We start from the raw sequence: 56,436 nt of genomic DNA, 5'->3' as shown, positions 1-56,436 counted from the left end.
TTTATGGATCAGATCCCCGGCATGGTGCTGATCAACCGTCTGGTGCCGGGTTACGCCCACCGCTGCGTCTGCCTGGATAACATCAGCGGTGCCAAAATGGCGACCCGAATGCTGCTGAATAATGGTCATCAACGCATCGGTTATCTGGCGTCAAGCCATCGTATTGAAGATGACACCATGCGCAAAGAAGGGTGGTTAACAGCCCTGAAAGAGCAGGGGATTGTTGCGGCAGAAAGTTGGGTCGGCACCGGTTCGCCCGATATGCAAGGCGGAGAGTCTGCGATGGTAGAACTGCTGGGACGTAACTTACAACTGACGGCGGTTTTCGCCTATAACGACAATATGGCTGCCGGCGCGCTGACCGCGCTAAAAGACAACGGCATCGCTATTCCATTACACCTTTCTATCATTGGCTTTGATGATATTCCTATCGCGCGTTACACCGATCCGCAACTGACCACCGTACGCTATCCCATTGCCTCCATGGCAAAAATGGCGACGGAGCTTGCGCTACAGGGGGCTGCAGGCACGTTAGACCTGGAGGCGACGCACTGCTTTATGCCGACGCTGGTCCGTCGCCATTCTGTGGCGCTTCGGCAGAATGCGGCACCGATCACTAACTCATAACGTTGCGCGATGTAACCGCTTTCAATATGTGAGTAAATTCACAGTATATTAACAATGCGATAGCTATGATGACACTGTTTGTTGCGCTGTAACTACTATGTAACGGTGAATAATCACTTTCACCGAGGTAAAGGTGCCTTAAACAAAAATTAAAGCCTGTTTTTGGAGCGTTGCCAGACACGGAAGAAATATTTTTTAAAAGTGAGCTTCGGCGTTCAGTAACACTTCAGTAACGTTCTGCCTGCCGAGCATTTATCTCAAGTACTACCCTGCATAATAAAACCGGAGATACCATGAATAAGAAGGTGTTGACCCTGTCTGCTGTAATGGCAAGCATGTTATTCGGCGCGGCTGCGCACGCTGCTGATACCCGCATTGGTGTGACTATCTATAAGTATGACGATAACTTTATGTCTGTAGTACGTAAGGCTATTGAAAAAGATGCCAAAGCGGCGCCAGATGTACAGCTGCTGATGAATGACTCGCAGAACGACCAGTCCAAACAAAACGACCAGATCGACGTGCTGCTGGCAAAAGGCGTAAAAGCACTGGCGATTAACCTGGTTGACCCGGCAGCGGCAGGCACGGTCATTGAAAAAGCACGCGGGCAGAACGTACCGATCGTGTTCTTTAACAAAGAACCTTCTCGTAAGGCGCTGGACAGTTATGACAAAGCGTTTTACGTCGGTACCGACTCTAAAGAGTCCGGTATTATTCAGGGTGATTTGATCGCCAAACACTGGGCAGCTAACCCGAACTGGGACCTGAACAAAGACGGCAAAATTCAGTTTGTTCTGCTGAAAGGCGAACCGGGACACCCGGACGCTGAAGCACGTACCACTTACGTGATTAAAGAGCTGAACGATAAAGGCATTAAAACTGAGCAACTGCAGTTAGATACTGCAATGTGGGATACCGCTCAGGCAAAAGATAAAATGGATGCGTGGATGTCCGGTCCGAACGCCAACAAAATCGAAGTGGTTATCGCAAACAACGATGCGATGGCAATGGGCGCAGTTGAAGCGCTGAAAGCGCACAACAAAACCAGCGTACCGGTATTTGGTGTGGATGCGCTGCCTGAAGCGCTGGCTCTGGTGAAATCTGGCGCAATGGCTGGTACCGTGCTGAACGACGCCAACAACCAGGCGAAAGCCACCTTCGATCTGGCGAAAAACCTGGCTGACGGCAAAGGTGCGGCAGATGGCACTAACTGGAAAATTGAGAACAAAATTGTTCGCGTTCCGTACGTAGGTGTCGATAAAGATAATCTGGCAGAGTTTACCAATAAGTAAATACTCCGTCTTTGGGCGCAATGTCATTGCGCCCTTAATAACGCACTCTGCAAGGCCAACAAGGTATAATTATGGTCAGCACACATACTCAGTCGTCAGGCGAATACTTGTTGGAAATGACCGGCATCAACAAGTCCTTCCCCGGCGTTAAGGCTCTTGATAATGTCAATTTAAAAGTCCGCCCACATTCCATTCATGCCTTAATGGGGGAGAATGGCGCGGGGAAATCAACATTATTGAAATGTCTTTTCGGTATCTATCAAAAAGATTCCGGTAGTATTTTATTTCAGGGTAAAGAAATCGATTTTCATTCTGCTAAAGAAGCGCTTGAAAATGGTATTTCGATGGTACACCAGGAATTAAACCTGGTATTACAACGTTCTGTGATGGATAACATGTGGCTGGGACGCTATCCCACCAAAGGCATGTTTGTCGATCAGGACAAAATGTACCGCGATACCAAAGCGATATTTGATGAGCTGGATATTGATATCGATCCGCGTGCGCGTGTTGGTACATTATCCGTTTCTCAAATGCAGATGATTGAAATTGCGAAAGCGTTCTCCTATGACGCAAAAATCGTCATCATGGATGAGCCAACGTCATCGTTAACCGAGAAAGAAGTTAATCATCTGTTTACCATTATCCGTAAGCTGAAAGAGCGTGGATGCGGTATTGTTTATATTTCTCACAAGATGGAAGAAATCTTCCAGCTATGCGATGAAATTACCGTGCTGCGCGATGGCCAGTGGATTGCGACCCAGCCGCTGGAAGGGCTGGATATGGATAAGATCATCTCCATGATGGTCGGCCGCTCACTGAACCAACGTTTTCCGGATAAAGAAAACAAACCCGGTGAAGTCATTCTGCAAGTACGTAACCTGACCTCGCTGCGTCAGCCGTCGATTCGGGATATCTCGTTTGATTTGCACAAAGGGGAAATTCTCGGGATTGCCGGGCTGGTCGGCGCAAAACGTACTGATATCGTTGAAACGCTTTTTGGTATTCGTGAGAAATCATCGGGTACGATTACGCTACACGGCAAAAAGATTAATAACCACAGCGCAAATGAGGCCATTAATCATGGTTTTGCGCTGGTCACGGAAGAGCGCCGCTCAACCGGTATTTACGCGTATCTGGATATTGGTTTTAACTCGTTAATCTCCAATATCCAAAACTATAAAAATAAAGTTGGTCTGCTGGATAATTCCCGCATGAAGAGTGATACCCAGTGGGTAATTGACTCAATGAGGGTGAAAACGCCGGGCCATCGTACACAAATCGGTTCACTGTCCGGTGGTAATCAGCAAAAGGTGGTTATTGGTCGCTGGTTATTAACGCAGCCAGAAATCCTGATGTTAGATGAACCCACGCGTGGTATCGATGTTGGCGCGAAATTTGAAATTTATCAGCTGATTGCCGAACTCGCGAAAAAGGATAAGGGGATTATTATTATTTCCTCTGAAATGCCGGAGCTGCTGGGTATTACCGATCGTATTCTGGTGATGAGCAATGGTCTCGTTGCCGGAATTGTTGACACTAAAACAACAACGCAAAACGAAATCCTCCGTCTTGCGTCTTTGCACCTTTAAGATTAGGGGCTCCTCATGAGTGCGTTAAATAAGAAAAGTTTTCTTACTTATCTGAAAGAAGGCGGAATTTACGTTGTTCTTTTGGTTTTGCTGGCGATTATTATTTTCCAGGATCCCACTTTCTTAAGCTTACTGAACCTGAGTAATATTCTGACGCAATCCTCGGTGCGTATTATTATCGCATTGGGTGTGGCCGGGCTGATTGTTACCCAAGGGACAGACCTGTCGGCGGGACGTCAGGTTGGCCTGGCGGCAGTCGTGGCGGCAACCTTGCTACAGTCGATGGAGAACGCCAACAAGGTGTTCCCGGAAATGGCTACAATGCCAATCATCGTAGTCGTGCTGATTGTTTGCGTGATTGGCGCCATTATCGGTCTGGTGAACGGTATTATCATTGCTTATCTGAATGTGACGCCGTTTATTACCACCCTGGGTACGATGATCATCGTTTACGGGATCAACTCCCTGTACTACGACTTTGTCGGCGCATCGCCAATTTCTGGCTTTGACAGCGGATTCTCCACCTTCGCGCAGGGCTTTATTGCGCTGGGTAGTTTCCGCCTCTCCTACATCACCTTCTATGCGCTGATTGCGGTGGCGTTTGTCTGGGTGCTGTGGAACAAGACCCGCTTCGGTAAAAACATTTTCGCCATCGGCGGAAACCCAGAAGCCGCGAAAGTGTCCGGGGTCAACGTTGCGCTGAACCTGCTGATCATCTATGCGTTGTCTGGCGTGTTTTATGCCTTCGGTGGTTTGCTCGAAGCCGGGCGTATCGGCTCGGCGACTAACAACCTCGGCTTTATGTATGAGCTGGATGCGATTGCGGCGTGCGTGGTTGGCGGCGTGTCGTTCAGCGGCGGGGTAGGGACCGTGTTTGGCGTGGTGACCGGTGTGATTATCTTCACCGTCATCAACTACGGTCTGACCTACATCGGCGTGAACCCTTACTGGCAGTACATTATCAAGGGCGGCATTATCATCTTCGCGGTCGCGCTGGACTCACTGAAGTACGCGCGTAAGAAGTAATCGTATACCGCAAAAAGCCCGGTGCAGCGTAATCTGTACCGGGCTTTTTTGTCAGCGTTACAACGTTAACGCATGCTCTTTCTCACCGGGTTTAAATTTCACTTCACCCAGCTCAATACAGGCTACCGGACAAACGTGACCACACAACAGGCATCCCACACATTTTTCTGTGTTGCAATGCGGGGTGCGGGTTTCCTCATTCCATTCCATCGCCTGATGTCCACCGTCATAACAGGAGATGTAGCAGCGGCCACAGCCAACGCATTTATCAAGATGAATGTTCGGGTAGACGATGTAGCTACGGTCAAGATCCTCCGCGGGGATGATATTAGCATTGGCAAGACCAACCATCTCCTCCAGTGAGTCAAACCCTTGATCGGCGAGGTAATGTGACAGCCCGCTGGTCATGTCCTCCACAATCCGGTAGCCATACTGCATGATCCCGGTGGTCACCTGCAGCGTGGCCGCGCCTAACAGTAAAAACTCGGCGGCATCTTCCCAGGTCTCAATTCCCCCGATGCCGCTGATCGGGAAATCGCGCAGTTCAGGGTGCATGCGCAGTTGTTGGATAAATCGCAAAGCAATAGGTTTAACGGCCTTGCCGGAGTAGCCGGAAATACTGGATTTACCGTTGACGACCGGCATCCCGATTTTTCGGTTCAGGTCGATATTCGTGATGGATTTAACCGTATTGATGGTCGCGATACCGTCGGCACCTCCGTGTTTTGCTGCCAGAGCCACCTCACACATATCACCAATGTTCGGTGTCATTTTCGCCAGCATCGGCAGGGACGAGCCGCGTTTAACGGCCCGACAATACTTTTCAACCAGCTCAGGGCTTTGCCCGACATCGCTACCCATGGCATGTGAGGTCATTTGCGGGCACGAGAAGTTACACTCGATCATGTCGGCACCCGCGTCTTCAACCAGGCGGGCCAGTTCCTGCCATTGCTGCTCATTTTCCCCCATAATCGACGCAATCAGGACTTTGTCCGGGTAGTCCTGTTTCAGTCGACGAATTGCGGCCAGATTCTCCTCCAGCGGATGCTCGGCAATTTGTTCCATGTTTTTGAAGCCAATAAAGCCGGTATCTTCTTTGGTGAGATGGTCAAAACGTGGGGAGACTTCATTAGCAATAAAGAACCCGATCGTTTTAAAAACAATACCACCCCAGCCGCTATCATAGGCTTTGGCGCACATTTCATAGCAGTTGCCCACCGGAGAGGAAGAGAGGCAGAACGGGTTGGGGAATTTGACGCCGCAAAAAGTAATAGAAAGATCTTTCGTTAACATGAGCAAGCTCCCTCTAAATAGTGATGAATGGCCTGAGCGGCTTCTTTTCCCGTTTTCACGGCGTAAACAACGGTTTTATCGCCTTTAACAATATCGCCCGCAGCAAACAGAGCCGGATCGGCGGTTTGATAATTGTGCGTATCGATAAGATTGCGCTGTGGTTTTAACGCGGCGAAATTATCAAGCTGAGCATGTTGGCCGACGGCGAGAATAATCTGTTCGGCTTCAAGCGTGAGTTCTCCTGGCAGGCGTACGTGCTTAAAGGTGACTCGATTTCCGCTAACCGCCACGGGCGTGAAGCCGTCAATTATCGACACCCCTAAAGCCTGTGTGCTGCTGAATTCTTTGTCGCTGGCCGGGAAGTCAGCGAGTTCTTCACGCGCGACACAGGTGACTGACGGGCAGCCCAGCAGCTTCAACGTACTGGCGACATCCATCGCCACGTCGCCACCGCCGATGATTAATGCACTTTGTGCGACGGTAATATCGCCGTTGGATTGGCGGGCTCGTTGCAGAAAATCGACGGCGATTTCTACGTGATTCGCCCTCTCAAACAGAGGTAACGTTGAACCGTAAGACATCCCAACGGTAACCAGTACGGCGCGGTATTCTGCTTTGAGTTGCTCAACGGAAAGGGCATTGCCGACTTCACAATTGCACTTGATGGTCACGCCCATTTCAACGATACGGGCAATTTCAAGATCCAAAACTGCTTGCGGCAGACGAAACTCAGGAATGCCATAACGCAACCAGCCACCTGGCTGGGCCTGTTTTTCGAAGATTGTGACATCATAACCAAGATTACTTAGCGTTACGCTGGCCTGTAACCCTGCCGGACCCGCCCCGATGATAGCTACCTTGCCGAGCGTTTTTGTTGCTGGCTGATAGATTTTCATTGCGGTCTGCTGTTCAAAATCGGTAATAAAGCGTTGCAGACGTGCAATATCGATAGGTTTATCAATTCCTGAGCGCGTACATCCGCGCTGGCATAATTTTTCGGTTGGGCAAACCCGGGCGCACACCGCACCGAGCGCATTATTTTCGCGGATAGTTTCGGCAGCGCCTTTAAAATTACGAAAATAAATAGAGCGAATAAATTTCCCTGGGTCTGTTTGCGCCGGGCAATCATGACTACAGGGGGCGTCGTGACATAATAAACAGCGAGAAGCCTCTTTTATTGCTAATAATGGGGTAAAAGCAGGCGTGAGCTCATCCAGATAATTTTGTTGTGGCATATTTTCTTCCTTAATGCTTGAGTAAATTAAGGCAAACCGTTAATAACAAAATATAAAAAGTGAAGGCTATTCCTAAGGCTAAGCACTGCAGGAAGAGTATTCTGTGAAAGGATTCACAAATAGAAGATAGTCTGAGGGAAATGCTGGCGGGCAGCATTAATCCCTTACATTGAAATGGTAATTATTATCAAAATATTAGCTATTCTCAAATGCTAATATAAAGGAAAATTCTTTAGCGATAAAAGACTAAGTAAATAACCATCCCGAAGGATAAACATCCGCACCCGGCATAAACCAGCACATAAGACCAAAATTGCAGGGGCTCTTGATTGCGATAAGCGTAAACCGGTTCGCGCGCATTCTTTTTAATTTTATCTACGGCCCCAGAGCGCCAGCCTTTCCATGCTTCGCGAAAACAAAATACGGGAATGAGCAGAAAGGCCAACACGACGAAAAGGGTTTGTACATCCATGCTTATTTTCCTTGTTTCTTTTGTAATTCGAGTAGTTGTTCAGGCGTGACCGCCGGATATCCCTGTGCATCGTCCGGTACCTGATGCATGGTAGGGATGGGCACCAGCGGGCCTAAAAAGCGGGGTTCACGTTTGAAAATATAGAGATCGGCCAGTGCGCCAAAGCGGGCGCCAAATTCACGTACCCGCACGGTGAGCATATCTTTTGGTGAGGGCACCGCATAGCACTGGGCCTGGATGCCCATATGCAGCGCAATAAACAAGGCGCGCTCACAGTGGAATCGCTGAGTAATAATGATGAAATCGTTGGTATCGAACACCTTGCGGGTTCGTACAATTGAATCGAGCGTCCGGAACCCGGCGTAATCAAGCACGATGTCAGCGGGATCGACGCCGGCGGCAATCAGATCCTTACGCATCGTCATGGGTTCGTTGTAGCTTTGTTGTGCGTTGTCGCCGCTCAGCAGCAGATAGTTTACCTTTCCACTGTTATAGGCGTTCAATGCGCCCTGAATGCGGTAGCGGTAATACTGGTTGATGACGCCGGTGCGATAGTATTTCGCCGTGCCCAGGACCACACCGACCTGGCGATAGGGTAAATCCTGCAATTCGTCGTAGATGTAAGGAGCGGTCTTCCAGCTCATCCACCTGTCGAGCCCAAGCACAGTCAAAAGCAGCAAGCCTACCAGGACTAACAGGCTGTAAAACACGCGCTTTAACATGCAGAAAACTCGTTATTTGGATGGAATTTCAATCAGGCTACTGTACCGGAAGACGTAGCGCAAGAAACAGCAATCTGATTGAGGGGATTTTCAGCAAAACGGCCCTGTTGGATGGTAGCAACAGCAAATCTGGCCGACAACCTGGAGCGATTGTAGGCCAGATAAGCGTAGCGCCAGGCAATTAACCGAGCAGCACGCGCTCAATATTATTGCAGCCCAGCGCTTTCAGGGTAGCGGAGGTCGCATCCCACTGAATCAACGGCGCATCGGCTTTTTCAGCCAGCACAGCACGCTGGATATCCGGGTAGTCATAACCGTTAAGGTTCAACAGGTTTAACGCGCCTTGCAGCGGCGGCAGGGTCGGGTTGAAGGCGGCATTTTCCGCATAGCTACCGCTAAAAATTCGACCATCTTTACATTCCAGCGCCACGCCGCTTGGGGAGTTGCTGTACGGCATATGACATCTGTTGGCGGCGGTGATAGCCGCTTGGGTCAACGCATCGCCCTGCAGCGCGAAGCCGTGATCCTGATCGTCCATCAGCAGTGTTTTAATCTCCAGATCTTTCGGTCCGAAGGCGTCTGGCAGGTAATCGCGCAGCACGTGTGGCGCACGTCCCGGCAGATGAATACGTAAATCCAGTCCACTGTTCAGTTCGTTCATAAACTGGCGACAGTGGCCGCACGGCGTGTAGTTGACGGTGATGGCGGCGAGCCCTTTTTCACCGCGCAGCCAGGCATGGCTAATGGCGCTTTGCTCGGCATGAACGGTTTGCTGCATAGTCGCCCCCAGGAACTCCATGTTCCCACCGAAGTACCAGGTGCCGCTGATGCCGCGAGAAATTGCCCCAACGTTGAAGTTGGACAGCGGAGTACGCGCGCAGGCCGCAGCCAGCGGCAGTAGAGCGAATGCCAGCGCGTCTTCGTCCAGTCCCGATTCGCGTTTCAGCAAAGAGACCTGCTCAGCAGTCAGCATGGCGGGGAAATGCGCATCCGCCAGAACAGGCGCCAGGGCTGATTGCAAGTTATCCGCGAGTTGGGCAAAAGCAGTTTGAAAACGTGGATGCATGGCGATGCCTCATAACAATGTAATGGAATCGTAGTTTACGGGCCTGTTACGGCTTTATATGTGATCCAAATCTCATTGTGTATGCAACTTATGAAACTTAAATTAAAAATGTGCAACGCATCGCAAATAATTAGCCAAAAATTGAAGGTTAACCGACCAGGGCCAGAATAATCGGGAACAGGAATGGGGCGACCAACGAGGTGATAATGCCGCAAATAACCAGCGCCAGAGAGCTAAACGCGCCTTCCTGATAGTCCAGCTCTGCACAGCGTGCGGTACCCAGGGCGTGCGAAGCGGTACCCATAGCCAGTCCACGTGCGGCTTTGGTGCGAATACGCATCGCATTGAGCAAAGTATGACCAAACACTGCCCCGAGGATACCGACAAAAATGACGCACACGGCGCTGATGGCCGGAATACCACCAATACTGCCTCCCACTGCCATAGCGATAGGCGTGGTTACCGATTTCGGCATGATTGACGCAGCAATTTGCGGCGATGCGCCCATCAACAAGGCGATTGTTGTACCTGTGACCATCGCCACAACGCTCCCCGCAAAGCAGATGGCAATAATTGATTTCCAGCGAGCGCGAATCTGGTGCAGCTGTTCGTATAACGGATAGGCCAGCGCGACCACGGCAGGTTGCAGTAAATCGTTCAGCACCTCACTGCCTTTGAAATAGTGATCGTAGGGAATTCCGGTCAGCATCAGAATGGGAATGATCACCACCATGGCGACCAGTAGCGGGTTCAATAGCGGCATTTTAAATCGTGCAGCCAGCTTACGTGCGCCAAAAAATACCGCCAGCGTAAGGGGTAACGACCACCAGATATACGACATCATTCTTTAGACCCTTTTTGCCCAACGATTTTGCGCTCACCGTGCACAATGTGAGAACTCCAGCTCACCACCAGGAAAACGACGAGCGTACTGATGGTACAGGACACCACTACCGGACCAAATTGCGCACGGAGCAGATCAAAGTACTGCATGATCCCCACGCCAATCGGGACAAACAGCAGGGCCATATAGCGAATCAGCACATAGCAGCCGGGGTTAACCCATTTTGCCGGTAACACCTGCAAAGCCAGTAAGACAAACAGAATCAGCATGCCGATAATGCTGCCCGGAATGGTGATGGGGAGTAGCGATGCAAGAAAAATACCTGCATAGAGGCAGGCATAAATCAGGACGAATGCGCGCAAATATTGCCAGATAATGTTCAGTGCTTTGCTCATAGTTGAAACCCTTGACGAGACTGATTCATCATACAATTAAACTTCAAAACGTGCTACCGATCACATCATGAATTCTAAGCATAGAAGAAATAGATATCTGGAACATCGGGCGATGGCCCTAACTGTTCACGTTAAACCTGTGCCAGGTAATACAGAAAACGATTCAGGGCGGTCGTGGGCGTTTCATTGTTGCGCCAGAACACGCCTACGCTACCTTTTTGTTCAATCTTCGGCAGATTCAGGATAGCCAGCTGTCCCTGGGCGGCATAACGCTGCGCCAGGCGTAGAGAAAGAATAGAGATCATGTCGCTACTTTGCAGCAGGTTGGTGCTGACGTTTATCGACGCCGACTCAATGATGTTTTCCGGTAGCATGACGCCGTTATCTACCAGCGCGTTGTCAATGCTTATCCGGATGGGCGTTCCCGTCGGCCAGACAATCCAGCGCCAGTTAGCCAGATCATGCCAGGTGAGCAGGGGATATTTTGCCAGCGGATGGTCGGGGCGCGCGACGAAACAGACCGGCTCGGTATACAGCACCTGGTAATTGAGCGGCAACTGAAGCGCCCGGCCACCGACGCGTCCGACCACCACATCCACCGAACCCGCGAGCAGATCGTGCAGCAGCGGGGTCATCACCTTCTCTTCAATATTAAGATGCAAGGTCGGCAGCTCTGTGAGCAAACCCAGTATCGCCTGTGAAACGCAGTCCGTCGCCACCGGCGAGCAGCCAATCTTCAGACTCCCTACCAGGCCTCCCTGCTTAAAACGGGCGATTTCATACTGTGAACGTTCCATATCATTGATCAGGCGTTGGGCATGCTGCAGTAGCAGCTTGCCGCCTTCTGAAGGGCGTAAGCCTTTGCTATGACGTTCAAAGAGTGTGATACCCATCTCATCTTCGAGCTGCGATAACCATTTTGACAACGCTGGCTGGGTGATATTCATCATTCGGGCGACGTGAGTCAAATTCCCCTGTTCGCCCAGCGCAATAAGCGTTTGCAGGTGGTGTAACTTAAGTTTCTGCGCCCAGTTAGCCATTTGCTATAACCTCCAGGTTATGCCTCTGCATGAAAAGCCATTGTACATTTCATCTCCAAACATACAAAGTCGCAACATACCTAAAACAAAACAGACATCTACTCTACCTGCACTGAGGCATTCACTATGACTCAACAACGTGATCTACAAGCACTGATCGATTCCGCCCCCGTCGGTAAGACCCAGTGGCGCGTTATCATTTGCTGTTTTTTGGTCGTCATGCTCGACGGTTTTGATACCGCGGCTATTGGTTTTATCGCGCCCGACATTCGCACCCACTGGCAACTGACGGCCGGAGATCTGGCGCCGCTGTTTGGCGCAGGCCTGCTGGGTCTGACCGCTGGCGCACTGCTCTGCGGTCCGCTATCGGATCGTTTTGGCCGCAAACGGGTGATTGAACTCTGCGTGGCGCTGTTCGGCGCACTGAGCCTGATCTCGGCTTTTTCCCCCGATCTACAAACGCTGGTTTTTTTGCGCTTCCTTACCGGGTTAGGCCTGGGCGGCGCGATGCCAAATACTATCACTATGACCTCAGAATACCTGCCAGCGCGTCGGCGTGGCGCACTGGTCACCATGATGTTCTGCGGTTTTACCCTGGGCTCGGCGATGGGCGGGATTGTCAGCGCACAGCTGGTGCCGGTTATTGGCTGGCACGGCATCCTGGTGCTGGGAGGCGTGCTACCGCTGATGCTGTTTGTGGCTCTGCTGTTTGCTTTGCCGGAATCCCCGCGCTGGCAGGTTCGTCGTCAGTTGCCGCAAAACGTGATTGCCAGAACCGTCAGCGCCATCACCCGGGAACGTTATGACAATACCCAATTTTATCTCAACGAGGGCGCCGCGATTGCCAAAGGCAGCATTCGCCAGCTGTTCGTCGGGCAACAGTTGCCCATTACCCTGATGTTATGGGTGGTGTTCTTTATGAGCCTGCTGATTATTTATCTGCTCTCCAGCTGGATGCCAACGCTGCTTAACCATCGCGGAATTGACCTGCAGCATGCCTCATGGGTGACCGCCGCCTTTCAGATTGGCGGTACGCTAGGTGCGCTGGTGCTGGGAGTGCTGATGGATAAATACAACCCTTTCCGCGTGCTGGCAGTGAGCTATGCGTTGGGTGCGGTGTGTATTGTCATGATTGGCCTGAGCGAGAACGGCCTGTGGCTGATGGCGCTGGCCATTTTTGGCACCGGCATCGGCATCAGCGGTTCGCAGGTGGGCCTGAATGCCTTAACCGCCACGCTTTATCCGACGCAGAGCCGGGCCACGGGCGTCAGCTGGTCTAATGCGATTGGCCGCTGCGGCGCGATTGTCGGCTCGCTCTCCGGCGGCGTGATGATGGCGATGAATTTCTCATTCGATAACCTGTTTTTCATTATTGCCGTTCCGGCGGCCATCAGCGCGGTGATGCTTATGCTGCTGACGGTTGTTATCCGCCAGTCGGCCTCTGTCCCTGACGCGTTGTCACGCGTAGGCATCGTGAACAAATAAGGAGAATCTCTATGTCAGAACTTAATCAGGATGTTAAGAACAGCCGTCAGCAGTTTTACCAGCATATTTCCGGGCAGAATCTGACCCCGCTGTGGGAGTCGCTGCACCGCCTGGTACCGCCAACGCCGAACGCACATTGTGCTCCTGCGTACTGGAACTACCAGGAGATCCGCCCGCTGCTGCTGGAAAGCGGCGATCTGATTGGCGCGAAAGAGGCGATTCGTCGCGTACTGGTGCTGGAAAACCCCATGCTGCGCGGACAGTCTTCAATCACCCCAACGCTGTACGCCGGATTGCAGTTAATTATGCCGGGCGAGGTTGCCCCGAGTCACCGGCATAATCAGTCTGCGCTGCGCTTTATTGTCGAAGGGAAAGGGGCATTTACCGCGGTAGATGGCGAGCGCACCCAAATGCATGAAGGCGATTTTATTCTGACGCCACAGTGGCGCTGGCACGACCACGGCAACCCAGGCAGTGAACCGGTGGTGTGGCTGGACGGTCTGGATCTGCCACTGGTGAATCTGCTGGGTTGCGGCTTTGCGGAAGATTACCCGGAGGATCAGCAGCCGGTCACGCGTAAGGAAGGGGATTACTTACCACGCTACGCGGCCAATATGCTGCCGCTGCGTCATCAGAAGGGTAACTCATCGCCAATTTTCAACTATCGCTACGATCGCAGCCGTGAAGCGCTGCATGACCTGACCCGCATGGGCGACGCCGATGAGTGGGACGGTTACAAGATGCGTTACGTCAACCCGGTAACCGGTGGTTATCCCATGCCTTCAATGGGGACCTTTTTACAACTGTTGCCGAAGGGCTTTTCCTCGCGGATGGCGCGTACCACCGACAGCACTATCTATCACGTGGTGGAAGGAAGCGGGCAGGTCACCATCGGCACCGAGATCTTCAATTTTTCGCCAAAAGATATCTTCGTGGTGCCAACCTGGCACGGCGTGTCATTCCAGGCCCACGAAGATGCCGTCTTATTTAGTTTTTCGGACAGACCGGTTCAGGAAGCGCTGGGGTTGTTCCGTGAAGCACGTTATTAATTTGGGAGAGAGAAAATGACGCAATACGTATTCGAACCACAAGCGCCTGTTACCGTTCCGGTCGTTGGCAGTAATGAACAGTTTCCCGTGCGTCGCGTTTACTGCGTGGGCCGCAACTATGCCGCTCATGCGCGTGAAATGGGTTTTGATCCGGATCGCGAACCGCCGTTCTTCTTCTGTAAACCTGCCGATGCAGTGGTCCCGGTGGCGGCCGGTCAAACCCTCGAGCTGCCATACCCGTCGCAGACCGATAACTATCACTATGAGATAGAGCTGGTGGTGGCGATCGGTAAAAAGGGCAGCGATATACCCCTGGAAAAAGCGCACGAATATATCTGGGGCTATGCCACTGGTCTGGATATGACCCGCCGCGACAGGCAGATGGAGATGCGCCAGATGGGGCGTCCGTGGGAAATCGGCAAAGCATTTGATCTTTCTGCCCCCATCGCGCCACTGCATAAAGCCAGCGAAAGTGCGGATGTTAACAACGCGCCTATCTGGTTGCAGGTCAACGGCGACGATCATCAGCGTAGCGATATTCGCCACCTCATCTGGTCCGTTAATGAAACCATTAGCTATCTGTCCGGCTTTTTCGAACTACAGCCGGGTGATTTGATCTACACAGGCACGCCAGAGGGCGTGGGCGCAGTGGTGAAAGGAGATGTGATCACCGGCAATGTAGACGGTTTAACCCCCATCGCTGTGAAGATTGTCTGAGGTGGATGATGAAGCTGTACAGTTTCTTTAACAGCTCCGCGTCATATCGCGTACGCATTGCGCTGGCGCTGAAGGGGCTTGATTACCAGACGGTGGGTGTCAACATTCGCATCGGTCAGCAGAACGAGCTGGCCTACCGGCGGATGAACCCGGTAGGGCTTGTACCGACGCTGGTCACTGATGAGGGAGAATCACTCGGGCAGTCGCTGGCGATAACCGACTGGCTGGATGGTCACTTTCCGCAGTCGCCGCTGCTGCCAGCCGACTTCCCGACGCGCAGCCGGGTGCTGGAAATTGTTTATGCCATCGCTTGTGATATCCATCCCGTGAATAACATGCGGGTACTGCGCTACCTGAGCGAAGAGCTAAAGGTCAGTGAAGAGGATAAAAAACGCTGGTATGCGCACTGGATCCAGCAAGGGTTAAGTGCGGTTGAACAGATGCTGCGCCAGAGTCACTCGGGGACGTTCTGTGTGGGGGATGCGCCGACGCTGGCGGATTGCTGTCTGATCCCGCAGTGGGCGAACGCGTTACGTGTGGGCTGTGATCTGAGCGGGTATCCGCGCTGTAAGGCGGTATACGATGCCTGTACCCAGCTTCCGGCGTTTATCGCCGCCGCGCCCGAGAATCAACAAGACAAAATTCCAGCCTGATAAGGAGAACGACAATGGCTAAAGTGACACGCGCAATTATCGTGGGTGGCGGGATTGGCGGCGCGGCGACCGCGCTGTCGCTGGCCCGTCAAGGCATTAAAGTGATGTTGCTGGAGAAAGCGCACGAGATTGGTGAGATTGGTGCGGGCATTCAGCTCGGGCCGAACGCGTTTTCTGCTTTGGACAGCCTTGGCGTGGGTGACGTCGCTCGTCAGCGCGCCGTTTTTACCGATCACATCACCATGATGGATGCGGTAAACGCGAAAGAGGTTGTACATATTGAAACCGGGCAGGCGTTCCGCGATCACTTTGGCGGTCCTTATGCGGTTATCCATCGGGTTGATATTCATGCTTCTGTCTGGGAGGCGGCACTGGTTCATCCCAACGTTGAGTATCGCACTTCAACTAACGTGGTTGATATTCGCCAGACAGAAGATGATGTGACGGTAATTGATGAGCACGGTAACAGCTGGACAGCGGATATTTTGGTGGGCTGTGACGGTGTGAAGTCGGTTGTGCGTCAGTCTCTGATTGGCGATGCGCCACGCGTGACCGGGCACGTGGTCTATCGCGCGGTGATTGATTGCGATGATATGCCGGAAGATTTGCGCATTAACGCGCCGGTGCTGTGGGCCGGACCGCACTGCCACCTGGTGCACTATCCACTGCGCGGCGGCAAGCAGTATAACCTGGTGGTGACCTTCCACAGCCGTCAGCAGGAGGAGTGGGGGGTGAAGGATGGCAGTAAAGAGGAAGTGCTCTCCTATTTTGCCGGTATTCATGCGCGTCCGCGCCAGATGCTGGATAAGCCGACGTCATGGCGTCGCTGGTCCACCGCTGACCGCGAACCGGTAGAGAAATGGGGGACCGACCGCATTACGCTGGTAGGTGATGCTGCGCATCCGGTGGCACAATATATGGCGCAGGGCGCCTGTATGGCGCTTGAAGATGCCGTTACTCTCGGTAAGGCGTTACAGCAGTGTGACGGCGATGCGGCTGATGCCTTTGCCTTGTATGAGTCGGTGCGTATTCCGCGTACTGCGCGCATCGTCTGGTCGACGCGCGAAATGGGACGTGTGTACCACGCCGCAGGCGTCGAGCGCCAGGTGCGTAATCTGCTGTGGAAAGGCAAATCTCAGGCGGAATTTTATCGTGGTATGGAATGGCTGTACGGCTGGAAAGAAGATAACTGCCTGTTGCCGCGCTGAGCCTCTTTAATCTCCCGAACGGAGGCGCTACCATAGCGCCTCTTTTTTTGCGGGTGACGATATGCGTGTTTTACTGGCGCCGATGGAAGGCGTGCTCGACTCACTGGTGCGCGAGCTGCTGACTGAAGTGAATGATTACGATCTGTGCATCACCGAGTTTGTGCGCGTGGTGGATCAGCTCCTGCCGGCAAAAGTATTCCATCGGCTCTGCCCGGAACTGCATAACAATAGCCGGACGCCATCCGGCACGCGGGTGCGCATACAGTTGCTGGGGCAGTATCCGCAGTGGCTGGCGGAGAACGCGGCGCGCGCGGTAGAACTGGGCTCGTTTGGTGTCGATCTGAACTGTGGCTGCCCGTCGAAGCTGGTCAACGGCAGCGGCGGTGGCGCAACGTTATTAAAAGATCCTGAACTCATCTACCGGGGCGCAAAAGCCATGCGCGAGGCGGTTCCGGATCATCTCCCCGTGACGGTGAAAGTGCGTCTGGGCTGGGACAACAGCGACAGGCAGTTTGAAATTGCTGATGCCGTTCAGCAGGCGGGCGCCAGCGAGCTGGCGGTGCATGGCCGAACCAAGGAACAGGGCTATAAGGCCGAACATATCAACTGGCAGGCGATCGGTGAGATCCGCCAGCGGCTTACCATTCCGGTTATCGCGAATGGCGAAATCTGGGACTGGCAAAGCGCCCAGGACTGTATGGCTATCAGCGGATGCGATGCGGTGATGATTGGCCGTGGGGCATTAAATATTCCGAACCTGAGCCGTGTGGTGAAGTACAACGAGCCGCGTATGCCGTGGCCTGATGTCGTGATGCTGTTGCAAAAATATACTCGTCTTGAAAAGCAGGGTGATACCGGGCTGTATCACGTGGCGCGGATTAAACAATGGTTAGGGTATTTGCGTAAAGAATACTCAGAAGCAACCGCGCTGTTTCAGGAAATCCGCGCATTAAACAATTCACCGGATATCGCGCGCGCGATTCAGGCCATTGATATCGCTAAATTGCATTAACACATTAATCGGCCACCGGAGTGGCCTTTTTTCAAAAAATCATCTTAAACACGCCAGTCACCACCAATAACCCAATCAGAAAAATAACTAAAATAATCCACAGTAAGATTTTCATCAGCGTTCCTTTTTTGGTGAGTTCAGGTTAAGTATAGGAAAGCCTCTGAAAATCTTCCTGTACTGACCTTACTCCGGTTTACGTGCGCTGAGCAGAAACACCATTGGCCGCTCTTTTTCTTCATCCAGCGCCGGGTTTTCAGCAATCTGTTCAGCGGACGGTCCCCATTCATCGACACAAACGATTTCGAATCCGGCGGCTATCAGCGCATTAATCCAGGTCGCCAGCTTACGGTGCTGTTTTTTGACACCCTCCGCGAACCAGTTACTGATGCGTGTGCCTTCCTGCTGATAATGATTGACTGGCCAGGACTGTTGCCCGGTTTTATCTTTTATCCAACCCTGGTTAAGCGGTGCAGTATAAATGGGATGCTCGGCAGAGAATACCAACATGCCTCCCGGTGTTAACGACTGGTAAATCGTTACGAATAATCGCGCGATATCGCGCAAATAGTGCAGGGCAAGTGAGCTGTAAACCAGGTCAAAGGAATTTGGCGACAGGGAAAGCGTCTCGAGATCTTCACGTCGATAAACGATGCCATTACCCTGCGTCATGCTGTGCGCCTGAGTTAACATCTTTTGTGAAATATCCAGTCCCACTACGCTGGCCGCCTGGTTATCGCGCGCGTAGCGGCAAAACCAGCCATATCCGCAACCCAAATCGAGGATATTTTTTCCCTGTAGAGCGGGGAGCATCGCTTGTATTGTCGGCCATTCTGGCGCACCGTCGAGCCCTTTTACTGAACGGTCCAGTGTGGCATATCCGGCAAAGAACTCGGGATCGTCATAGATATTCTGCGACATAATGTCTCCATCCATAAATTATTAAAATTAATTAATCTAAATTATTTGTTGGGTGTATATTTTTCCGATTATATATTTTTATTGCCAAAGGTGTATTGCCACGCGTAACTAAAAAAGGAAACGCGACAAGTCGTAATCTCAGCACATCTTTTCTTACCTGTGTCTCTCCATGAATCGTAATTCTGCTTTTGTCACGACGGCATTGTTGCCGCTTTTTATTTTGATGTCAGGTTGCGCGCCGATGCATGATGACCGCCAGTCTCTGTCACAGCAGACCCCCGCTGCGAATGTCGATACCACATTGCCTGCGGCGTTAAAAAATGGCTGGCCGGACAGCCAATGGTGGAAGGCATACCATGACCCCCAGCTTAATGCGCTGATTGACAGCACGTTACGAAACTCCCCTGATATGCAGGTCGCGGAACAGCGCATTCAACTGGCGGAGGCGCAGGCTAAGGCTGTGGAGGCGCAGGATGGCCCGGAGATCGATTTCTCAGCAGATGTGGAGCGTCAGAGAATGTCAGCCGAAGGGCTGATGGGTCCGTTTGCCATTACCGATCCGGCCGCCGGGACGACCGGGCCGTGGTACACCAACGGCACCTTGGGTTTAACTGCTGGCTGGAATCTGGATCTGTGGGGTAAAAATCGGGCCGAAGTGACGGCACGTATTGGGGCCGTTAAGGCGCGTGAAGCCGAGCGCGAGCAAACGCGACAGGTGCTGGCGAGCGGTGTGGCTCGTCTATACTGGGAATGGCAAACGCAGGCCGGGCTGAAAACCGTGTTAACGCAAATAGAAACCGAGCAGCAGAACGTCATTAACGTTGATCGTCAACTGTATCAAAATGGTCTTACTTCTTCGGTGGAAGGCGTTGAAACCGATATCGATTCCAGCAAAACAGAGCAGCAGCTGAACGATGTCAGCGGTAAAATGAAGGTGATTGAAGCGCGGTTGAGCGCGCTGACCAACTCGCAGTCCACAGCCCTGAAACTCCATTCGACCCCGCTGCCCGCTGTGGAAAGCCAGCTCCCGTCCCAGCTAGGTTATTCGCTGCTGGCCCGCCGACCGGATTTGCAGGCGGCGCACTGGTACATTGAGTCATCGCTGAGCAGCATTGATGCGGCGAAAGCGGCGTTTTATCCCGATGTAAATCTGATGGCATTTTTACAACAGGATGCGTTACATCTGAGCGACTTGTTTCGCCATTCCGCGCAGCAAATGGGCGTAACGGCCGGGCTGACGCTGCCTATCTTTGATAGCGGCAGGCTGAACGCGAATCTCGACATTACTCAAGCGCAAAGCAACCTGACGGTGGCGAATTACAACAAAGCCGTGGTGGATGCGGTGAATGACGTGGCGCGTGCAGCATCGCAGGTAGAAACACTGGCGCAGAAGAATCAGCATCAGCAGCAGATTGAGCATGATGCACTGCGCGTAGTGGGTCTGGCGCAGGCGCGCTTCAATGCCGGAATTATTGCGGGCTCCCGGGTCAGTGAGGCAAAGATCCCGGCATTACGTGAACGGTGCAACGCTCTGCTTTTACAAGGACAATGGCTGGATGCCTCAATCCAGTTGAACCGTGCGCTGGGGGGTGGCTACCACGCTTCGTAACGCACCCGCCCGGTAGACATCGCGCTATCGGGCCGTACTTTTGCTGCTGCGTTTTTTTAACCACCACCGAACGCCTGGCACCAGCACAATCACCAGAGCCAGCCATATCCAGTGCTTAATATGCTGGTCGAGATTGTGTAGCCACGGCGCAATGACTTCTCCCCCCACATAGCCCAGCGTGGTAAATATCAGCGCCCACGCCAGCGCCCCCAGGATATTCAACGGCAGGAAAATTTTAGGCGGCAAATGGCTTGCGCCAATCAGCAACGGGCCGATCACGCGAAAACCATACATAAAACGGGTGCCAATCACGAACAGATAAGGACGGCGCTGGATCATTTTCTGCGCCCGGCGGATTTTGTCGCGATGTTTTGAGAAACGACGCAAAATTTTTCCACCGTAACGACGCCCAAGCAGATACAGCAATTGATCGCCAATCATCCCGCCCAGGGCCACAGAGATAACCACCAGAGGAAATTTAAGTAATCCCTGATGTGCCGCCACGCCGCCCAGCAGGGTAATGGTTTCACCTTCGGCCAAACTGCCAATGACCAATGCGGCGTAACCGTAATGTGCAATAAGACTGTTTATATCCATATGTCTGGATGACCTCCCGACGTTAAGCATACACCCTGTGAATCATCGTGGGGTTTAAAAGCGCTGAATTAGCGGTTCGTCATTTTTGTTGTTGTACAAAAATTAATCCAAAGCTGAATTATACTTGAACTGTTGAGGTCCGGAGCTGACAAGAAGGGGGCGGTATGAACCATGTCTGGGGGCTGTTTTCCCATCCCGATCGTGAAATGCATGTGATCAACAGCGAAAACGAAAGCGTTTCGCATCACTACACCCACCATGTACTGCTGATGGCGGCAATCCCGGTTGTTTGTGCGTTCATCGGTACCACACAAATCGGCTGGAATTTTGGCGATGGCAATATCCTGAAATTATCCCTGTTGACCGGATTTGCAATGGCGATTCTGTTTTACGGGGTGATGCTGGCGGGCGTTGCCGTCATGGGCCGGGTTATCTGGTGGATGGCGCGTAACTACCAGCAGCGTCCGTCGCTGGCGCATTGTATGGTGTTTGCCGGATATGTCGCGACGCCGCTGTTTTTAAGCGGGCTGGTCGCACTTTATCCGCTGGTCTGGCTGTGCGCATTAGTCGGGACTCTCGCGCTGTTTTACACCGGCTATTTACTTTATCTCGGCATTCCGACGTTCCTGAATATCACTCGTGAGGAAGGGTTGAGTTTTTCCAGTTCGACGCTGGCGATCGGTGTGCTGGTACTGGAGGTTCTGCTGGCTATTACGGTAATCCTGTGGGGTTACGGCTATCGGTTATTCTGACGGATAAACCTGTCTACGCTGCGTTGTTGACGTAAAAGTCAGCAACGCAGCATTTCGAGACGATTCTCCTGTGGCAGCAAACCTGCCGGATCGCTATGATGCCTGAGCTAGCTTGAGATAAAACTTAATCTCTGGCGGTGTGCGTTGTGACGTGCGTGAACCATTATCAGAAATCTCATCATGCTGAAATTCCGAGTTTCATTATTAAGCCTTGCCCTGGTGCTGGCCGTTCCTTTTGCACCCCAAGCCGTGGCGAAAACGGCAACTACCGCAGCGGCTTCTCAACCAGAGATAGCGTCCGGTAGCGCGATGATCGTTGATCTGAATACCAACAAAGTTATCTATTCGAACCACCCGGACCTTGTGCGTCCGATTGCGTCGATTACCAAATTAATGACGGCGATGGTGGTGCTTGATGCACGACTGCCGCTGAATGAAAAGCTGAAAGTCGATATTAGCCAGACGCCGGAGATGAAAGGCATTTACTCTCGCGTACGACTGAACAGTGAAATCAGCCGTAAAGACATGTTACTGCTGGCGCTGATGTCATCAGAAAACCGTGCGGCGGCGAGCCTGGCGCATCATTACCCGGGCGGATACAACGCGTTTATCAAAGCCATGAATGCCAAAGCGAAAGCGCTCGGCATGACTCAGACACGCTTTGTGGAACCCACTGGCTTGTCGATTCATAACGTCTCGACCGCCCGTGACTTAACCAAGCTGCTGATCGCCAGCAAACAGTATCCGCTGATCGGCCAGCTAAGTACCACGCGTGAAGATATGGCGACGTTTGCCAACCCTGCGTATACGCTGCCGTTTCGTAACACCAACCATCTGGTATACCGCGATAACTGGAATATTCAGTTAACGAAAACCGGGTTTACCAATGCGGCAGGCCACTGTCTGGTGATGCGCACGGTGATTAACAACAAACCGGTGGCGCTGGTGGTGATGGATGCCTTTGGTAAATATACTCACTTTGCCGATGCCAGCCGTTTACGTACCTGGATTGAAACGGGCAAGGTGATGCCGGTTCCGGCGGCGGCGCTGAGCTATAAAAAGCAAAAAGCTGCGCAGATGGCGGCGGCAGGTTCGGCGAAGGGCGAGCAAACCGCGCAGAACGATTAAATAAGATGTCTTATCCGGCCTACGCATAGCGAATGTAGCAGTAGGCCGGGCAAGCGAAGCGCCCCGGCAACATGCCCGGTAGCGCTTATCTTTTTCAGGTTTACGATTCTTTCCAGAACTTCTGCTTACTCGTTTTCCCAATACCCGGATTCATACTGTTGGTGGGGTCATTCTCACGGTAAAAACGGGTCAAGGTTTCCGGCGCCTGATACAGATGCCCGACGTTATGCTCTGCCGGATACTGCGCCCCACGCTCGCGCAGGAGTTCCAGCATCTGCTCTTTGAGCGCATGCGCATCCACGCCTTTTTTCACGATGTAATCCTGATGGAAGACGTAACACATAAAGTGACCGTAATAGAGTTTGTGCACCAGTTGACTGTCGATCTCTGGAGGCAGATGCTCGTACCATTCGGTGTCGTTACGGCGCAGCGCGATATCCAGCGCCAGAATATCTTCCACCTCATCCGCATGTACGGCCTGATAACGAATAGCCGCGCCAGCCGCCGCGAAGCGGTGCAAGAACGCCTTGCTGCCTTCTTCCGCCGTACAGGCAAAGAAGTCGCCTTCAGCGGTTTTGAAATACTCGCTTAGCCAGTTTTGGGCTTCAGCCACGCCGCCACCGGCCATTTTTAACAGCAGGTGATGCTCGTACTTATCGCGCCAGCTTTTCATGCGCGCCGGTAAGTGGCTGGGGAACAAATGACCAAATTTCTGCATTGCCCGGTCGGTGAAATGAGGACGGAAAATTTTCACTTTTTCCAGCATCGCATCGGTGCGGCCTTTCAGGGTGAAGAAGAACGGCATTTTGTCGGTGCCGAGCTTGTCGATCATCAGAAACGTATCTTTGCCGTATTGCTCAGCGATGTCGTAAATATCGCGGTGCATATATTCACCGGCGACCGGCAGATGCTCGAATTTTGCCAGAATATGACGGCGGATCTCCGTCAGCACCTCTGGCTGGTTGGTGCCGATGTAAAAGACCTGCTGGTTTTTTTCGGCTTCGAAGGTGTCCAGACGCACGGCAAAGACCGCGAGCTTGCCTGCACAACCGGACGATTCAAACAAGCGATCCGGGTCGGCGTTATAGCGTGCGGGCGTGTCCGCGTCGATATCTCTGACACGGGTAACGTAGTCGTGATCGTGCGCGTGACGCCCGTCGTGGCGAACATCGTCATCTCTAATACGCTCGTCATCCAGTTTGCTCAGGATCTGCTCCGGGGTCTGGCCCAGCTCAATACCCAGATGGTTAACCAGCTGTAATTTTCCCTGTTCGTCAATACGCGCAAACAGCGACATCTCCGTGTATGCCGGGCCGCGCTGTACCAGCGAGCCGCCGGAGTTGTTGCAAATGCCACCGATAACCGAAGCGCCGATACAGGAAGATCCGATTACCGAATGCGGTTCACGGCCAAACGGTTTGAGCGCTTTTTCCAGCGAATAGAGCGTGGTTCCTGGATAGGCCAGAACCTGTTCACCTTTGCCGATGACGTGCAGCTTATCAAGACGCAGGGTGCTGATAATGACAATCTCGCGGTCGTAATCATTACCGCTCGGCGTAGACCCTTCGGTCAGGCCGGTGTTAGCGGCCTGCATCAGGATAATTTTATCCGCGGCGACGCAGGCGCTCAAAACGCGCCACAGTTCTAAAAGCGACCCGGGGAACACGACGGCAAGCGCATCGCCCTGGCCGGAGCGGAATCCCTTGCGATAGCGGGCGGTTTTAGCAGGTTCTGTCAGCAGGTGTGAATGACCCACCAGACGGGTCAGTTCATTCAGGAAAGCTTTATTATCTGTTGTAATGGAAGACATTCTCCACTCCTTGTGGTGGGACTCAATATCGGGAACAAGCATAGCGCTTTGTATGACAATACGCTTTCTCATTCATATTGTCTCTGGTTCGTCTTTTACTGATTCGCGCTGGTTTCGAAAATTAGGAGAATAACCTTAGCTTTCTTTATCGCTCCCGTTTAGTCTTACGGCAAACTGCGGTTTTTGTTATATTTTCGCTGCCTCGTCGGGAAAAAATAAAGAGAGAATCAACATGAAATGGCTATGTTCTGTAGGTGTCGCGGTGAGTCTGGCATTGCAACCAGCGTTGGCGGACACTCTGTTTGGTAACCATCCACTGACGCCAGAGGCGCGGGATGCCTTCGTTACCGATTTACTCAAGCAGATGACCGTAGATGAGAAGATTGGGCAACTGCGTTTGATAAGCGTCGGGCCTGATAACCCGAAAGAAGCCATCCGCGAGATGATCAAAGACGGGCAGGTTGGGGCAATTTTTAACACCGTCACGCGCCAGGATATCCGCAAAATGCAGGATCAGGTGATGGATCTCAGCCGCCTGAAAATCCCTCTCTTTTTTGCCTACGACGTATTGCACGGTCAGCGTACCGTATTCCCGATAAGCCTCGGTCTGGCGTCCTCCTTTAATCTTGATGCGGTCAGAACCGTTGGTCGAGTGTCTGCGTATGAAGCCGCCGATGATGGTCTGAATATGACCTGGGCGCCGATGGTCGATGTCTCGCGCGATCCGCGCTGGGGCCGCGCCTCGGAAGGGTTTGGCGAAGATACGTATTTGACCGCCACGATGGGCAAAACCATGGTGGAAGCGATGCAGGGTAAAAGCCCGGCCGATCGCTATTCGGTGATGACCAGCGTCAAGCACTATGCCGCCTATGGCGCGGTTGAAGGCGGCAAGGAATACAACACTGTCGATATGAGCCCGCAGCGTTTGTTCAACGACTATATGCCACCGTACAAAGCCGGACTGGACGCCGGTAGCGGTGCGGTGATGGTGGGGCTTAATTCGCTGAACGGTACGCCGGCGACTTCGGATGCATGGCTGTTAAAAGACGTGCTGCGCGATGAGTGGGGCTTTAAGGGCATTACCGTTTCCGATCACGGTGCGATTAAGGAACTGATTAAGCACGGTACCGCCGCCGATCCTGAAGATGCGGTGCGTGTGGCGATCAAGTCCGGCATCAACATGAGCATGAGCGATGAGTATTACAGCAAATACCTGCCGGGGTTGATTAAGTCAGGTAAGGTGACGATGGCGGAGCTGGACGACGCTGCGCGTCATGTGCTGAACGTGAAATATGATATGGGGCTGTTTAACGATCCGTACAGCCATCTGGGGGCCAAAGAATCTGACCCGCAGGACACCAACGCGGAAAGCCGTTTGCACCGCAAAGAGGCGCGTGAAGTGGCGCGTGAAAGCCTGGTGCTGCTGAAAAACCGTCTGGAAACATTGCCGCTGAAAAAATCCGCCACCGTAGCGGTTGTCGGTCCGCTGGCCGACAGCAAGCGTGATGTGATGGGCAGTTGGTCTGCTGCCGGGGTTGCCGATCAGTCAGTAACGGTGCTGACGGGGATTAAAAATGCCATCGGCGAGCAGGGCAAAGTGGTATACGCCAAAGGGGCGAACATCACCAACGACAAAGGCATTGTCGACTTCCTCAACCAGTATGAAGAGGCGGTGAAGGTTGACCCGCGTTCGCCGCAGGCGATGATTGATGAAGCCGTTAACGCCGCGAAGCAGTCTGACGTAGTCGTCGCGGTAGTTGGTGAAGCGCAGGGAATGGCGCATGAAGCCTCCAGCCGCACCGATATCACCATTCCGCAGAGTCAGCGTGACCTGATTACCGCGCTGAAAGCCACGGGTAAGCCGCTGGTTCTGGTACTGATGAACGGTCGTCCGCTGGCGCTGGTTAAGGAAGATCAACAGGCCGATGCGATCCTCGAAACCTGGTTTGCCGGGACGGAAGGCGGTAACGCCATCGCCGATGTGCTGTTTGGCGATTACAACCCGTCAGGCAAGTTGCCGATGTCTTTCCCGCGCTCTGTCGGACAGATCCCGGTTTATTACAGCCATCTCAATACCGGTCGCCCGTATAATGCCGATAAGCCGAATAAGTACACGTCGCGCTACTTTGACGAAGCGAACGGTCCGTTGTATCCCTTTGGCTATGGCCTGAGCTACACCACATTCACGGTTTCTGATGTGAAACTCTCTTCTCCGACGATGAAGCGTGACGGGACCGTGACGGCCAGCGTGCAGGTGACCAACACCGGCAAACGCGAAGGTGCGACGGTGATTCAGATGTATTTGCAGGATGTTACCGCTTCAATGAGTCGTCCGGTAAAACAGCTGAAAGGTTTTGAGAAGGTGAATCTTAAGCCGGGTGAAACCCAAACCGTTAGCTTCCCAATTGATGTTGAAGCGCTGAAATTCTGGAACCAGCGTATGCAATACGATGCCGAACCGGGCAAGTTCAACGTCTTTATCGGCGTGGATTCCGCCAGAGTGAAGCAGGGCGAATTTGAACTGCTGTAGTAATTGATATCATGCCTGGTAACGTGACGCTTATCAGGCCCGCGAAATCGTACCATCCGGTAAACTCACTTTGGGTTTGCCGGATTTTTTTTATTGTATTATCGCCTTACCGCGAGTAACTCTCAGTGTTACTACCCTATTGCCAGGTTAAGGCTTGATTTTTCGACTATGCTTTTTCCTCAAGTCTCTGAAAAGGGCCGTAAAAGAATGAGGAGTGCAGCATGATAATTTCAAAAGTTTGGGTGGGTTCGCTGGCGTTGTTAGCCGCGATCAGCTTGCCCTTACAGGCCGCGTCACCCGTCACGGTCGGTTCAAAAATAGATACCGAAGGGGCGCTGCTCGGCAACATTATTTTGCAGGTGCTCGAAAGTCACGGCGTGAAAACCGTTAATAAAGTACAGCTGGGTACCACTCCGGTGGTGCGTGGGGCAATCACCTCTGGTGAACTGGATATTTATCCGGAATATACCGGCAATGGCGCATTCTTTTTTAAAGATGAGAATGATCCTGCATGGAAAAATGCGCAGGCCGGTTATGACAAAGTGAAAAAGCTGGACGCAGAGCAAAATAAGCTGATCTGGCTAACGCCTGCGCCCGCCAACAACACCTGGACCATTGCGGTTCGCCAGGATGTCGCGCAAAAGAATAAGCTTGAGTCTCTTGCCGATTTAGGCCGTTACCTGAAAGACGGGGGGACGTTCAAACTTGCCGCCTCTGCGGAATTTATCGAACGGGCTGACGCGCTGCCTGCCTTTGAAAAAGCCTATGATTTCAAACTGAATCAGAATCAGCTGTTGTCGCTGGCGGGGGGGGATACCGCGGTGACGATTAAAGCGGCGGCGCAGCAGACCTCTGGGGTCAATGCGGCGATGGCCTACGGTACCGACGGTCCGGTTGCGGCGCTTGGTCTGCAAACATTAAGCGATCCGCAAGGCGTACAGCCCATTTATGCGCCGGCGCCCGTGGTGCGTGAATCGGTGCTGCAGGACTACCCGCAAATGGCAGAATGGCTACAACCGGTATTTGCCAGCCTGGATGAAAAAACGCTGCAACGGCTGAATGCCAGTATCGCCGTGGAGGGGCTGGATGCGAAAAAAGTCGCAGCAGACTACCTGAAGCAAAAAGGATGGGTGAAGTAACGGAGTTTGCAGCAGGTGGGTGTTTTGTCGAATATTTCAGTAAATCGGGTGCTGTTGCTGCTGGTGTTTCTTACCATCGCGGCGGCAGCGCTTCCTTTCATTAGCTATGCTCCCAATCGCCTGGTTTCCGGTGAAGGTCGTCAAATCTGGGATATCCAACCCGACATGGCGTGGGGATTAGCGGCGGCCTGTGTGCTGCTGTTTCTTCTGTGCTTTGTACCGGGAAAATCCGGCAATATATTGACGCTTATCGTTAGCCAACTGTTGGTGATTGCGGCGCTGGTCATCGCCGGCACAACGGCAACGTATCTGGCTCAGACGGGTAGCCCGCTGGCCAGAACCAGCCTGGGCAGCGGGTTCTGGTTAGGGCTGGGACTGATGCTGCTGGCAGCCAGTGACGCCATTCGTCGCATCACCGAACGGGCGTCGTGGCGTTGGTTATTGCACGCACAAATATTCATTTTGCCGCTGGTGTTACTGCTCTCCGGTACGTTTAACGATCTTTCTCTGCTTAAAGAATATGCCAATCGCCAGGATGTCTTTAACGACGCGCTGGCGCAGCATCTGACGATTCTGTTCGCTACCGTGGTGCCCGCGCTGCTCATTGGCGTGCCGCTGGGCGTCTGGTGTACTTTTTCTGTCTCCCGTCAGGGGCCAGTATTCGCGGTACTGAACATCATCCAGACTATTCCCTCCGTCGCGCTGTTTGGCCTGTTAATTGCGCCGCTTGCCGGACTGGTGAAGCACTTTCCCTTGCTGGGTTCGCTTGGCGTAGCGGGAACCGGTCTGACGCCTGCGCTTATTGCGTTGGTGCTGTATGCGCTTTTACCGCTGGTTCGCGGCGTAGTGGCTGGATTGAATCAGGTTCCACGCGATGTACTTGAAAGCGCCCGGGCGATGGGGATGAGCGCGCGTCAGCGGTTTATCTCGGTGCAGTTTCCACTGGCGCTGCCGGTCTTCTTGCGCAGTTTGCGAGTGGTGATGGTCCAGACGGTGGGGATGGCGGTGATAGCCGCGCTGATTGGTGCAGGGGGATTTGGCGCGCTGGTCTTTCAGGGATTGCTCAGTAGCGCCGTTGATTTAGTGCTGTTGGGCGTGATCCCGGTCGTTGTGCTGGCTGTGTTGATTGATGCGCTGTTTGATTTAGGGATCGCGCTGCTAAAGGTATCGAATAATGATTGAATTTCGCCATGTCAGTAAAACCTATGGCCAGCAAAAAGCCGTCGACGACCTGAACCTGCAGTTAGGAGAGGGCAGTTTTTCGGTATTAATTGGCACGTCAGGTTCGGGCAAGTCTACCACGCTAAAGATGATCAACCGGCTGGTTGAACATGACAGCGGGCAGATCCGTTTCGCCGGGGAGGAGATCCGCAGCCTGCCGGTGCTGGAGTTACGACGGCGCATGGGGTACGCGATTCAGTCTATTGGTTTGTTTCCCCACTGGACTGTCGCGCAGAATATTGCCACCGTACCGCAGCTGCAAAAGTGGTCACGTTCACGTATTGATGACCGAACAGATGAACTAATGGCGCTGCTGGGCCTCGAGGCGAGTTTGCGTCACCGTTATCCGCATCAGCTCTCCGGTGGACAACAGCAGCGGGTTGGGGTTGCGCGTGCGTTGGCCGCAGATCCGCAGGTGCTACTGATGGATGAGCCTTTTGGCGCGCTGGACCCGGTCACCCGCGGCGCGCTGCAGCAGGAGATGACGCGTATCCACCGTTTGTTGGGACGTACCATTGTGCTGGTGACGCATGATATCGACGAGGCGCTGAGACTGGCGGAGCATCTGATTTTGATGGATGCGGGAAAAGTTGTGAAGCAAGGCACGCCGCTGTCGATGCTTACTGCGCCAGCGAATGATTTCGTGCAAACTTTTTTTGGCCGCAGTGAACTGGGCGTAAGGCTGTTGTCGCTGCGTACGGTAGGGGATTTTATCCGTCGCGGCGAACACTCAGACGGCGAGCCGCTGGTGGATGAGATGACGCTACGTGATGCATTGTCGGTGTTCGTGGCGCGTGGCTGCGATGTCTTGCCGGTCGTGACGCCGCAGGGGTTGCCCTGCGGGACGCTTCATTTTCGCGATTTGCTTTCGGAGACGCCGACCCGTGAAACGTCTTGCTGATCCATTGCTATGGCTTGTTGTGCTGTTTCTGATCCTGTTGGTGGGGTTGCCCCACAGTCAGGCCCTGTTTAGTTCGCTATTTCCGGCGCTGCCGCGTCCCGTGTATCAGCAGGAAAGTTTTACGGCGCTGGCGTTGAGTCATTTTGCGTTGGTGGGGATTTCAAGCCTTATTGCCGTCATCATTGGCACTGGAGCGGGAATAGCGGTAACCCGGCCCTGGGGCGCGGAATTCAGGCCGATGGTGGAAACGATTGCCGCCGTGGGGCAGACATTTCCTCCGGTCGCCGTGCTGGCGATCGCCGTACCGGTGATGGGGTTTGGGCTTGAACCCGCGATTATCGCGCTGATTTTGTATGGCGTGTTACCAATCTTGCAGGCAACTCTGGCGGGACTCGGCGGAATTTCTTCCAGCGTGATGGATATTGCCAGCGGAATGGGCATGAGTCAGGGCCAGCGGCTGCGTAAAGTGGAGTTGCCGCTGGCGGCACCGGTTATTCTGGCGGGAATTCGCACGTCGGTGATTATTAATATCGGCACCGCTACGATAGCGTCAACCGTCGGGGCGAACACGTTGGGCACGCCGATTATCATCGGCCTGAGCGGGTTCAATACCGCCTATGTGATTCAGGGGGCGCTGCTGGTCGCGCTGGCTGCGGTGATAGTTGACCGCGGGTTTGAGCGATTAGCGAGCCACCTTACCCGGCACGTAAAATGAATGTGTAGCCTGCCAGCATGACGCCGCCGATACCGCCGATGGCCATCAGCAGGAAGAGGGTAATGACACCGATTTTAGCTGCGCTCATGATGCACTCCTTATGTGAATCTAAGGATTGTACACGTTTGTTAACAGAATATTAAGAGCCGATCCTGGTTGGCTTTAAATACCGAGCGGATAAATATCGTGACCTAACGCGCGCCATTCGTTCAGTTGTTGCTGCTGAGCAGGCGTTTGGCTTTCGCCGCACCAGACCAGTAAGGTTCGCCCTTCAAACAGTTCCGGTCGCAATTGGTTTAGCGAGTGGGCGAGGACGTCAACGCGCCATCCCTGCTGGCTGGCTACCCAACCCTCCAGCCATAAGCGAGTGGTATCATGAATGTTCCAGCCGACAACCAGGGCATCTTTACCCTGTTTCTTGCGCGCCGAGGCCAGACAAATCGCGATGTAGTTGATGAGGACACCGTCGAGGATCCCCAGTAACGCCTGCAGGATCGGCTGCTGACATTGCAGGCGACGGCGTAACGGAATGAACAAATGGGTGTTGAGCGTTTGTGCGGGATAATCCTGACCGCGCTCTTTGATCCACATCCTGAGGCTATGCAGATTATTACTTTGCAAATAGCTCAACAGCGTCTCTTGCTGTTCGCGCCAGCCGTTATGCACATCAATGTTCTCATTGCTGAGCAACATTTTTACCTTACTGACCTGAACGCCGTTATTTATCCAACGTTTTATCTCACGGATTCGGTCGATATCCGCGTCGTTAAACAGGCGATGCCCGCCGTCTGTTCGCTGCGGTTTCAGTAATCCGTAACGCCTCTGCCACGCGCGTAAAGTGACAGGGTTGATATCACAAAGCAAAGCCACTTCACCTATTGTGTAAAGCGCCATCGTCGTCTCACTTATGCTCGCGAGGTCCCAGTTTTACTTTAGACGCTCTTTTGCGAACCAGGTAGTTTTGTCTGTTTTTTGATCAACAAATGGGTGAATTTGTAGTCATGCTCGCGCTTTCGAGTGATCGTTCTCACAAATTCCTTTTTTTTTGCAACACTTCAAAGAAAGTTACGCGCAGCCCATGTATGTTACGCGCTTTTAAGTGATGTGTGGTTGGCAGGTATGTACGAGTTTAATCTGGTGTTGCTGCTGCTTCAGCAGATGTGTGTGTTTCTCGTTATCGCGTGGCTCATGAGCAAAACGCGTTTGTTTATCCCGCTGATGCAGGTCACGATCCGGCTCCCGCACAAGCTGCTTTGCTACGTTACCTTTTCCATTTTCTGCATTTTGGGCACCTATTTCGGGCTGCACATTGATGATTCTATTGCTAATACCCGAGCTATCGGCGCGGTGATGGGTGGGCTGCTTGGCGGCCCGGTGGTCGGCGGTTTGGTCGGTCTAACCGGTGGCTTACATCGTTATTCAATGGGCGGAATGACGGCGCTCAGTTGCATGATTTCGACCATTGTGGAAGGTTTGCTCGGCGGGCTGGTGCACAGCGTGCTCACCCGTCGTGGCCGTACCGATAAAGTCTTTAGCCCACTGACCGCGGGTGCCATTACTTTTGTCGCCGAACTGGTGCAGATGCTGATCATCTTGTTAATCGCCCGGCCGTTTGACGATGCGTTTCGGCTGGTCAGTAATATCGCCGCGCCGATGATGGTGACGAATACCGTGGGCGCAGCCTTATTTATGCGTATTTTGCTCGATAAACGGGCGATGTTTGAAAAATATACCTCTGCTTTTTCCGCCACTGCGCTCAAAGTTGCCGCCTCAACGGAGGGTATTTTGCGCCAGGGGTTTAACGAGGTTAACAGCATGAAGGTCGCTCAGGTGCTGTATGAAGAGCTGGATATCGGTGCTGTGGCAATTACCGACCGCGAGAAGCTGCTGGCATTTACCGGCATTGGTGACGATCACCATCTACCCGGAAAACCTATTTCGTCGTCGTACACCCAACGGGCGATAGAAACCGGAGAGGTGGTGTATGCCGATGGGAATGAAGTCCCTTACCGCTGCTCTTTGCACCCGCAATGCAAATTAGGCTCGACGCTGGTGATCCCTTTGCGGGGGGAAAACCAGCGGGTGATGGGGACCATCAAACTGTATGAAGCCAAAAACCGCCTCTTTAGCTCGATCAACCGCACGCTGGGGGAAGGGATCGCCCAGTTGCTTTCGGCGCAGATTCTGGCCGGGCAGTATGAGCGGCAAAAAGCGATGCTCACGCAGTCGGAAATCAAACTCCTGCATGCACAGGTGAACCCCCATTTTTTGTTTAATGCGCTCAACACCATCAAAGCCGTGATCCGACGTGATAGCGAGCAGGCCAGCCAACTGGTGCAGTATCTGTCGACGTTCTTTCGCAAAAACTTAAAACGTCCGTCGGAGATTGTGACGCTGGCTGATGAAATTGAGCACGTTAACGCCTATCTGCAAATTGAAAAGGCGCGATTTCAGTCGCGCCTGCAGGTGACTTTAACGGTGCCAGATGCGCTTTCGTATCAGCAATTACCTGCCTTTACCCTACAACCTATTGTGGAGAATGCCATTAAGCACGGTACCTCTCAGCTACTGGATACCGGCGAAGTGTCGATTACCGCCCGCCGCGAAGGGCAGTATCTGATGCTGGATATTGAAGATAACGCCGGGTTGTATCAGCCAACGTCTGAGGCCAGCGGATTGGGTATGAATCTGGTTGATAAACGACTGCGCGAGCGGTTTGGCGACGATTTTGGCATCAGCGTAGCGTGTGAACCTGACCGCTTTACCCGAATCACTTTACGACTTCCTCTGGAGGAACTGGCATGATCAAAGTGCTGATTGTCGATGACGAACCGTTAGCGCGGGAGAATCTGCGGATCCTGTTGCAGGCGCAAAGCGACATCGAGATCGTCGGCGAATGTTCGAATGCGGTGGAAGCCATCGGCGCGGTACATAAACTGCGTCCGGATGTCCTGTTCCTTGATATTCAGATGCCGCGTATCAGCGGTCTGGAAATGGTTGGCATGCTTGATCCTGAGCATCGTCCGTATATTGTTTTCCTTACTGCGTTTGATGAATATGCGGTGAAAGCTTTTGAAGAACACGCGTTTGATTATCTTCTCAAACCGATTGAAGAGGCGCGACTGGAAAAAACGCTGAGCCGTTTGCGTCAGGAGCGCACAAAACAGGATGTATCGCTACTGCCGGAGAATCAGCAGGCGCTGAAGTTTATTCCGTGCAGCGGCCACAGCCGAATCTATCTGCTGCAAATGGATGACGTGGCGTTTATCAGCAGCCGCATGAGCGGCGTGTATGTGACCAGCAGCGATGGTAAAGAAGGTTTCACCGAACTGACGCTCAGAACGCTGGAAAGCCGTACACCTTTGCTGCGCTGCCATCGGCAGTATCTGGTGAATATGGCGCAATTGCGGGAGATCCGTCTGGAAGAAAACGGTCAGGCCGAACTGATTTTGCGCAACGGGCTGACTGTTCCGGTAAGTCGCCGTTATCTTAAAAGCCTAAAAGAGGCGATTGGACTGTAAAACTGATACACTGCGCGCCATTGCATCACCGACAGTTGAAGGCTCTATGCTAAGTAACGATATTCTTCGTAGCCTGCGCTACACCCTGAAAGCGAACAATAACGACATGGTGCGTATTCTTGCGCTTGCTGACATGGAATCCACCTCCGCAGGTTTTGATACCTGGATGACAAAAGAAGATGAAGCCGGGTTTATTCGCTGCCCGGATATCATTCTCTCCGGATTTTTAAACGGTCTGATTTATCATCTGCGTGGTAAAGACGAGTCTGCGCCGGAACTGGCGCTTGAGCGTCGTGTTAACAACAATACGGTGCTGAAAAAGCTGCGTATCGCCTTTTCGCTGAAAACCGATGATATTCTGGCCATTATGACCGAGCAGAAGTTTCGTGTGTCGATGCCGGAAATTACCGCCATGATGCGCGCGCCGGACCATAAGAACTATCGCGAATGCGGCGATCAGTTTCTGCGTTATTTCCTGCGGGGTTTGACGTCGCGAGTGCACAAAACGAAAGCGTAAAACGACGCTGGCGACCGCGATGAATTTCGGGTCGCCAGGATGTTATTTCACCTCTTTAAAACCCGCCGATTCCATTACCGTTTGCATTTGCTTCATGCTGATATTTTTATCGGCTTTCTCAGAAAGCTTCATCCCGGAAATTGCCTGCAACGCTTTTATATCGACTTTTTCCATATCGATAGTGACATTTTCCTGCGCGTAGGTATCTGTATAGGTGAGCTTTTCTTCTACGCCTGCAATATTTTGATATTTGGCGCTTAACGCATCGAATACTTTTGCGGCTTCCTCTTTATTGCTGGCGCCGACAGACGCATAGCTGATTTTACTTTCGGAGCTTTGTTTCAGAACTTTGTCACCTTTATAGGTGTAAGAGACGGTGATATCCGAACCGTTAAGATTGGCATTGAATGTTTTCGTCTCTTCTTTATCACCACAACCCGCCAGGGAAAAAACCATAACCGATGCCACGGCGAGAGAAACTAATTTTTGTAACGCTGTCATGGAAACTCCATTTTATGAATATCGAAAGCTAAATAATAATTCTAATGAATATGATGGGGCCGGGCGGCCTTAATAGCAGAGCAGTATAGAATAAATCTAATAGCGATGGCTGAGCAGTCCGAAAATGGAGTGGGGGAGTGTGTTTAAGATTAAAGGTAAATCCCTCAGCAAAAAAAAGCGCTGCAGTTGCAGCGCTCGAGATGTCTGATTTATTTCACCTGTTGGCCAGGTTTTGCGCCTTCGTCCGGGCTTAACAGGAAGATATCTTTCCCGCCAGGACCTGCCGCCATGACCATCCCTTCAGAAATGCCGAAGCGCATCTTACGAGGTGCCAGGTTAGCAACCATAATGGTCTGACGTCCAATCAGGGTCTGCGGATCCGGATAGGCAGAACGAATACCAGAGAAGACGTTACGCTTCTCGCCACCGAGATCCAGCGTCAGACGCAGCAGTTTGTCAGAACCTTCCACAAACTCGGCGTTTTCAATCAATGCCACGCGCAGGTCAACTTTGGCGAAATCGTCAAAGGTAATGGTTTCCTGAATCGGGTCATCCGCCAGCGGGCCGGTTACTGGTGCGGCAGCGGCCTTCACTTCTTCTTTCGACGCTTCCACCAGCGCTTCAACTTGTTTCATGTCGATGCGATTGTAGAGCGCCTTAAAGGTGTTGACCTTGTGACCGAGCAGCGGTTGCTTAATGGCATCCCAGCTCAGCTCGCTGTTCAGGAAAGCTTCTACACGTTCAGCAAGCGTTGGCAGAACCGGTTTCAGGTAAGTCATCAGGACGCGGAACAGGTTGATACCCATGGAGCAGATCGCCTGCAGGTCGGCATCGCGGCCTTCCTGTTTAGCAACGACCCACGGAGCCTGTTCGTCAACGTAGCGGTTTGCCACATCGGCCAGCGCCATGATTTCACGGATAGCTTTACCAAATTCACGACTTTCCCATGCTTCGCCAATCACCGCAGCAGCGTCAGTGAAGGTTTTATACAACGCCGGGTCGGCCAGTTCAGCCGCCAGTACGCCGTCAAAACGCTTGCTGATAAAGCCTGCGTTACGTGATGCCAGGTTGACTACTTTGTTGACGATATCGGCGTTTACACGCTGTACAAAGTCTTCCAGGTTCAGGTCGATGTCATCAATGCGTGAAGAAAGCTTCGCCGTGTAGTAGTAACGCAGGCTGTCGGCGTCAAAGTGCTTCAGCCAGGTGCTGGCCTTAATGAAGGTACCGCGAGATTTGGACATCTTCGCACCGTTTACCGTCACATAACCGTGTACAAACAGGTTGGTCGGCTTACGGAAGTTGCTGCCTTCCAGCATTGCCGGCCAGAACAGGCTATGGAAGTAGACGATGTCTTTACCGATGAAGTGATACAACTCAGCGTCGGAATCTTTCTTCCAATACTCATCAAAACTGGTCGTGTCGCCGCGCTTATCGCACAGGTTTTTGAACGAACCCATATAGCCAATTGGTGCATCCAGCCAGACATAGAAGTACTTGCCTGGCGCATCCGGGATTTCAAAACCGAAGTATGGGGCATCGCGGGAAATATCCCACTGCTGCAGGCCGGATTCGAACCATTCCTGCATTTTGTTGGCGACCTGCTCCTGCAACGCGCCGCTGCGTGTCCAGGCCTGCAGCATCTCGCTGAATGACGGCAGGTCAAAGAAGAAGTGTTCGGAGTCGCGCATTACCGGCGTCGCGCCAGAAACGACGGATTTCGGCTCGATAAGTTCGGTCGGGCTGTAGGTTGCGCCGCAGACTTCACAGTTATCGCCGTACTGATCCGGAGATTTACATTTCGGGCAGGTGCCTTTAACGAAACGGTCCGGCAGGAACATGCCTTTTTCCGGATCGTAAAGCTGGGAGATAGTACGGTTCTTAATAAAACCGTTCTCCTTCAGGCGCGTGTAAATCAGCTCAGACAGCTCACGGTTCTCTTCGCTGTGCGTAGAGTGGTAGTTGTCATAGCTGATGTCAAAACCCGCAAAATCAGTCTGATGCTCCTGACTCATTTCACCGATCATCTGCTCTGGCGTGATCCCAAGCTGCTGTGCTTTCAGCATGATTGGCGTACCGTGTGCGTCGTCCGCGCAGATGAAGTTAACCTGGTGGCCGCGCATTCGCTGGTAACGGACCCAGACATCAGCCTGGATGTGCTCCAGCATATGGCCGAGGTGGATAGAGCCGTTGGCGTACGGCAGCGCGCACGTTACCAGAATTTTCTTCGCGACTTGAGTCATAGTGGGCAATTACTTCTTTTGTAGTGAAAAGGGCCTTGATAGTACCAAAATGGTAATTACTGCGCCAAGCGATAAGGGCATTTATCCGTAAATGAATAATTGTTGCGGTTGGAGTAAACTACCTGGTGACTATTGTATTTTCAGAACAACAAAAAGGAGTCGGGATGAACGCACAATCCCAGGCCAAATCACCAGAGACCCTGCGCGCGATGGTTGCCGGGACGCTGGCGAATTTTCAGCATTCAACCCTGAAGCATAATCTGACGACGCTTAAAGCGTTGCATCACGTCGCCTGGATGGATGACACGTTGCACGTTGAGCTGGTCATGCCGTTTGTCTGGCAGAGCGCGTTTGAGGACTTAAAAGAGCAATGTAGCGCCGATCTGCTGCGTATTACTGGTGCGAAAGCGATCGACTGGAAACTGTCGCATAACATTGCGACGCTGAAACGCGTGAAAAACCAGCCGGGCATTAATGGTGTAAAAAACATCATCGCCGTCAGTTCGGGTAAAGGTGGCGTGGGTAAATCCTCTACTGCCGTGAACCTGGCGCTGGCGCTGGCTGCCGAAGGGGCGAAGGTAGGGATTCTGGACGCCGATATTTATGGCCCGTCAATCCCGACGATGCTCGGTGCGGAAAACCAGCGTCCTACCTCTCCAGACGGTACCCACATGGCGCCGATCATGTCTCACGGCCTGGCGACAAACTCTATTGGTTATCTGGTTACTGACGATAATGCGATGGTGTGGCGTGGCCCGATGGCCAGCAAAGCCCTGCTGCAGATGCTGCAAGAAACCTTATGGCCGGATCTTGATTACCTGGTACTGGATATGCCGCCGGGTACGGGTGATATCCAGTTGACGCTGGCGCAAAACATTCCGGTCACGGGGGCGGTTGTGGTGACCACTCCGCAGGACATCGCGCTGATCGATGCGAAAAAAGGCATCGTGATGTTCGAAAAAGTCGAAGTGCCAGTGCTGGGTATTGTTGAGAATATGAGTATGCATATTTGCAGCAACTGCGGTCATCACGAGCCAATCTTCGGCACCGGTGGCGCGCAGAAACTGGCTGAGCAGTATCACACCCAACTGCTGGGACAGATGCCGCTGCATATTTCTCTGCGTGAAGACCTGGATCGTGGTACGCCGACGGTCATCAGCCGTCCTGACAGCGAATTTACCGCCATTTACCGCGACCTTGCAGGACGTGTCGCTGCCCAACTCTACTGGCAAGGGGAAGTGATTCCGGGTGAAATTGCCTTCCGCGCGGTGTAATTAATAGCGTTAAAAAGATTCACCGTATCAATAATGCATTGATGCGGTGAATATATTGGATGAAAAATCTCACTCAATTATTTATCCGGACTGTATAATTCATCTCTTTTTCTGAATAAACACCCTCAATGTATCATTTAAATTGATCAAATTGGTCGAATTAATCTACAATCTCAATTAGTCTTAGCGAGGAAGTTAATCCATAATCTATGGAAAGACGGCTTGTGTGCTGTTTCCCAACCGATGCAGGAATAATGAACGTAATGAAAAAAAATTTATTCTTGGGAGTTATTACTTTGGCTTGTGGAATGAGCGCTTCTGCTTTCGCCACAGATACTGCCACCTTGAATATCAATGGTCGGGTAACTGAACCCACCTGTAGCGCTGATGCCGGGTGTATATTTCAGATAAAAATGATGGGTTAACGACAATTAATCTAGATATGACATCTGGACCAGCAATGATTTTTCAGTAAGTAGAATTTAAGCTTTACAGTAACGCATAAACCCATCACGTGTCAGTTTTCATTACCCCGATACGAAATTAAAATGCCAGATACAACATTAAATGAGATGCTCACGGTTAATAATACCAAATCGGGTTCCACAAATCTGGTATTGAATTGCGAAAGTATATATAACGTTACCACCAATCCCGTCACTTTTAAGGTGGTGCGCGGTGACTGGGATGAAAGCGGGAAAATACTAAAAAACACGATAGCAAATGGCGCCAAAGGGGTGGGGTTCCAGATATATAATGGCACCGCGACTTCTCCCCTAAAACAGGGGGATAATCTGATGAACAGAATGACCAAACTGGAAGCAATCAGTAATCAGTACACTTTCCCTATCACTGCGAAATATATTCGCGTGACAGGGGAATCATTACTGCCTGGTGAAGTACAAAGTAAAGTGATATTTGCAGTATCTTATGACTAATTAATTTGCGGGTATTTCACGTACTTTCTTGCTGAAAGTACGTGTTTTTTCTATTAACGATGATAAAAAATCTCGCCGTCGTAGGCTTTAATGATCTTACCGTCAGCATCGTTGATCAGCACGTACGCACCACCCATGTAGGTCCAGTGGGTACCGGCGGTAGGGGCTGGCAGGTTGCGTTGGTTCCATTGCTTAATCGCATATTCGTCAGTACGGTACAGCGGTGGGACCGTGTCACCAGGTTTAAAATGGGTAAAGTCGGCGATGAAACCGCTCAACTCATACTTATCAATTCCGGTGGGAGCAGCTGTTGCGGCCGGCGCGGCCCAGACGACGCTGCTTGCAAGCAGGAGTGCACCCAGCAACATTTTATTCTTCATACCCATCCTCTTTACCTGTTCGGGTCATCAACATCAGTCGTGTATCATTCCTGGCTTATAGGGCATCTGACAAGAACTTTTTTGTGTTCACGCCAGTCATTTCGTAAAAAGTGTAAATGAATGTACAGAATAGCTGCAACCTTACCCCGTAATTTCGTGGAGGGCCATGGTGCTGCGCTAATTTACATCATCAAGCGTAGGCAGTATTCTGTTACCGAAACTTGTGTTTCAACGACTCGGGGTGCCCTTCCTGGTGAAGGCTGAGAAATACCCGTACCACCTGATCTGGATAATGCCAGCGTAGGGAAGTCTGACACTGCTCGTGTCCCTTCTTCGCGCGGGCAGGAGCTGAACCATGCAGCCTGACCTGCACAGCCGCGCACTCGCGGCTCAAACCTTACACCAATTTAGAACGCTTTCCCCTCTCACACACTGCATGACCAACGAGGTCGTGCAAAGCTTTACGGCCAATACGCTGCTGGCGCTGGGCGCATCACCTGCAATGGTAATCGAGCCCGAGGAAGCCAGTCAGTTCGCGGCTATTGCCAGTGCATTACTGGTTAACGTCGGCACCTTAACCCGGGAACGGGCTACGGCGATGCGCGCCGCAGTTGAGCGGGCACAACTTGCTAAAACTCCGTGGACGCACGATCCCGTTGCCGTGGGGGCGCTGGAGTTTCGTCGTCGCTTCTGTCTGGATTTGTTGGCGCTACAGCCTGCAGCTATCCGCGGCAACGCTTCGGAAATACTGGCTCTGGCGGGTATGAACGGCGGGGGACGCGGCGTGGATACGACCGATACGGCAGCCGCTGCGCTTCCCGCAGCGCAGGCACTGGCTCGTCAGGTTGGGACCATTGTCGTGGTTACCGGCGAAATTGACTATGTCACCGATGGTCAGCGTACCGTCTGCGTGAACGGGGGTGACCCGTTGATGACGCGCGTGGTGGGCACCGGATGCGCGCTGTCGGCGGTCGTTGCGGCCAGTTGCGCCCTGCACGGTGACCGGCTTGATAACGTCGCCTCCGCCTGTAGCTGGATGAAACAGGCCGGACAAATAGCCACTCGACAATCAACCGGACCGGGCAGTTTTGTCCCGGCATTTATCGACGCCCTCTATAACCTGAACGCGCAGGAGCAACTATGAAACGGATTAACGCATTAACGATTGCCGGAACCGATCCAAGCGGTGGCGCAGGTATTCAGGCCGATTTAAAAACGTTCTCGGCGCTTGGCGCTTACGGCTGCTCGGTTATCACGGCGTTGGTGGCGCAAAATACGCGCGGGGTGCAGTCGGTGTATCGCATTGAACCTGACTTTGTCGCCGCACAGCTGGATTCGGTGTTCAGTGATGTGCGTATCGACACCACTAAAATCGGTATGCTGGCGGAAACGGATATTGTTGAAGCGGTCGCCGAACGTTTGCGTCGCCATCGGGTGCAAAATGTCGTGCTGGATACCGTGATGCTGGCGAAAAGCGGCGATCCGTTGCTGTCTCCTTCGGCGGTTGAAACGCTGCGTACCCATTTGCTGCCGCAGGTTTCGATTATCACCCCAAATTTACCCGAAGCTGCGGCGCTGCTCGGGGCTCCCCATGCGCAGACTGAGCAGGAGATGTTAGAGCAGGGAAGGGCGCTGCGGGCGCTGGGTTGCGAGGCGGTGTTGATGAAAGGCGGTCATCTGGAGGATGCGCAAAGCCCCGACTGGCTCTTTACCCGTCATGGCGAGCAGCGTTTTACCGCGCCAAGGGTGATGACCAAAAATACCCACGGTACTGGCTGTACGCTATCGGCGGCGCTGGCGGCGCTGCGTCCGCGCCATGACAACTGGGCACAGACAGTGCAGGAAGCTAAGTTGTGGCTTTCAGCGGCATTGGCGCAGGCCGACACGCTGGAAGTCGGTGAGGGAATTGGTCCGGTGCATCATTTCCACGCGTGGTGGTAATGAGTATACTGGCTGCAGAAACGGCTGCAGGAAAAAGATAAATGGAACAAGCGCATACCCAGCTTATCGCGCAACTGAATGAACGTATTTCCGCGGCAGATAACACGCCGCTGTATATGAAATTTGCGCAAACGGTGAAAAACGCTGTGCGTAGCGGGATTCTGGAGCATGGAAACATCCTGCCCGGCGAGCGCGATCTCAGCCAATTGACTGGCGTTTCGCGAATTACGGTTCGTAAGGCGATGCAGGCCCTGGAAGAAGAAGGTGTCGTGACGCGCGCCCGCGGTTACGGGACGCAAATCAACAACATCTTCGAGTATTCGCTAAAAGAAGCGCGTGGTTTTTCACAGCAGGTGGTGTTGCGCGGTAAAAAACCAGATACGCTGTGGGTTAACAAGCGGATTGTGCCTTGCCCGGAAGAGGTAGCGCAGCAGCTGGCTGTTGCCACGGGGAGTGACGTCTTCCTGCTCAAGCGCATTCGCTACGTAGATGAAGATGCGGTTTCTATTGAAGAGTCATGGGTTCCTGCCCATCTAATCCATGACGTGGATGCCATCGGCGTTTCACTGTATGACTATTTTCGCAGCCAGCATATTTTCCCGCAGCGCACTCGCTCACGTGTCAGTGCCCGAATGCCTGACGCAGAGTTCCAGGCGCACATTCAAATGGACAGCAAAGTGCCGGTGCTGGTGATCAAGCAGGTAGCGCTTGACCAGCAGCAACGGCCCATTGAATACAGCATCAGCTATTGTCGAAGCGATCTATACGTGTTTGTGTGCGAGGAGTAACGCCTCGCGCGTAGGGGCGCAATCGCCGCCGCGATGCCCTACCACCCAGGACGCCACGGCGTTTCCAAGCAGTACCGCGTCAGCCAGCGACCAGCCAGACGCCAGTCCCGCCAGCATGCCGCCAGCGTGGCTGTCACCAGCGCCAATGGTATCAACGACCGCTGTCGCAAATGCCGGTATGCAACCGGAAGTTTGCGTGCTGAAATACCACGCACCGTCTTTATCGTGGCGTACCACCACCGGTGTGGCAAAACGTTGCACCCATTGTGCGCCAAAACCTTCTACATCCTGGCTTAATGCAAACCGCTCGGCGGCAATTTCCGCCTCCTGCCGATTGAGCGATACCAGTGGACGGCAGGCCATAATTCTTGCCAGTAAGGGCTCGGGAATGTCGCCGATGCGTGGGCCAAAATCGATAAACGGCGTCACTTCCTCCAGCCCTTCCAGCCAATGCACCAGCAACTCACCACACGGAGAGGCTAACTGATAGCCCGAGAGATAAACCAGGCTGTGACGTGGGATCTCCAGCTGTGCCAGCCAGTCAGCGTTCCACTGATTTTCGACGCCACTAAAGGACATAAAGGTACGTTCGCCATCCGGCTCGACCAGAGCCAGGCACCAGCCGTTATCGCCTGCGGCGTTATCGATCAGGCTGTGCAGTCCCTCTTTTGCCATCCGGTTGCGGATAATATCGGCCCACACCCCCTGACCCAGCGGTAAAGCATTACTGGCGTCGATACCTAACCGCTTGAGTGCTACGGCAATATTGAGCGCACAGCCGCCAACGTTCACCCCTTGCTGTTTGAGTTCAATGTCACATCCGCGCCAGGGAAGGGCATACGCATCGGCAATGACATCAATCACCGCCGCACCCACCACCGTAACGGGTCGCTGTGTGCGTAACTGCGGGAGAAGTTGTTGCAGACGCGTGGTGCTCATAGTGCCTCCCGCTGCTCGCGCAGTCGCATCAATCCACTGGCGTAGCGGATAAAGTCCAGCTGATTTACCGCATCGAGCTCATGTTTCAATGCCGGATTAATCGCACTTACGCCGTGGAGCGCGCCACAAATGGCAGTTGCCATCGCCCCGATGGTGTCGGTATCGCCCCCGAGGTTCGCGCACAGAATGGCGCAGCGGTTAGGATCGGTCTGCGCCAGCTCAACCATAGCGATGGCGCATGGCACGGATTCAATGGTACTGGTTCCGGCCCCTACAACCTGATACAACTGCTCGCAGGCAGACTCAATGCCGTCAGCGTTACGGACAATTTTCAGCGCCAGTTCAAGGCGTGCAGAGAGCGATGCGCTAAAGGTAGTGATCCTTTTTTGCTGCGCATGTCGGGCAATGGCTGGCAGCGCGTCGACAATCTCTGACCATTTTCCGCCATCGATAGCGCGTGATACCGCCCATGCGACCACCACTGCGCCAGCGATAGCCAAATCCGATTTATGCGTCGGGCTGGAGGCTAATGCCACATCATCGATAAAGGCATCGAGATCGCGCGCGGGGAGCAGGCATCCCAGCGGTGAAACGCGCATTGCCGCTCCGTTGGTAACGCCGTTATTTTCCAGTTCGGCGACAGGTTTGCCGTCGCGAATGGCTTTTAGCGCAATTTTTGAGGTCGGGCCGAGCACGTTTTTATTAAAAGCATCAAAACGTTCGGCCCAGGCCAGAATATTGCGGCCAATAACGTCGGGTACAATCTCTCCGTCGCACTCAAGCAGGGCATCAGCCAGACACAGCGCCATGGAGGTGTCATCAGTGAACTCCGCCTGGTTAAAATAGCAGGCGGCATTATTCTCCGCAGGGCCGGGTAAAAAACGGTCGATCCAACCGAAATGGGCTTTAACCCGGGTTCTTGGCCACAGTTCCGACGGCATACCCATCGCATCCCCTAACGCCTGCCCATAAAGAGCACCGAGAATACGTTCTGCTTTCATTTTACTTCCCCTTGTTTCAACGCTACATCGCGATCGTCCACCTTAATGGCGGTGATTTCTTTATCTGACTCGCGAAAGAAAATCATAAACATTACGGCAATGACGGCGATCATGACCGCGCCAAATCCCCACATGCCAGCCCAGTTAAAGGTAAGACCATTCACCGGTTCCTGATAAGCAAACATTTTTTCCATCATCACGCCGCCCAGACGATAACCGAGCAGGCTACCGAATCCCTGACAGCAGAGGGTGATAAGCCCTTGCGCCGCGGTGCGCATATGTACGGGCGCTTTTTTATCGACATAAATGTAGGCTGTGACGTAGTAGAAGTCGTAACTGACGCCGTGCAGCAGAATGCCGAGAAACAGCAGAGCGTAAGTGAAATATTCTTCCGCGCCGCCGTAAACGAAAAATCCGTAGCGGATAGCTGCAGTAATAAGACCAAGCAGTAATACCTTTTTAATGCCAAAGCGTTTGGTGAAAAACGGTAGCGCCAGCATAAAGAAGATTTCAGAGAACTGGCCCAGCGTCATCCAGCCGGTGGCGTTTTTCATCCCGACTTCTGTCAGATAACCGTTGGCAAAGATGTAATAGAACGCCAGCGGCATCGCGAACAGAAAAGAGCAAAAGAAAAATACGAGGAAGTTCTTATCCCGCAGCAGGATCAGCGCATCCAGACCCAGCATGACCTTGAAATCCATTTTGCCGGTACTTTTCGGCGGCGTATCCGGTAAAAAGAACGCAAAGACGCCTAACAGAGCGGAGCTTCCGGCAGTGATAAGCAGAGGAATATTGGTAGGGGAGATGTCACTATAGCCAAGCATTTGCGGTAAGAAACCGCAGGCCAAACCAGAGGCGATCCAGCCAATGGTCCCCATCACACGGATGCGCGGGAAATCACGCTCAACGTCACTGACGTTGGCAAAAGCGATACTGTTGGTCAGCGCAATCGTCGGCATATAGGTCAACGAATAGGCCAGTAACAGCGGGAAAAATCCGCTGAAGGTGGTTTGCTGCGCGGCGAAGTACATCAAAATAGCGCCGACGAACATCAGCACCGCCAGCACTTTTTGCGCGGAGAAAAAACGGTCAGTGACAGAACCGACCAGGATGGGCGATAGGATCGCAGCAATCGCGGTACAGGCGTAGGACCAGCCGATCTCCCCGGCGCTAAAGCCACTTTTACTCAGCCACAGCCACAGCGGTACAAACCAGGCGCCCCAGATAAACCACTCTACAAACATCATGAACGACAGCTTAACTGTAGTTTTCATCTTTAAATCCTTCATGACAGGTAAGGTACGCACTGATAGTACCATTCGATAATACCTTTAAAATACCTTTGAGGTCTAAATTTGACCGCCTTAACATTATTTCTTCCTGAATCGAGCCAGCAGAAGTTGCTGAAAAGTGCGCTAAAGATGGAAAAAAAACGCAGTCGGTACCAGGCTTATTGCTGCCCGCAACAAAGCGGGTCAGGACAATCCACATTCCGGTTTCAAATCGGAACTTACGGGAGCATAGCTATGACTGATATTGCGCAGTTGCTTGGCAAAGATGCCGACAACCTTTTACAGCATCGTTGTATGACCATTCCTTCTGACCAACTTTACCTGCCTGGACATGATTACGTCGATCGCGTGATGGTGGATAACAACCGTCCGCCAGCGGTGCTGCGTAATATGCAAACGCTGTATAACACGGGCCGACTGGCCGGGACAGGTTATCTGTCAATTCTACCGGTGGATCAGGGCGTGGAACACTCCGCGGGGGCATCGTTTGCGGCTAACCCGCTGTACTTTGATCCGAAGAATATTGTGGAACTGGCTATCGAAGCAGGGTGTAACTGCGTGGCATCGACCTATGGCGTGCTGGCTTCCGTCTCCCGTCGCTACGCGCACCGCATTCCGTTTCTTGTAAAAATTAACCACAACGAAACGCTGAGCTACCCCAATACGTTTGACCAGACGCTGTATGCCAGCGTAGAACAGGCATTCAATATGGGCGCGGTTGCGGTAGGGGCAACCATCTATTTCGGTTCAGAGGAGTCCCGTCGCCAGATTGAAGAGATTTCTGCGGCGTTCGAGCGTGCTCATGAACTGGGGATGGTCACCGTGCTGTGGGCGTATCTGCGTAACTCCGCGTTTAAAAAAGATGGCGTGGATTACCATGTTTCCGCCGATCTCACCGGGCAGGCTAACCATCTGGCAGCCACTATCGGGGCGGATATCGTTAAGCAGAAAATGGCGGAAAATAACGGCGGGTATAAAGCAGTCAACTTTGGCTACACCGACGATCGCGTTTACAGCAAGCTGACCAGCGACAACCCAATCGATCTGGTGCGTTATCAGTTGGCGAACTGCTATATGGGGCGCGCCGGATTAATTAACTCTGGCGGTGCGGCTGGCGGCGAAACCGATCTGAGCGATGCGGTACGTACGGCGGTGATTAACAAACGTGCTGGCGGCATGGGGCTGATTCTTGGACGAAAAGCATTCAAGAAAACCATGGCTGACGGCGTTAAGCTGATTAACGCCGTGCAGGATGTTTATCTGGACAGCAAAGTCACCATTGCCTGATCCCAGTTGGAGTGTCGTCGTGTTAACGCAGTAGCGGACAACCCGGCGGCAGTCTGCAACGTAGCGCTGCGGGCAGGATTTCAATATGAAATTCTTGTCCGCTAAGCGGTTCGCCATCGAGATTAAACGTAATTTCGTGCGGGGCGCGGATATCAAACCACGATGATGCGCCTTCGATGATGTTAGGGTTGTCTTCGGATTGCGTTAACGCCGAAAGTAGCCCTGGCAGCAGCTCTTCGCCGGTAAAAATACGCAGTTGCAGCAGACCATCGTTGATCAGCGCCGTCGGGCAAAGCTGTTGCCCACCACCGGCCTGACGACCATTACCGATACCAATAACCAGCGCCTTACCCTGCCAGTGAAAATCTTCCCCACGAATGTCGCAGATATCGGGTTTGAGCGTATCCATGCGCATTAATCCGTGAATAAAGTACGATACGCCACCTAATGCGGCCTTGAGTTTTTCTGGCGTCTCGGTGGTGATGCGTGTGCCGAAGCCGCCGGTCGCCATATTGATAAAACAGGTTTTATCATTGACCTGAACCATATCGATATCAGTCGCATTTCCGGCGATAGCTAGTTTTAACGCCTTATCAAGGGCGTCGGGTATGCCTACGCTGGTTGCAAAATCATTCGCCGTTCCCAACGGTAAAATACCGAGCGCCGGGATATTGCCGCCCTGCGACTGGATCAGCGCCGTCGAGACTTCGTTAATTGTGCCGTCGCCGCCGCCGGCAATCACCGTTGCAACGCCTAACTGGCGAGCTTCATCAACGTAGCGTTGGGCGTCGCCTTTTTCCCAGGTAACGCGAACATGGATTTCCACGCCTTCATCGCGTAGCTCTGCAATGACATCACGCAGGGGGAGATTATCAGCACTTTTTCCATTGAGGATCAGTAAACTGGCAGGGAACGCTATCATCCGTTTGCCTCACTTTTTTTCGTTTTAACAAGTGTACGCCAGGAATGGGTTTATGGCGTAAGAACTGACTGAAAGCGAAGGCGAAGAGATAAAAAAAGCCGCAGGATGCGCAATACTGTTCAGTTAAGCATTATGGGGAACATGTGATTCTTGCTCAGGGTTCCGTTCACCTCGGCGGTAGCAATTCTCTGAAGCGCAGATACCCGTGAACGTGCAAGGGAGGCTCACCGCCGCCTCCCTTGCAACCCAGGCTCCCGGCGGGAAAATCGTCGCTGTGCGATTCATTCGTCTTATGCCGTCTGCCTGTCGGGTCGGGGCCGGGCCTGCGTCCCTGCAGGCCGTCCCCTCTGCCCGCATCCCTGCGGGCAGACCCGGTCAGCCGTCAACGCCTCATCGATTTTCAGCCGGACCGGGGTCATCGCTGCAACGCACTGACTTCCAGTTAACTCTGTTTTGCTGTTCAGATAAAAAACGCAGGGAGCCGGGATTGTAAAGGGCGTGGCGGAGAACGCCCTTTACACGTTCACAGGAACCGGTGTTTCAGAGAAACGATGCACATGAGGTGAACGGAACCCTTACCGTGAGATAGCATATTCATAACTTCTGCCAACACAGGTGATGCTTTCTGATACAGAGGCGTTAACTGAACCGCATTACGCAGAATGCGGCTTTTCAGATTGGGTGGACGTTACTGTGGGAACCACTGATCGCTGATTTTTTGGTACGTGCCGTCAGCTTTGATTGCGGCCAGCGCGCTATTCAGTTTTTCCAGCAGGGCTTTGTTATCCGGGCGAACCGCAATGCCAAGACCAGTACCGAAGTATTGTGGGTCGGTCACTTTGTCAGTGGCTACACCTAACTGCGGGTTGGTTTTCAGCCACTCGTTAACCACGGCGGTATCGCCAAATACGCCATCAATACGACCATTTTTCAGGTCGATAATCGCATTCTGATAGCTGTCGTAGGCCACGGTTTTCACTTCAGGGTGTTTGTCCTGCAGGTATTTCTGGTGCGTGGTACCGTTTTCCATGCCAATGCGTTTCCCTTTCAGGTCGGCAAAGGTTTTATAGGTGTCTTTTTTCGCAATCACCAGCGCGGAGTTTGCATAGTAAGGCTGAGTAAATGCCACCTGCTTGCTACGCTCAGGCGTGATGTCCATTCCGGAAATCACCGCATCATATTTTTTGAATTTCAGCGCGGGAATCAAGCTATCAAAAGCATGATTGGTGAAAGTACAGTCAGCCTGCATTTGTTTACACAGTGCTGTTGCCAGGTCGATGTCAAAACCGACAATTTTATTGCTTGCATCCAGTGACTCAAATGGCGGATAAGTCGCTGATACACCAAAACTAATTTTATCAGCAGCTGAGGCGCCAGCGGCGAAAGTAGCAAGTAATGCGGCCAGTACTAACTTTTTCATGGTGGAACTCCCGTCTGTCAATCTTATGATTATTTACCGTGTCTGCGGCGTGAATTAACAATGCCATTTAATGAATTTATATGCAATAAAAATGATTAACTATTTTTTCTGATATAAAAAAAGACGGACAATTTAGGTTGTTGTCCGTCTTTTTTATTTTGGCTTTATGCATATTCACCGGAGAGTGTACAACGGAAGATGAATCGTAGCCTGATAAGCGTAGCGCCATCAGACATAAAAACCGATTTAATTCCGGTGTTCAAACGCCAGCGCTTTACGTTCGATCAAGCGCATCATCAGCGTCAGCAAACCGTTGACGATCAGGTAAATCACACCCGCCGCGCCGAAAACCATGACGTCATAAGTGCGACCATACAGCAGCTGACTATAGCCCATGACTTCCATCAGCGTGATGGTGTATGCCAGTGAGGTACTTTTAAACACCAGCACCACTTCGTTGGAATACGAGGAGAGGGCGCGTTTAAAGGCGTACGGCAACAGAATCGCCAGCGTATCCTTCTTACTCATCCCCAACGCTCCACAGGACTGCCACTGGCCTTCCGGGATTGCGCGGATAGCACCGTAGAACAGCTGGGTGGTATAAGCCGCACTATTTAACGATAGCGCAATTAAGGCGCACAGCCACGGTTCAGAGAGCAGGTGCCACAGTACCGGATACTCCTGTAGCGTCGGGAACTGCCCTGGCCCGTAGTAGATCAGGAAGATTTGCACCAGCAGCGGAGTACCGGTAAACAACGTGATATAGGCGCGAACCAACCAGACCACAATCGGCGTTTTTAGCGTCAGGATGACGGTGAAAACCAGCGCCAGCACCAGAGCAACCACGATGGAGGCGACCGTCAGCGTCAGGCTGGTATGCAGCCCTTTTAACAATTCAGGTAAATACTCAAGCATTAGCCTGGTCTCCGCTCAAATCGTGTCGCGCGCAGGTCAATGCGTTTGAGAATGTACTGACTCACCAGCGTAATCACCAGGTAAATAGCCGCCGCCACAATGTACCAGGTAAACGGCTCCTGGGTACGGGTGGCAATGCTCTTGGTTTGCAGCATCAGATCGTTCACGCTGATAAGGCTGACCAGCGCGGTATCTTTCAGCAATACCAGCCACTGGTTACCCAGTCCCGGCAGAGCGTGACGCCACATCTGCGGCATCACCAGGCGAAAGAAGATCGCGGCTTTAGACAAACCCAACGCCTGACCTGATTCCCATTGTCCGAGTGGTACGGCCTTCAGCGCGCCACGCAGCGTTTGCGACGCGTAAGCCGCATACAGCAATGACAGCGCAATTACACCGCACAGGAACGGGCTGACGTCGAAGTTTTCGATCTGCATCTGAACCGGGATTTGTACAAACCCGAGATTGATCGTAAAGCCATCGGCCAGCGTCAGCAGCAGCTGTGAAGAGCCGAAATAGATGAACAGAACCACCAGAATTTCCGGCAGACCACGCAGGATGGTGACCAGAGCTGAGCCCGTCCATGCCACCGGACGCCATTTTACTGACTCCCAGACGGCAAAAAACATGGCGAGCGCGAGGCCAATAATCAGCGCACAAACGGCAAGGCCGACGGTCATCCCGGCGGCGCTTGCTAAAGGAAAAAATTCATTCATCAAGTATTACTTCTGGAACCATTTGTTGTAGATGGTCTCGTAAGTCCCATCTTTCTTCACTTTTTCCAGCGCAGCGTTAAATTTCTGCTGCAGCTCGGTATTGCCCTGGCGCACAGCGATGCCCAGACCCGTACCGAAGTAATCTTTATCCGTCACTTTGTCGCCAACTGCGGCCAGCTTTGGATTATCTTTCAGCCATTCGGTCACCACTGCGGTATCACCAAATACGCCGTCAATACGACCATTTTGCAGATCGAGTTTGGCATTCTGGTAGCTGTCATACGGTACGGTGGTCACTTCCGGATGTTTATCCATGATGAATTTCTGGTGCGTAGTACCGTTTTGTACACCGACTTTTTTGCCTTTCAGCTGGTCAATGCTGGTGTATTTACCCTGTTGGCCAACAAACAGGGCAGAGTTGTCGTAATACGGGGTGGTGAACAGAACCTGTTTTTCACGCTCTGGCGTGATGTCCATACCGGCCATCACCGCGTCAAAACGACGGAATTTCAGGCTCGGGATCAGGCTGTCGAAGGCCTGATTGGTGAAGGTACAGGTCGCGTCAATCTCTTTACACAGCGCATTCGCCAGATCAACGTCAAACCCTACGATTTTGTTATTCGCATCAATAGATTCAAACGGAGGATAAGACGCTTCGGTGGCGAAACGAATGGTTTGGGCTGCGGTAGCGGAAAGGCTAAAACCTGCGATTAGCGCGGCAATCAGAACTTTTTTCATTGTATTGTCCCGAATCTTAGTGAGAGAGATAGTTTTTAAACGCTTCGGTTTGCGGGTTGGCAAAGCAGCTCGCATCCCCAAACTCGACGATATGACCGTTTTCCATATACACCACACGGCTGGCCGTTTTACGTGCAACTTCCACTTCGTGGGTGACGATCACCTGAGTAATGTTGGTTTCCGCCAGTTCACGAATGATGCTGACGATTTGGGCAGTAATTTCCGGATCAAGCGCTGCGGTAGGTTCATCAAACAGCAGCACCTGCGGCTCCATCATCAACGCGCGGGCAATGGCCACACGCTGTTGCTGGCCACCGGAGAGATGCAGTGGGTAGCGATCGCTGTACGGCTTCAGGCGCAGACGTTCCAGCAATTTTTCGGCACGCGCCAGCGCTTGATCTTTTGTCAGACCCAGTACGCGGCAGGGCGCTTCAATCAGATTCTGCACAACCGTGAGATGCGGCCAAAGGTTGTATTGCTGGAAGACCATGCCCACGTTCTGACGCAGCTCCCGAATGGCTTTGTCTGACGGGGTCTTCGTGAAGTCGAAACGGTTACCCGCAATAGAGAGCGTGCCCGAGCGCGGCATCTCAAGCAGGTTGAGTACGCGCAGCAGCGAGCTTTTCCCGGCTCCACTTGGGCCAAGTAACACCAGTGTTTCACCCTGAGGGCAATCCAGCGTGATATCGAACAGCGCCTGATGTGCGCCGTAGAAGCAGTTAATGCCGTTTAATTGAATACTCATTGACACTCGATACTGGCAGTCTGATAGCTATTGAAGCCGCAGATACTACCTTTGACAGAATAGTTATGCAATATTTATGCGTTAAAAGTTAAATGCAAACCGCATTCTTATCTAAACATAGCACAAAATAGCGGGGCCACCAGTGGGCAAGAATAATTGTCGGCATTCTATGCAGAATGCCAGACAATTTATGGGGGTTATGGTTCAGGCGGGTGAATGGGGCGGTTAGCGGTTTTCGACAGACTGGCGCAGCGTCCCGGCTGGCGCGTGTACGCTGCCGCCCAGATAGCGGACATCGTCAACTACCCAGCACTGGCCTTCGCGGATCATCAGCACTTCATCACGCCAGCTTTGGTCACCCTGTTTAAGCTCTACGCGCAGCGGAATGTTGCGTGCATCACTATTCGGAATGGTCGATGCGCTGGCGACGCTGGCACTGTCCGGTAACGTAGCGCGACTAGAGAACGGATCGCTGTTAAACAGATCGCGATGCGCGTTATCACGGCTGGCATCGTTCAGCAGTTTCGCCAGGTTGTCGCTGAGGTACGGACGAAGGGGGGTAATGTCATTGTTTCGGTGCTGAATACGGTAATCATAGAATTGTTGAGCCACGCTGTCTGGCCCGCCTTCTACGCATGAGCCGCTACGCGTGCCGTTATCTTTGTAGGCCGGCGTTACGGTAGTACAGGCGCTGAGAAGTAGTGCACATGGAACCAGCAGAGAGAGTTTCGAGTAGCGCATAATGATTTCCTTATTAGCTTTCTACTATTAGTGTTCTACGTTGATTTACATGTCATACTTCAAGTTGCTTGTGCGTTGGCTACGTGCGTTCACCCCAGTCACATAGTTATCTATGCTCCTGGGGATTCACTCTCTTGCCGCCTTCCTGCAACTCGAATTATTTTGTGTAAAGAATATATCCTTTCAATGATAGTGGATCGGTTCGATAATGCTTTTGAGATCGTGCTCTTAGCGCAAAAAGGAGATTTACCATGCAGTTTTCGACTACCCCTACGCTGGAAGGGCAGAGCATCGTGGAATACTGCGGTGTTGTGACTGGCGAAGCCATTTTAGGCGCGAATATCTTCCGCGATTTCTTCGCCGGCATTCGCGATATCGTCGGCGGTCGCTCCGGCGCGTATGAAAAAGAGCTGCGTAAAGCGCGTGAAATTGCTTTTCAGGAGCTTGGTGAACAGGCAAAAGCGCTCGGTGCTGATGCGGTAGTCGGTATCGATATCGATTACGAAACCGTAGGCAAAGACGGTAGCATGCTGATGGTGAGCGTCAGCGGCACCGCGGTGAAAACTCGCCGATGAAGCGTCTGCTGTCTCTGCTGGCATTAACGCTGCTGCTGGTAGGATGTGCTGGCGAAAAAGGGATTGTCGACAAAGACGGGTATCAGTTAGATACCCGTCGTCAGGCGCAGGCTGCTTACCCGCGCATTAAAGTGCTGGTTATCCATTACACGGCCGATGATTTCGACTCTTCTCTGGCTACGCTGACCGATAAAAACGTCAGCTCGCACTATCTGATCCCGGCAGTGCCGCCGCTCTACCACGGCAAACCGCGTATCTGGCAACTGGTAGCGGAAAAAGATCTGGCCTGGCATGCGGGGATTAGCTTTTGGCGCGGCGCTACGCGAATTAACGATACCTCGATCGGCATTGAGCTGGAAAACCGTGGCTGGCAAAAATCGGCGGGCAGCAAGTATTTTGCGCCGTTTGAACCCGCGCAAATTCAGGCGTTAATCCCCTTGGCGAAAGATATTATTGCCCGCTATGACATAAAACCGCAGAACGTGGCGGCCCATGCGGATGTCGCACCGCAGCGCAAGGACGATCCAGGTCCACTGTTTCCATGGGAAGAACTGGCTGCGCAAGGAATTGGCGCGTGGCCGGATGCTCAGCGGGTGGCGTTTTATCTTGCCGGGCGAGCGCCCGATACACCGGTAGAAACCTCATCATTGCTCGATCTGCTGTCGCGCTATGGTTATGAGGTAAAACCTGAAATGACGCCGCGTGAACAGCGGCGGGTGATTATGGCCTTCCAGATGCACTTCCGCCCGACGTTGTGGAACGGCGTGGCGGATGCAGAAACTCAGGCGATTGCCGAAGCGTTACTGGAGAAATACGGGCAGGGTTAACGCGGCAGCTTGCCGTGGTCACGCAGCCAGGCCGCGGTACGCTCAATCCCTTCATCCAGCGTCACAACGGGCTGATAACCTAATTCTTCCTGAGCGCGGGTGGTATCCAGCGTAAAGTCAAAATTCAGCTTCGAGACGCCGTAATGCGTAAGCTTTGGCTCTTTCGCGGATTTATTGCCTAGCCGCTCCATGCTGCGGGCAATCATGTCCAGCATCGGGTAGGGCACGGAGCGGATGCGGCAATCAATATTTAGCTCGTCGATAAGTTTCTGCACAATACTGCGCAGGGTGCGATGCTCGCCGTTGGTAATGTTGTACGCGCGACCCGACGGCAGATTATCGCAGGCTTGCTGACTTGCCAGCCACATCGCGTGCACCGCATTCTCGTAGTAGGTCATATCCACCAGCGCACTTCCGCCGTGCGGCAACAGGATGCTGCCGTAGTGGTACATCATATGGGCCAGGCGCGGGATAAAGACTTTATCGTGTGGTCCGAACAAGCTTTGCGGACGCAATACCGTAAAACGGGTCTGCGGGTTGGCCTGTGTCAGCAACGCAATCACATCTTCGCCAGCCGCTTTACTGCGGGCGAATTCATTGGCGAAGCGTTGGGGGCGGAAGTCCTCTTTGATATCGCGATGGTGGTGATAATCAAAATAGAGCGACGGTGATGAGATATGAATGAAGTTACGAACGCCCCAAGCCACGGCCCACTCGCCCAGACGGCGGGTTGCGCGAACGTTGGCCAGATCGAAAGCTTCCTGAGTTCCCCATGGTGAGGTAAAACTGGAGCAGTGCCACAGCGTATCGATACCGGCGAGCATCACTTTTGCCTGCGAAGAGACCAGCTCGGTCAAATCGGCATGCACAAACTCTGCGCCCATTTTCTCCAGCAGCTTGCCCATCGCTTCGTTGCGACCGGTAGCTCTGACGCTGACGCCTTTGCTGCATAAAAACTCAACCGCGTTTCGGCCTAAGCCGCTGGTGGCTCCGGTAACCAGTACCTTCATATCAATCCACTGTGTTTAAAAAACGTCGTGCGCATTCTTCCGTGAATTTCGTCTGTATGCAATGGGAAACATGAAAGAATACAGGCTCTTTTTATCATGAGTCTGTGATTTGTTCTGCAAGTTTAGCAATACGCTTCGCCATCCCTCTGAAAATGAA

57 protein-coding genes, 1 pseudogene and 1 riboswitch (2 of these 59 cut by a window edge) are annotated in these 56,436 nt (G+C 52.6%); of the genes and pseudogenes, 30 read left to right on the top strand and 28 right to left on the bottom strand.

The features are described 5' to 3' along the window. From galS to mglC, 4 genes are all read left to right on the top strand, one after another. Positions 1-627, top strand: partial view of an HTH-type transcriptional regulator GalS gene (galS, locus tag N0B36_RS08390; RefSeq protein WP_047359172.1) — the 3' portion only. 399 nt of this gene lie to the left of the window's left edge; only the last 627 of its 1,026 coding nucleotides appear in the window; the start codon falls outside the window, past its left edge; it ends in the stop codon at positions 625-627. A gap of 293 nt (positions 628-920) precedes the next feature. Further along, positions 921-1,919 (top strand): galactose/glucose ABC transporter substrate-binding protein MglB, encoded by a 999-nt coding sequence (gene mglB / locus N0B36_RS08385; RefSeq protein ID WP_016153719.1) that lies wholly within the window; start codon positions 921-923, stop codon positions 1,917-1,919. Between the two features lie 71 nt (positions 1,920-1,990). Next, positions 1,991-3,511, top strand: a complete 1,521-nt coding sequence (gene mglA / locus N0B36_RS08380) for a galactose/methyl galactoside ABC transporter ATP-binding protein MglA (RefSeq protein ID WP_016153718.1) — start codon at positions 1,991-1,993, stop codon at positions 3,509-3,511. A gap of 15 nt (positions 3,512-3,526) precedes the next feature. Next, the gene (mglC, locus tag N0B36_RS08375; RefSeq protein ID WP_003027393.1) at positions 3,527-4,537 is read left to right on the top strand and encodes a galactose/methyl galactoside ABC transporter permease MglC; all 1,011 of its coding nucleotides are present in this window, start codon (positions 3,527-3,529) and stop codon (positions 4,535-4,537) included. Positions 4,538-4,594: 57 nt separating this feature from the next. Here mglC and preA read toward each other — a convergent pair whose 3' ends face one another. From preA to N0B36_RS08335, 8 genes are all read right to left on the bottom strand, one after another. After that, entirely contained in the window at positions 4,595-5,830 is a 1,236-nt protein-coding gene (gene preA, locus N0B36_RS08370; protein ID WP_016153717.1) for an NAD-dependent dihydropyrimidine dehydrogenase subunit PreA, read from the bottom strand. Continuing rightward, positions 5,824-7,065: an NAD(P)-dependent oxidoreductase gene (locus tag N0B36_RS08365; RefSeq protein ID WP_047500987.1), complete on the bottom strand. Its 1,242-nt coding sequence runs from the start codon at positions 7,063-7,065 to the stop codon at positions 5,824-5,826. The genes preA and N0B36_RS08365 overlap by 7 nt, the downstream gene beginning before the upstream one ends. Positions 7,066-7,297: 232 nt before the next feature. Then, entirely contained in the window at positions 7,298-7,537 is a 240-nt protein-coding gene (locus N0B36_RS08360) for a DUF2542 family protein (RefSeq protein ID WP_016153715.1), read from the bottom strand. 2 nt (positions 7,538-7,539) lie between these two features. Further along, positions 7,540-8,259, bottom strand: coding sequence for an outer membrane permeability protein SanA (gene sanA, locus N0B36_RS08355; protein WP_016153714.1), 720 nt, complete (start codon positions 8,257-8,259; stop codon positions 7,540-7,542). 181 nt (positions 8,260-8,440) lie between these two features. Beyond that, positions 8,441-9,325, bottom strand: a complete 885-nt coding sequence (gene cdd, locus N0B36_RS08350) for a cytidine deaminase (protein WP_016153713.1) — start codon at positions 9,323-9,325, stop codon at positions 8,441-8,443. Between the two features lie 148 nt (positions 9,326-9,473). Further along, a complete protein-coding gene (locus N0B36_RS08345; RefSeq protein ID WP_016153712.1) occupies positions 9,474-10,169 on the bottom strand; it encodes a CidB/LrgB family autolysis modulator in 696 nt (231 codons plus the stop codon). Next, the gene (locus N0B36_RS08340; RefSeq protein ID WP_016153711.1) at positions 10,166-10,564 is read right to left on the bottom strand and encodes a CidA/LrgA family protein; all 399 of its coding nucleotides are present in this window, start codon (positions 10,562-10,564) and stop codon (positions 10,166-10,168) included. Before N0B36_RS08340 ends, N0B36_RS08345 begins: the two co-directional genes overlap by 4 nt. A gap of 131 nt (positions 10,565-10,695) precedes the next feature. After that, the gene (locus N0B36_RS08335) at positions 10,696-11,604 is read right to left on the bottom strand and encodes a LysR substrate-binding domain-containing protein (RefSeq protein WP_016153710.1); all 909 of its coding nucleotides are present in this window, start codon (positions 11,602-11,604) and stop codon (positions 10,696-10,698) included. 126 nt (positions 11,605-11,730) lie between these two features. Here N0B36_RS08335 and N0B36_RS08330 point away from each other — a divergent pair, with 126 nt between their 5' ends. The 6 genes from N0B36_RS08330 to dusC all read left to right on the top strand — a co-directional run bounded on the left by N0B36_RS08330 (position 11,731) and on the right by dusC (position 17,728). After that, complete coding sequence (locus N0B36_RS08330; protein WP_016153709.1) at positions 11,731-13,089, top strand: aromatic acid/H+ symport family MFS transporter; 1,359 nt, start codon at positions 11,731-11,733, stop codon at positions 13,087-13,089. An 11-nt stretch (positions 13,090-13,100) separates the two neighbouring features. Continuing rightward, positions 13,101-14,138: a gentisate 1,2-dioxygenase gene (gtdA, locus tag N0B36_RS08325; protein ID WP_019077221.1), complete on the top strand. Its 1,038-nt coding sequence runs from the start codon at positions 13,101-13,103 to the stop codon at positions 14,136-14,138. A 15-nt stretch (positions 14,139-14,153) separates the two neighbouring features. After that, positions 14,154-14,855 carry a fumarylacetoacetate hydrolase family protein gene (locus tag N0B36_RS08320; RefSeq protein WP_016153707.1) on the top strand — a complete coding sequence of 234 codons (702 nt, stop codon included), beginning with the start codon at positions 14,154-14,156 and terminating at the stop codon, positions 14,853-14,855. Between the two features lie 8 nt (positions 14,856-14,863). After that, complete coding sequence (gene maiA / locus N0B36_RS08315; protein ID WP_259687156.1) at positions 14,864-15,508, top strand: maleylacetoacetate isomerase; 645 nt, start codon at positions 14,864-14,866, stop codon at positions 15,506-15,508. 14 nt (positions 15,509-15,522) lie between these two features. Further along, the gene (locus tag N0B36_RS08310; RefSeq protein ID WP_259687078.1) at positions 15,523-16,716 is read left to right on the top strand and encodes a 3-hydroxybenzoate 6-monooxygenase; all 1,194 of its coding nucleotides are present in this window, start codon (positions 15,523-15,525) and stop codon (positions 16,714-16,716) included. A gap of 61 nt (positions 16,717-16,777) precedes the next feature. Next, positions 16,778-17,728: a tRNA dihydrouridine(16) synthase DusC gene (gene dusC, locus N0B36_RS08305; RefSeq protein ID WP_016153704.1), complete on the top strand. Its 951-nt coding sequence runs from the start codon at positions 16,778-16,780 to the stop codon at positions 17,726-17,728. A gap of 183 nt (positions 17,729-17,911) precedes the next feature. On the opposite strand, the gene N0B36_RS08300 is transcribed toward dusC, so the two are convergent. Continuing rightward, positions 17,912-18,646: a bifunctional 2-polyprenyl-6-hydroxyphenol methylase/3-demethylubiquinol 3-O-methyltransferase UbiG gene (locus N0B36_RS08300; RefSeq protein ID WP_016153703.1), complete on the bottom strand. Its 735-nt coding sequence runs from the start codon at positions 18,644-18,646 to the stop codon at positions 17,912-17,914. Positions 18,647-18,815: 169 nt separating this feature from the next. Between N0B36_RS08300 and mdtQ the strand changes: the two genes are divergently transcribed. Beyond that, on the top strand, positions 18,816-20,255 hold the full coding sequence (gene mdtQ, locus N0B36_RS08295) for a multidrug resistance outer membrane protein MdtQ (RefSeq protein ID WP_032931687.1): 1,440 nt from the start codon (positions 18,816-18,818) through the stop codon (positions 20,253-20,255). A gap of 24 nt (positions 20,256-20,279) precedes the next feature. Here the strand turns inward: mdtQ and N0B36_RS08290 are convergent, their stop codons facing one another. Further along, positions 20,280-20,852, bottom strand: a complete 573-nt coding sequence (locus N0B36_RS08290; protein WP_016153701.1) for a DedA family protein — start codon at positions 20,850-20,852, stop codon at positions 20,280-20,282. Between the two features lie 164 nt (positions 20,853-21,016). On the opposite strand from N0B36_RS08290, the gene N0B36_RS08285 reads away from it, so the two are divergent. Both N0B36_RS08285 and pbpG read left to right on the top strand, forming a co-directional pair. Beyond that, entirely contained in the window at positions 21,017-21,604 is a 588-nt protein-coding gene (locus N0B36_RS08285; RefSeq protein ID WP_259687077.1) for a Yip1 family protein, read from the top strand. A 180-nt stretch (positions 21,605-21,784) separates the two neighbouring features. Beyond that, on the top strand, positions 21,785-22,732 hold the full coding sequence (gene pbpG / locus N0B36_RS08280) for a D-alanyl-D-alanine endopeptidase (protein WP_016153699.1): 948 nt from the start codon (positions 21,785-21,787) through the stop codon (positions 22,730-22,732). Between the two features lie 100 nt (positions 22,733-22,832). Here the strand turns inward: pbpG and dld are convergent, their stop codons facing one another. Next, the gene (dld, locus tag N0B36_RS08275) at positions 22,833-24,542 is read right to left on the bottom strand and encodes a D-lactate dehydrogenase (RefSeq protein ID WP_016153698.1); all 1,710 of its coding nucleotides are present in this window, start codon (positions 24,540-24,542) and stop codon (positions 22,833-22,835) included. Positions 24,543-24,774: 232 nt separating this feature from the next. Here dld and bglX point away from each other — a divergent pair, with 232 nt between their 5' ends. The 5 genes from bglX to N0B36_RS08250 all read left to right on the top strand — a co-directional run bounded on the left by bglX (position 24,775) and on the right by N0B36_RS08250 (position 31,048). After that, positions 24,775-27,072, top strand: a complete 2,298-nt coding sequence (gene bglX / locus N0B36_RS08270; RefSeq protein ID WP_016153697.1) for a beta-glucosidase BglX — start codon at positions 24,775-24,777, stop codon at positions 27,070-27,072. A 221-nt stretch (positions 27,073-27,293) separates the two neighbouring features. Then, positions 27,294-28,211: an ABC transporter substrate-binding protein gene (locus N0B36_RS08265; protein ID WP_016153696.1), complete on the top strand. Its 918-nt coding sequence runs from the start codon at positions 27,294-27,296 to the stop codon at positions 28,209-28,211. Between the two features lie 15 nt (positions 28,212-28,226). After that, positions 28,227-29,393: an ABC transporter permease gene (locus tag N0B36_RS08260; RefSeq protein WP_047502418.1), complete on the top strand. Its 1,167-nt coding sequence runs from the start codon at positions 28,227-28,229 to the stop codon at positions 29,391-29,393. Then, positions 29,386-30,333 carry an ABC transporter ATP-binding protein gene (locus N0B36_RS08255; RefSeq protein WP_016153694.1) on the top strand — a complete coding sequence of 316 codons (948 nt, stop codon included), beginning with the start codon at positions 29,386-29,388 and terminating at the stop codon, positions 30,331-30,333. Before N0B36_RS08260 ends, N0B36_RS08255 begins: the two co-directional genes overlap by 8 nt. Further along, complete coding sequence (locus tag N0B36_RS08250) at positions 30,317-31,048, top strand: ABC transporter permease (RefSeq protein WP_131379631.1); 732 nt, start codon at positions 30,317-30,319, stop codon at positions 31,046-31,048. The genes N0B36_RS08255 and N0B36_RS08250 overlap by 17 nt, the downstream gene beginning before the upstream one ends. Here N0B36_RS08250 and N0B36_RS08245 read toward each other — a convergent pair. Then, the gene (locus N0B36_RS08245; RefSeq protein WP_003027354.1) at positions 31,029-31,136 is read right to left on the bottom strand and encodes a protein YohO; all 108 of its coding nucleotides are present in this window, start codon (positions 31,134-31,136) and stop codon (positions 31,029-31,031) included. The genes N0B36_RS08250 and N0B36_RS08245 overlap by 20 nt on opposite strands. A gap of 74 nt (positions 31,137-31,210) precedes the next feature. Then, entirely contained in the window at positions 31,211-31,942 is a 732-nt protein-coding gene (gene mlrA / locus N0B36_RS08240) for an HTH-type transcriptional regulator MlrA (RefSeq protein WP_016153692.1), read from the bottom strand. Between the two features lie 225 nt (positions 31,943-32,167). Between mlrA and N0B36_RS08235 the strand changes: the two genes are divergently transcribed. Genes N0B36_RS08235 through N0B36_RS08225 form a run of 3 tightly spaced genes read left to right on the top strand, consistent with a single transcriptional unit; the run spans position 32,168 to position 35,086 of the window. After that, positions 32,168-33,853 (top strand): sensor histidine kinase, encoded by a 1,686-nt coding sequence (locus tag N0B36_RS08235; RefSeq protein ID WP_016153691.1) that lies wholly within the window; start codon positions 32,168-32,170, stop codon positions 33,851-33,853. Continuing rightward, the gene (gene btsR / locus N0B36_RS08230; protein WP_016153690.1) at positions 33,850-34,569 is read left to right on the top strand and encodes a two-component system response regulator BtsR; all 720 of its coding nucleotides are present in this window, start codon (positions 33,850-33,852) and stop codon (positions 34,567-34,569) included. The genes N0B36_RS08235 and btsR overlap by 4 nt, the downstream gene beginning before the upstream one ends. A 46-nt stretch (positions 34,570-34,615) precedes the next feature. After that, the gene (locus tag N0B36_RS08225) at positions 34,616-35,086 is read left to right on the top strand and encodes a DUF1456 family protein (RefSeq protein ID WP_016156965.1); all 471 of its coding nucleotides are present in this window, start codon (positions 34,616-34,618) and stop codon (positions 35,084-35,086) included. Between the two features lie 42 nt (positions 35,087-35,128). On the opposite strand, the gene N0B36_RS08220 is transcribed toward N0B36_RS08225, so the two are convergent. Then, positions 35,129-35,587 carry a YehR family lipoprotein gene (locus N0B36_RS08220; protein WP_200080098.1) on the bottom strand — a complete coding sequence of 153 codons (459 nt, stop codon included), beginning with the start codon at positions 35,585-35,587 and terminating at the stop codon, positions 35,129-35,131. A gap of 209 nt (positions 35,588-35,796) precedes the next feature. Beyond that, on the bottom strand, positions 35,797-37,830 hold the full coding sequence (metG, locus tag N0B36_RS08215; RefSeq protein WP_047501004.1) for a methionine--tRNA ligase: 2,034 nt from the start codon (positions 37,828-37,830) through the stop codon (positions 35,797-35,799). A gap of 164 nt (positions 37,831-37,994) precedes the next feature. Between metG and apbC the strand changes: the two genes are divergently transcribed. From apbC to N0B36_RS08200, 3 genes and pseudogenes are all read left to right on the top strand, one after another. Next, complete coding sequence (gene apbC, locus N0B36_RS08210; RefSeq protein WP_016153686.1) at positions 37,995-39,104, top strand: iron-sulfur cluster carrier protein ApbC; 1,110 nt, start codon at positions 37,995-37,997, stop codon at positions 39,102-39,104. Positions 39,105-39,367: 263 nt separating this feature from the next. Next, the gene (locus tag N0B36_RS24405) at positions 39,368-39,529 is read left to right on the top strand and encodes a DUF2574 family protein (RefSeq protein ID WP_409065453.1); all 162 of its coding nucleotides are present in this window, start codon (positions 39,368-39,370) and stop codon (positions 39,527-39,529) included. 54 nt (positions 39,530-39,583) lie between these two features. After that, positions 39,584-40,042, top strand: a pseudogene (locus N0B36_RS08200) (fimbrial protein); the annotation flags it as partial. Positions 40,043-40,095: 53 nt separating this feature from the next. Here the strand turns inward: N0B36_RS08200 and N0B36_RS08195 are convergent. Then, the gene (locus N0B36_RS08195; RefSeq protein ID WP_019077205.1) at positions 40,096-40,428 is read right to left on the bottom strand and encodes an RcnB family protein; all 333 of its coding nucleotides are present in this window, start codon (positions 40,426-40,428) and stop codon (positions 40,096-40,098) included. Between the two features lie 221 nt (positions 40,429-40,649). Continuing rightward, positions 40,650-40,746: riboswitch (TPP riboswitch) on the top strand. A gap of 31 nt (positions 40,747-40,777) precedes the next feature. Between N0B36_RS08195 and thiM the strand changes: the two genes are divergently transcribed. Genes thiM through N0B36_RS08180 form a run of 3 tightly spaced genes read left to right on the top strand, consistent with a single transcriptional unit; the run spans position 40,778 to position 43,151 of the window. Further along, complete coding sequence (gene thiM / locus N0B36_RS08190) at positions 40,778-41,566, top strand: hydroxyethylthiazole kinase (protein ID WP_259687063.1); 789 nt, start codon at positions 40,778-40,780, stop codon at positions 41,564-41,566. Beyond that, positions 41,563-42,363 carry a bifunctional hydroxymethylpyrimidine kinase/phosphomethylpyrimidine kinase gene (thiD, locus tag N0B36_RS08185; RefSeq protein ID WP_047359143.1) on the top strand — a complete coding sequence of 267 codons (801 nt, stop codon included), beginning with the start codon at positions 41,563-41,565 and terminating at the stop codon, positions 42,361-42,363. The genes thiM and thiD overlap by 4 nt, the downstream gene beginning before the upstream one ends. A 41-nt stretch (positions 42,364-42,404) precedes the next feature. After that, complete coding sequence (locus N0B36_RS08180; RefSeq protein ID WP_016153677.1) at positions 42,405-43,151, top strand: GntR family transcriptional regulator; 747 nt, start codon at positions 42,405-42,407, stop codon at positions 43,149-43,151. Here N0B36_RS08180 and N0B36_RS08175 read toward each other — a convergent pair. From N0B36_RS08175 to N0B36_RS08165, 3 genes are read right to left on the bottom strand one after another with little or no spacing between them, the layout of a single operon-like run. Further along, positions 43,125-44,090 carry a PfkB family carbohydrate kinase gene (locus N0B36_RS08175; protein ID WP_200080100.1) on the bottom strand — a complete coding sequence of 322 codons (966 nt, stop codon included), beginning with the start codon at positions 44,088-44,090 and terminating at the stop codon, positions 43,125-43,127. The two genes, N0B36_RS08180 and N0B36_RS08175, sit on opposite strands and share 27 nt — an antisense overlap. Further along, a complete protein-coding gene (locus N0B36_RS08170; RefSeq protein WP_019077202.1) occupies positions 44,087-45,091 on the bottom strand; it encodes an ADP-ribosylglycohydrolase family protein in 1,005 nt (334 codons plus the stop codon). The genes N0B36_RS08175 and N0B36_RS08170 overlap by 4 nt, the downstream gene beginning before the upstream one ends. Continuing rightward, positions 45,088-46,365: a nucleoside permease gene (locus N0B36_RS08165; protein WP_016153674.1), complete on the bottom strand. Its 1,278-nt coding sequence runs from the start codon at positions 46,363-46,365 to the stop codon at positions 45,088-45,090. The genes N0B36_RS08170 and N0B36_RS08165 overlap by 4 nt, the downstream gene beginning before the upstream one ends. 252 nt (positions 46,366-46,617) lie before the next feature. Here N0B36_RS08165 and fbaB point away from each other — a divergent pair, with 252 nt between their 5' ends. After that, on the top strand, positions 46,618-47,670 hold the full coding sequence (gene fbaB, locus N0B36_RS08160; protein ID WP_016153672.1) for a class I fructose-bisphosphate aldolase: 1,053 nt from the start codon (positions 46,618-46,620) through the stop codon (positions 47,668-47,670). 22 nt (positions 47,671-47,692) lie between these two features. Here the strand turns inward: fbaB and yegS are convergent, their stop codons facing one another. From yegS to N0B36_RS08125, 7 genes are all read right to left on the bottom strand, one after another. Continuing rightward, a complete protein-coding gene (gene yegS, locus N0B36_RS08155; RefSeq protein ID WP_016156953.1) occupies positions 47,693-48,592 on the bottom strand; it encodes a lipid kinase YegS in 900 nt (299 codons plus the stop codon). Positions 48,593-49,280: 688 nt separating this feature from the next. Further along, positions 49,281-50,012 (bottom strand): arginine ABC transporter substrate-binding protein ArtJ, encoded by a 732-nt coding sequence (gene artJ, locus N0B36_RS08150; protein ID WP_016153670.1) that lies wholly within the window; start codon positions 50,010-50,012, stop codon positions 49,281-49,283. A gap of 246 nt (positions 50,013-50,258) precedes the next feature. Further along, entirely contained in the window at positions 50,259-50,927 is a 669-nt protein-coding gene (artM, locus tag N0B36_RS08145) for an arginine ABC transporter permease ArtM (RefSeq protein ID WP_016153669.1), read from the bottom strand. Continuing rightward, complete coding sequence (artQ, locus tag N0B36_RS08140) at positions 50,927-51,643, bottom strand: arginine ABC transporter permease ArtQ (protein ID WP_016153668.1); 717 nt, start codon at positions 51,641-51,643, stop codon at positions 50,927-50,929. The genes artM and artQ overlap by 1 nt, the downstream gene beginning before the upstream one ends. 6 nt (positions 51,644-51,649) lie before the next feature. Beyond that, positions 51,650-52,381 carry an arginine ABC transporter substrate-binding protein ArtI gene (gene artI / locus N0B36_RS08135; protein ID WP_003027298.1) on the bottom strand — a complete coding sequence of 244 codons (732 nt, stop codon included), beginning with the start codon at positions 52,379-52,381 and terminating at the stop codon, positions 51,650-51,652. Between the two features lie 16 nt (positions 52,382-52,397). Further along, positions 52,398-53,126, bottom strand: coding sequence for an arginine ABC transporter ATP-binding protein ArtP (artP, locus tag N0B36_RS08130; RefSeq protein ID WP_016156950.1), 729 nt, complete (start codon positions 53,124-53,126; stop codon positions 52,398-52,400). A gap of 225 nt (positions 53,127-53,351) precedes the next feature. Further along, positions 53,352-53,867 carry a lipoprotein gene (locus N0B36_RS08125; RefSeq protein ID WP_016153666.1) on the bottom strand — a complete coding sequence of 172 codons (516 nt, stop codon included), beginning with the start codon at positions 53,865-53,867 and terminating at the stop codon, positions 53,352-53,354. Between the two features lie 251 nt (positions 53,868-54,118). Between N0B36_RS08125 and N0B36_RS08120 the strand changes: the two genes are divergently transcribed. Next, positions 54,119-54,442: a heavy metal-binding domain-containing protein gene (locus tag N0B36_RS08120; RefSeq protein ID WP_001160725.1), complete on the top strand. Its 324-nt coding sequence runs from the start codon at positions 54,119-54,121 to the stop codon at positions 54,440-54,442. Further along, a complete protein-coding gene (locus N0B36_RS08115; protein ID WP_259687048.1) occupies positions 54,439-55,269 on the top strand; it encodes an N-acetylmuramoyl-L-alanine amidase in 831 nt (276 codons plus the stop codon). Before N0B36_RS08120 ends, N0B36_RS08115 begins: the two co-directional genes overlap by 4 nt. Here the strand turns inward: N0B36_RS08115 and N0B36_RS08110 are convergent. Beyond that, on the bottom strand, positions 55,266-56,279 hold the full coding sequence (locus N0B36_RS08110) for an NAD(P)-dependent oxidoreductase (RefSeq protein WP_016153664.1): 1,014 nt from the start codon (positions 56,277-56,279) through the stop codon (positions 55,266-55,268). The genes N0B36_RS08115 and N0B36_RS08110 overlap by 4 nt on opposite strands. Before the next feature lie 94 nt (positions 56,280-56,373). After that, positions 56,374-56,436 carry the 3' portion of an SDR family oxidoreductase gene (locus N0B36_RS08105; RefSeq protein ID WP_016156947.1) on the bottom strand. It continues 1,371 nt past the right edge of the window, so 63 of the gene's 1,434 nt are visible here — the last part of the coding sequence; its start codon lies off the right edge, out of view; the stop codon is at positions 56,374-56,376.

The organism is Citrobacter sp. XY323 (genome assembly GCF_025106035.1).
Taxonomy (GTDB): Bacteria; Pseudomonadota; Gammaproteobacteria; order Enterobacterales; family Enterobacteriaceae; genus Citrobacter; species Citrobacter braakii.
This window is presented reverse-complemented; position numbering and strand designations above follow the sequence as displayed.

Bases quoted from the DNA above. Each gene is read 5' to 3' on its own strand.
- mglB (WP_016153719.1), top strand. From the start codon at position 921: ATGAATAAGAAGGTGTTGACCCTGTCTGCTGTAATGGCAAGCATGTTA.
- mglA (WP_016153718.1), top strand. From the start codon at position 1,991: ATGGTCAGCACACATACTCAGTCGTCAGGCGAATACTTGTTGGAAATG.
- mglC (WP_003027393.1), top strand. From the start codon at position 3,527: ATGAGTGCGTTAAATAAGAAAAGTTTTCTTACTTATCTGAAAGAAGGC.
- preA (WP_016153717.1), bottom strand. From the start codon at position 5,830: ATGTTAACGAAAGATCTTTCTATTACTTTTTGCGGCGTCAAATTCCCC.
- N0B36_RS08365 (WP_047500987.1), bottom strand. From the start codon at position 7,065: ATGCCACAACAAAATTATCTGGATGAGCTCACGCCTGCTTTTACCCCA.
- N0B36_RS08360 (WP_016153715.1), bottom strand. From the start codon at position 7,537: ATGGATGTACAAACCCTTTTCGTCGTGTTGGCCTTTCTGCTCATTCCC.
- sanA (WP_016153714.1), bottom strand. From the start codon at position 8,259: ATGTTAAAGCGCGTGTTTTACAGCCTGTTAGTCCTGGTAGGCTTGCTG.
- cdd (WP_016153713.1), bottom strand. From the start codon at position 9,325: ATGCATCCACGTTTTCAAACTGCTTTTGCCCAACTCGCGGATAACTTG.
- N0B36_RS08345 (WP_016153712.1), bottom strand. From the start codon at position 10,169: ATGATGTCGTATATCTGGTGGTCGTTACCCCTTACGCTGGCGGTATTT.
- N0B36_RS08340 (WP_016153711.1), bottom strand. From the start codon at position 10,564: ATGAGCAAAGCACTGAACATTATCTGGCAATATTTGCGCGCATTCGTC.
- N0B36_RS08335 (WP_016153710.1), bottom strand. From the start codon at position 11,604: ATGGCTAACTGGGCGCAGAAACTTAAGTTACACCACCTGCAAACGCTT.
- N0B36_RS08330 (WP_016153709.1), top strand. From the start codon at position 11,731: ATGACTCAACAACGTGATCTACAAGCACTGATCGATTCCGCCCCCGTC.
- gtdA (WP_019077221.1), top strand. From the start codon at position 13,101: ATGTCAGAACTTAATCAGGATGTTAAGAACAGCCGTCAGCAGTTTTAC.
- N0B36_RS08320 (WP_016153707.1), top strand. From the start codon at position 14,154: ATGACGCAATACGTATTCGAACCACAAGCGCCTGTTACCGTTCCGGTC.
- maiA (WP_259687156.1), top strand. From the start codon at position 14,864: ATGAAGCTGTACAGTTTCTTTAACAGCTCCGCGTCATATCGCGTACGC.
- N0B36_RS08310 (WP_259687078.1), top strand. From the start codon at position 15,523: ATGGCTAAAGTGACACGCGCAATTATCGTGGGTGGCGGGATTGGCGGC.
- dusC (WP_016153704.1), top strand. From the start codon at position 16,778: ATGCGTGTTTTACTGGCGCCGATGGAAGGCGTGCTCGACTCACTGGTG.
- N0B36_RS08300 (WP_016153703.1), bottom strand. From the start codon at position 18,646: ATGTCGCAGAATATCTATGACGATCCCGAGTTCTTTGCCGGATATGCC.
- mdtQ (WP_032931687.1), top strand. From the start codon at position 18,816: ATGAATCGTAATTCTGCTTTTGTCACGACGGCATTGTTGCCGCTTTTT.
- N0B36_RS08290 (WP_016153701.1), bottom strand. From the start codon at position 20,852: ATGGATATAAACAGTCTTATTGCACATTACGGTTACGCCGCATTGGTC.
- N0B36_RS08285 (WP_259687077.1), top strand. From the start codon at position 21,017: ATGAACCATGTCTGGGGGCTGTTTTCCCATCCCGATCGTGAAATGCAT.
- pbpG (WP_016153699.1), top strand. From the start codon at position 21,785: ATGCTGAAATTCCGAGTTTCATTATTAAGCCTTGCCCTGGTGCTGGCC.
- dld (WP_016153698.1), bottom strand. From the start codon at position 24,542: ATGTCTTCCATTACAACAGATAATAAAGCTTTCCTGAATGAACTGACC.
- bglX (WP_016153697.1), top strand. From the start codon at position 24,775: ATGAAATGGCTATGTTCTGTAGGTGTCGCGGTGAGTCTGGCATTGCAA.
- N0B36_RS08265 (WP_016153696.1), top strand. From the start codon at position 27,294: ATGATAATTTCAAAAGTTTGGGTGGGTTCGCTGGCGTTGTTAGCCGCG.
- N0B36_RS08255 (WP_016153694.1), top strand. From the start codon at position 29,386: ATGATTGAATTTCGCCATGTCAGTAAAACCTATGGCCAGCAAAAAGCC.
- N0B36_RS08245 (WP_003027354.1), bottom strand. From the start codon at position 31,136: ATGAGCGCAGCTAAAATCGGTGTCATTACCCTCTTCCTGCTGATGGCC.
- mlrA (WP_016153692.1), bottom strand. From the start codon at position 31,942: ATGGCGCTTTACACAATAGGTGAAGTGGCTTTGCTTTGTGATATCAAC.
- N0B36_RS08235 (WP_016153691.1), top strand. From the start codon at position 32,168: ATGTACGAGTTTAATCTGGTGTTGCTGCTGCTTCAGCAGATGTGTGTG.
- btsR (WP_016153690.1), top strand. From the start codon at position 33,850: ATGATCAAAGTGCTGATTGTCGATGACGAACCGTTAGCGCGGGAGAAT.
- N0B36_RS08225 (WP_016156965.1), top strand. From the start codon at position 34,616: ATGCTAAGTAACGATATTCTTCGTAGCCTGCGCTACACCCTGAAAGCG.
- N0B36_RS08220 (WP_200080098.1), bottom strand. From the start codon at position 35,587: ATGACAGCGTTACAAAAATTAGTTTCTCTCGCCGTGGCATCGGTTATG.
- metG (WP_047501004.1), bottom strand. From the start codon at position 37,830: ATGACTCAAGTCGCGAAGAAAATTCTGGTAACGTGCGCGCTGCCGTAC.
- apbC (WP_016153686.1), top strand. From the start codon at position 37,995: ATGAACGCACAATCCCAGGCCAAATCACCAGAGACCCTGCGCGCGATG.
- N0B36_RS24405 (WP_409065453.1), top strand. From the start codon at position 39,368: ATGAAAAAAAATTTATTCTTGGGAGTTATTACTTTGGCTTGTGGAATG.
- N0B36_RS08195 (WP_019077205.1), bottom strand. From the start codon at position 40,428: ATGGGTATGAAGAATAAAATGTTGCTGGGTGCACTCCTGCTTGCAAGC.
- thiM (WP_259687063.1), top strand. From the start codon at position 40,778: ATGCAGCCTGACCTGCACAGCCGCGCACTCGCGGCTCAAACCTTACAC.
- thiD (WP_047359143.1), top strand. From the start codon at position 41,563: ATGAAACGGATTAACGCATTAACGATTGCCGGAACCGATCCAAGCGGT.
- N0B36_RS08180 (WP_016153677.1), top strand. From the start codon at position 42,405: ATGGAACAAGCGCATACCCAGCTTATCGCGCAACTGAATGAACGTATT.
- N0B36_RS08175 (WP_200080100.1), bottom strand. From the start codon at position 44,090: ATGAGCACCACGCGTCTGCAACAACTTCTCCCGCAGTTACGCACACAG.
- N0B36_RS08170 (WP_019077202.1), bottom strand. From the start codon at position 45,091: ATGAAAGCAGAACGTATTCTCGGTGCTCTTTATGGGCAGGCGTTAGGG.
- N0B36_RS08165 (WP_016153674.1), bottom strand. From the start codon at position 46,365: ATGAAAACTACAGTTAAGCTGTCGTTCATGATGTTTGTAGAGTGGTTT.
- fbaB (WP_016153672.1), top strand. From the start codon at position 46,618: ATGACTGATATTGCGCAGTTGCTTGGCAAAGATGCCGACAACCTTTTA.
- yegS (WP_016156953.1), bottom strand. From the start codon at position 48,592: ATGATAGCGTTCCCTGCCAGTTTACTGATCCTCAATGGAAAAAGTGCT.
- artJ (WP_016153670.1), bottom strand. From the start codon at position 50,012: ATGAAAAAGTTAGTACTGGCCGCATTACTTGCTACTTTCGCCGCTGGC.
- artM (WP_016153669.1), bottom strand. From the start codon at position 50,927: ATGCTTGAGTATTTACCTGAATTGTTAAAAGGGCTGCATACCAGCCTG.
- artQ (WP_016153668.1), bottom strand. From the start codon at position 51,643: ATGAATGAATTTTTTCCTTTAGCAAGCGCCGCCGGGATGACCGTCGGC.
- artI (WP_003027298.1), bottom strand. From the start codon at position 52,381: ATGAAAAAAGTTCTGATTGCCGCGCTAATCGCAGGTTTTAGCCTTTCC.
- artP (WP_016156950.1), bottom strand. From the start codon at position 53,126: ATGAGTATTCAATTAAACGGCATTAACTGCTTCTACGGCGCACATCAG.
- N0B36_RS08125 (WP_016153666.1), bottom strand. From the start codon at position 53,867: ATGCGCTACTCGAAACTCTCTCTGCTGGTTCCATGTGCACTACTTCTC.
- N0B36_RS08120 (WP_001160725.1), top strand. From the start codon at position 54,119: ATGCAGTTTTCGACTACCCCTACGCTGGAAGGGCAGAGCATCGTGGAA.
- N0B36_RS08115 (WP_259687048.1), top strand. From the start codon at position 54,439: ATGAAGCGTCTGCTGTCTCTGCTGGCATTAACGCTGCTGCTGGTAGGA.
- N0B36_RS08110 (WP_016153664.1), bottom strand. From the start codon at position 56,279: ATGAAGGTACTGGTTACCGGAGCCACCAGCGGCTTAGGCCGAAACGCG.